Source organism: Larkinella punicea, assembly GCF_003334855.1.
Taxonomy (GTDB): domain Bacteria; phylum Bacteroidota; class Bacteroidia; order Cytophagales; family Spirosomataceae; genus Larkinella; species Larkinella punicea.
In genome coordinates this window covers 1-57,671 of sequence record NZ_QOWE01000033.1, presented here as the reverse complement: position 1 = coordinate 57,671, position 57,671 = coordinate 1, and the positions used below count along the sequence as shown (strand labels likewise).

At 50.9% G+C, this 57,671-nt stretch carries 46 protein-coding genes; 15 read left to right on the top strand and 31 right to left on the bottom strand.

Annotation, left to right across the window (positions count from 1 at the left end; all coding sequences use genetic code 11):
• Positions 1–170 precede the first annotated feature (170 nt).
• The 9 genes from DUE52_RS29410 to DUE52_RS29370 form a co-directional block, all read right to left on the bottom strand.
• Positions 171–1,256, bottom strand: a complete 1,086-nt coding sequence (locus DUE52_RS29410; RefSeq protein WP_114409674.1) for a lipase family protein — start codon at positions 1,254–1,256, stop codon at positions 171–173.
• A gap of 80 nt (positions 1,257–1,336) precedes the next feature.
• Positions 1,337–2,107, bottom strand: coding sequence for an SDR family NAD(P)-dependent oxidoreductase (locus DUE52_RS29405; protein WP_114409673.1), 771 nt, complete (start codon positions 2,105–2,107; stop codon positions 1,337–1,339).
• Between the two features lie 66 nt (positions 2,108–2,173).
• A complete protein-coding gene (locus tag DUE52_RS29400; RefSeq protein ID WP_114409672.1) occupies positions 2,174–3,496 on the bottom strand; it encodes an MFS transporter in 1,323 nt (440 codons plus the stop codon).
• A gap of 118 nt (positions 3,497–3,614) precedes the next feature.
• Positions 3,615–4,400: an SDR family NAD(P)-dependent oxidoreductase gene (locus tag DUE52_RS29395; RefSeq protein WP_114409731.1), complete on the bottom strand. Its 786-nt coding sequence runs from the start codon at positions 4,398–4,400 to the stop codon at positions 3,615–3,617.
• 156 nt (positions 4,401–4,556) lie between these two features.
• Complete coding sequence (locus tag DUE52_RS29390; RefSeq protein WP_114409671.1) at positions 4,557–5,615, bottom strand: sugar phosphate isomerase/epimerase family protein; 1,059 nt, start codon at positions 5,613–5,615, stop codon at positions 4,557–4,559.
• A 51-nt stretch (positions 5,616–5,666) separates the two neighbouring features.
• Entirely contained in the window at positions 5,667–8,204 is a 2,538-nt protein-coding gene (locus DUE52_RS29385) for a DUF7133 domain-containing protein (RefSeq protein WP_114409670.1), read from the bottom strand.
• 691 nt (positions 8,205–8,895) lie between these two features.
• Entirely contained in the window at positions 8,896–10,056 is a 1,161-nt protein-coding gene (locus tag DUE52_RS29380) for a lycopene cyclase family protein (protein WP_114409729.1), read from the bottom strand.
• A 109-nt stretch (positions 10,057–10,165) separates the two neighbouring features.
• Positions 10,166–11,044 carry a lipoyl synthase gene (gene lipA, locus DUE52_RS29375; protein WP_114409669.1) on the bottom strand — a complete coding sequence of 293 codons (879 nt, stop codon included), beginning with the start codon at positions 11,042–11,044 and terminating at the stop codon, positions 10,166–10,168.
• Positions 11,045–11,191: 147 nt separating this feature from the next.
• Complete coding sequence (locus tag DUE52_RS29370) at positions 11,192–11,914, bottom strand: hypothetical protein (RefSeq protein WP_229312354.1); 723 nt, start codon at positions 11,912–11,914, stop codon at positions 11,192–11,194.
• A gap of 222 nt (positions 11,915–12,136) precedes the next feature.
• Between DUE52_RS29370 and DUE52_RS29365 the strand changes: the two genes are divergently transcribed.
• Positions 12,137–12,553 (top strand): OsmC family protein, encoded by a 417-nt coding sequence (locus tag DUE52_RS29365; protein WP_114409667.1) that lies wholly within the window; start codon positions 12,137–12,139, stop codon positions 12,551–12,553.
• 160 nt (positions 12,554–12,713) lie between these two features.
• On the opposite strand, the gene DUE52_RS29360 is transcribed toward DUE52_RS29365, so the two are convergent.
• From DUE52_RS29360 to DUE52_RS29345, 4 genes are all read right to left on the bottom strand, one after another.
• Positions 12,714–13,403, bottom strand: a complete 690-nt coding sequence (locus DUE52_RS29360; protein WP_114409666.1) for a LytR/AlgR family response regulator transcription factor — start codon at positions 13,401–13,403, stop codon at positions 12,714–12,716.
• On the bottom strand, positions 13,404–14,939 hold the full coding sequence (locus DUE52_RS29355; RefSeq protein WP_114409665.1) for a sensor histidine kinase: 1,536 nt from the start codon (positions 14,937–14,939) through the stop codon (positions 13,404–13,406). It lies immediately after the preceding gene.
• Positions 14,940–15,051: 112 nt separating this feature from the next.
• The gene (locus tag DUE52_RS29350; protein ID WP_114409664.1) at positions 15,052–15,429 is read right to left on the bottom strand and encodes a hypothetical protein; all 378 of its coding nucleotides are present in this window, start codon (positions 15,427–15,429) and stop codon (positions 15,052–15,054) included.
• 53 nt (positions 15,430–15,482) lie between these two features.
• The gene (locus DUE52_RS29345; RefSeq protein WP_114409663.1) at positions 15,483–16,796 is read right to left on the bottom strand and encodes an aminotransferase class V-fold PLP-dependent enzyme; all 1,314 of its coding nucleotides are present in this window, start codon (positions 16,794–16,796) and stop codon (positions 15,483–15,485) included.
• 308 nt (positions 16,797–17,104) lie between these two features.
• On the opposite strand from DUE52_RS29345, the gene DUE52_RS29340 reads away from it, so the two are divergent.
• Positions 17,105–17,452 carry a hypothetical protein gene (locus DUE52_RS29340; protein ID WP_114409662.1) on the top strand — a complete coding sequence of 116 codons (348 nt, stop codon included), beginning with the start codon at positions 17,105–17,107 and terminating at the stop codon, positions 17,450–17,452.
• A 148-nt stretch (positions 17,453–17,600) separates the two neighbouring features.
• Here DUE52_RS29340 and DUE52_RS29335 read toward each other — a convergent pair whose 3' ends face one another.
• A complete protein-coding gene (locus DUE52_RS29335) occupies positions 17,601–19,682 on the bottom strand; it encodes a carboxy terminal-processing peptidase (protein ID WP_114409661.1) in 2,082 nt (693 codons plus the stop codon).
• A 180-nt stretch (positions 19,683–19,862) separates the two neighbouring features.
• Positions 19,863–20,612 carry a BamJ family beta-barrel-assembly machinery protein gene (gene bamJ, locus DUE52_RS29330; RefSeq protein WP_114409660.1) on the bottom strand — a complete coding sequence of 250 codons (750 nt, stop codon included), beginning with the start codon at positions 20,610–20,612 and terminating at the stop codon, positions 19,863–19,865.
• A gap of 455 nt (positions 20,613–21,067) precedes the next feature.
• Between bamJ and atpA the strand changes: the two genes are divergently transcribed.
• The 5 genes from atpA (at position 21,068) to DUE52_RS29305 (ending at position 25,681) form a co-directional block, all read left to right on the top strand.
• Positions 21,068–22,645, top strand: a complete 1,578-nt coding sequence (atpA, locus tag DUE52_RS29325) for a F0F1 ATP synthase subunit alpha (protein ID WP_114409659.1) — start codon at positions 21,068–21,070, stop codon at positions 22,643–22,645.
• Positions 22,646–22,756: 111 nt separating this feature from the next.
• Complete coding sequence (atpG, locus tag DUE52_RS29320; RefSeq protein WP_114409658.1) at positions 22,757–23,644, top strand: ATP synthase F1 subunit gamma; 888 nt, start codon at positions 22,757–22,759, stop codon at positions 23,642–23,644.
• Positions 23,645–23,878: 234 nt separating this feature from the next.
• Positions 23,879–24,115 carry a zinc ribbon domain-containing protein gene (locus DUE52_RS29315; protein WP_114409657.1) on the top strand — a complete coding sequence of 79 codons (237 nt, stop codon included), beginning with the start codon at positions 23,879–23,881 and terminating at the stop codon, positions 24,113–24,115.
• Between the two features lie 162 nt (positions 24,116–24,277).
• Entirely contained in the window at positions 24,278–24,823 is a 546-nt protein-coding gene (locus tag DUE52_RS29310) for a YceI family protein (RefSeq protein ID WP_114409656.1), read from the top strand.
• A gap of 282 nt (positions 24,824–25,105) precedes the next feature.
• Positions 25,106–25,681, top strand: coding sequence for a DUF4136 domain-containing protein (locus tag DUE52_RS29305; RefSeq protein WP_114409655.1), 576 nt, complete (start codon positions 25,106–25,108; stop codon positions 25,679–25,681).
• Positions 25,682–25,787: 106 nt separating this feature from the next.
• Here the strand turns inward: DUE52_RS29305 and DUE52_RS29300 are convergent, their stop codons facing one another.
• From DUE52_RS29300 to DUE52_RS29290, 3 genes are all read right to left on the bottom strand, one after another.
• Positions 25,788–27,125 carry a M23 family metallopeptidase gene (locus tag DUE52_RS29300; protein ID WP_114409654.1) on the bottom strand — a complete coding sequence of 446 codons (1,338 nt, stop codon included), beginning with the start codon at positions 27,123–27,125 and terminating at the stop codon, positions 25,788–25,790.
• Between the two features lie 51 nt (positions 27,126–27,176).
• Positions 27,177–27,959 (bottom strand): LytR/AlgR family response regulator transcription factor, encoded by a 783-nt coding sequence (locus DUE52_RS29295; RefSeq protein WP_114409653.1) that lies wholly within the window; start codon positions 27,957–27,959, stop codon positions 27,177–27,179.
• A gap of 610 nt (positions 27,960–28,569) precedes the next feature.
• Entirely contained in the window at positions 28,570–30,033 is a 1,464-nt protein-coding gene (locus DUE52_RS29290) for an APC family permease (protein ID WP_114409652.1), read from the bottom strand.
• Positions 30,034–30,306: 273 nt separating this feature from the next.
• Here DUE52_RS29290 and DUE52_RS29285 point away from each other — a divergent pair, with 273 nt between their 5' ends.
• Positions 30,307–31,281 (top strand): c-type cytochrome, encoded by a 975-nt coding sequence (locus tag DUE52_RS29285; RefSeq protein WP_114409651.1) that lies wholly within the window; start codon positions 30,307–30,309, stop codon positions 31,279–31,281.
• An 8-nt stretch (positions 31,282–31,289) separates the two neighbouring features.
• Here DUE52_RS29285 and DUE52_RS29280 read toward each other — a convergent pair whose 3' ends face one another.
• The gene (locus DUE52_RS29280; protein ID WP_114409650.1) at positions 31,290–33,644 is read right to left on the bottom strand and encodes a beta-N-acetylhexosaminidase; all 2,355 of its coding nucleotides are present in this window, start codon (positions 33,642–33,644) and stop codon (positions 31,290–31,292) included.
• Positions 33,645–33,699: 55 nt separating this feature from the next.
• Between DUE52_RS29280 and DUE52_RS29275 the strand changes: the two genes are divergently transcribed.
• The 6 genes from DUE52_RS29275 (at position 33,700) to DUE52_RS29250 (ending at position 44,050) form a co-directional block, all read left to right on the top strand.
• A complete protein-coding gene (locus tag DUE52_RS29275; protein WP_229312353.1) occupies positions 33,700–34,302 on the top strand; it encodes a DUF6134 family protein in 603 nt (200 codons plus the stop codon).
• 375 nt (positions 34,303–34,677) lie between these two features.
• Positions 34,678–37,710: a SusC/RagA family TonB-linked outer membrane protein gene (locus tag DUE52_RS29270; protein ID WP_114409649.1), complete on the top strand. Its 3,033-nt coding sequence runs from the start codon at positions 34,678–34,680 to the stop codon at positions 37,708–37,710.
• A gap of 95 nt (positions 37,711–37,805) precedes the next feature.
• On the top strand, positions 37,806–39,188 hold the full coding sequence (locus DUE52_RS29265) for a RagB/SusD family nutrient uptake outer membrane protein (protein ID WP_114409648.1): 1,383 nt from the start codon (positions 37,806–37,808) through the stop codon (positions 39,186–39,188).
• 22 nt (positions 39,189–39,210) lie between these two features.
• A complete protein-coding gene (locus DUE52_RS29260) occupies positions 39,211–40,839 on the top strand; it encodes an alpha/beta hydrolase-fold protein (protein WP_165841057.1) in 1,629 nt (542 codons plus the stop codon).
• Between the two features lie 18 nt (positions 40,840–40,857).
• Positions 40,858–42,771 carry a CocE/NonD family hydrolase gene (locus DUE52_RS29255; RefSeq protein WP_114409646.1) on the top strand — a complete coding sequence of 638 codons (1,914 nt, stop codon included), beginning with the start codon at positions 40,858–40,860 and terminating at the stop codon, positions 42,769–42,771.
• A gap of 229 nt (positions 42,772–43,000) precedes the next feature.
• The gene (locus DUE52_RS29250; protein WP_114409645.1) at positions 43,001–44,050 is read left to right on the top strand and encodes a sialidase family protein; all 1,050 of its coding nucleotides are present in this window, start codon (positions 43,001–43,003) and stop codon (positions 44,048–44,050) included.
• 33 nt (positions 44,051–44,083) lie between these two features.
• Here DUE52_RS29250 and DUE52_RS29245 read toward each other — a convergent pair whose 3' ends face one another.
• Positions 44,084–44,569: a hypothetical protein gene (locus tag DUE52_RS29245; protein ID WP_114409644.1), complete on the bottom strand. Its 486-nt coding sequence runs from the start codon at positions 44,567–44,569 to the stop codon at positions 44,084–44,086.
• Between the two features lie 12 nt (positions 44,570–44,581).
• Positions 44,582–45,034 carry a hypothetical protein gene (locus DUE52_RS29240; protein ID WP_133299981.1) on the bottom strand — a complete coding sequence of 151 codons (453 nt, stop codon included), beginning with the start codon at positions 45,032–45,034 and terminating at the stop codon, positions 44,582–44,584.
• 212 nt (positions 45,035–45,246) lie between these two features.
• Here DUE52_RS29240 and ileS point away from each other — a divergent pair, with 212 nt between their 5' ends.
• The gene (gene ileS, locus DUE52_RS29235; protein WP_229312352.1) at positions 45,247–48,729 is read left to right on the top strand and encodes an isoleucine--tRNA ligase; all 3,483 of its coding nucleotides are present in this window, start codon (positions 45,247–45,249) and stop codon (positions 48,727–48,729) included.
• Between the two features lie 126 nt (positions 48,730–48,855).
• Here the strand turns inward: ileS and DUE52_RS29230 are convergent, their stop codons facing one another.
• From DUE52_RS29230 to DUE52_RS32245, 10 genes are all read right to left on the bottom strand, one after another.
• Complete coding sequence (locus DUE52_RS29230) at positions 48,856–49,548, bottom strand: aspartate/glutamate racemase family protein (RefSeq protein ID WP_114409641.1); 693 nt, start codon at positions 49,546–49,548, stop codon at positions 48,856–48,858.
• A 22-nt stretch (positions 49,549–49,570) separates the two neighbouring features.
• A complete protein-coding gene (locus DUE52_RS29225; protein ID WP_114409640.1) occupies positions 49,571–50,464 on the bottom strand; it encodes a 1,4-dihydroxy-2-naphthoate polyprenyltransferase in 894 nt (297 codons plus the stop codon).
• A gap of 123 nt (positions 50,465–50,587) precedes the next feature.
• Positions 50,588–51,205, bottom strand: a complete 618-nt coding sequence (locus DUE52_RS29220) for a glutathione peroxidase (RefSeq protein WP_114409639.1) — start codon at positions 51,203–51,205, stop codon at positions 50,588–50,590.
• Positions 51,206–51,221: 16 nt separating this feature from the next.
• Positions 51,222–53,000: an arginine--tRNA ligase gene (gene argS, locus DUE52_RS29215; protein WP_114409638.1), complete on the bottom strand. Its 1,779-nt coding sequence runs from the start codon at positions 52,998–53,000 to the stop codon at positions 51,222–51,224.
• A 196-nt stretch (positions 53,001–53,196) separates the two neighbouring features.
• A complete protein-coding gene (locus DUE52_RS32255; protein ID WP_133299980.1) occupies positions 53,197–53,727 on the bottom strand; it encodes a hypothetical protein in 531 nt (176 codons plus the stop codon).
• Between the two features lie 538 nt (positions 53,728–54,265).
• Positions 54,266–54,460 (bottom strand): hypothetical protein, encoded by a 195-nt coding sequence (locus tag DUE52_RS29200; RefSeq protein WP_114409635.1) that lies wholly within the window; start codon positions 54,458–54,460, stop codon positions 54,266–54,268.
• Positions 54,461–54,507: 47 nt separating this feature from the next.
• Positions 54,508–55,314 carry a hypothetical protein gene (locus DUE52_RS32250; protein ID WP_133299979.1) on the bottom strand — a complete coding sequence of 269 codons (807 nt, stop codon included), beginning with the start codon at positions 55,312–55,314 and terminating at the stop codon, positions 54,508–54,510.
• A complete protein-coding gene (locus DUE52_RS29190) occupies positions 55,304–55,744 on the bottom strand; it encodes a hypothetical protein (RefSeq protein WP_133299978.1) in 441 nt (146 codons plus the stop codon). Before DUE52_RS29190 ends, DUE52_RS32250 begins: the two co-directional genes overlap by 11 nt.
• A gap of 132 nt (positions 55,745–55,876) precedes the next feature.
• Positions 55,877–56,818: a carboxypeptidase-like regulatory domain-containing protein gene (locus tag DUE52_RS29185; protein WP_133299977.1), complete on the bottom strand. Its 942-nt coding sequence runs from the start codon at positions 56,816–56,818 to the stop codon at positions 55,877–55,879.
• 62 nt (positions 56,819–56,880) lie between these two features.
• The gene (locus tag DUE52_RS32245) at positions 56,881–57,144 is read right to left on the bottom strand and encodes a hypothetical protein (RefSeq protein ID WP_133299976.1); all 264 of its coding nucleotides are present in this window, start codon (positions 57,142–57,144) and stop codon (positions 56,881–56,883) included.
• Positions 57,145–57,671: the final 527 nt, after the last annotated feature.

Sequence of the window (57,671 nt, the reverse complement as noted above, 5' to 3'; positions counted from 1 at the left end):
GGTCGCAAACTGCCCCTAAATCCCCTGAAGGGGACTTCTGGCATCCGGATTGAGCTGCGTCCAAGTCCCCTTCAGGGGATTTAGGGGCAGTTTGCAAGTGCAATAGAATTATCAGACATAAGTCCTAGAATAAAAAAGACAGAGCAGCAATTGTAGGTTAGATTGCTGCTCTATTTCAGTCGATTCCCCAAAAACAAATACGGATTCAGCAGGTGGTTCTGAAAGAGTTTTTTGGGGTCGGCCGGAAACTGCTGGAAATACGCTTCGTCGGCTTCCAGAACGATGGTTTGCCCGGCCCGCATGAAGTGACTGCTCGGGAAATAAGTCGGTTTCTGGTAATCCGGCAAATTCTTCCCGACAGCCTTGCTGATGTAATTCCCCAGAAACCGCTGGTACCGCTTCTGCGCTTTGCGGGACGGTTTATCCATTTTATTGAAAACATAATTGAACATCACCCGGTTGAGAAACTTCTGATTTCGAATGGCTTTGCGAATCGTCGTAACGGGATTGGTCAGGTTGAAATCATCGGTGGTTTGAACCGTCAACGGAAATTCGGGCACCCAGTCGGCAGAGTTGACCACATTAAACGCCCAACCGGCCTGCGTAAGAACCTCATAATCATACGCATAAGAAAGATTTCCCGGCTTGGGCGCGGCAATGCTGTAGGTTTTGAACCGGAGGTCGGCGGGGAGCCGGTTGCCCCGCAAATTGGAGAGATAAGACGTCATTAAAAAGGAGATGGCGCCCCCCTGACTGATGCCGGTGATCATGAATTCTTTGGTTCCTTTCTGAATGCAGGAATCCATTTTGGGCAGAATGTCCTTGGCCAGATACGCCATGCCAATCAACCAGCCCGCGTGTACTGCCGCACGCGGATTTTTAGCCAGTTTGTAGGAAAAAGGCTCGTTGGCGCTCAACTGGATCTGGCCCGTGGCCGGCACCATCGCGGCATAAAAGTTTTCAATCCAGCCCAATGGATCGAGGGTCGTGCCCCGAATGCTGATCACGGTAACGCCGTTGCTCCCCTGCCACAACTCCCAGCGATTGTCGAGGCCCACAACGGGCGAGCGATACACTCTTTTATAGCCTTGCGGAGGGCCAATCGTCACCGAGTCAATGTGTCCGGCACCCACCCGCAGCATTTCCAGGTATTCAGCCTTTTCAAAACCGGGTTTCAGTTGGTTCGATTGTGCCGAAACACGCCCGAAGAGCAAGCCAACCGATACTATCAGAAGCAGAAGAAATCGTGTTTTCATACGGAGATGGATTGGTTACGACGGTAACGGATTGATCAACCCTTTTGATTTACAAACTCCTGCGATTTGTTTCTTCCTGCTCAATACGTTGCCCTGCCGCCCGAAATATCGTAAATAAAACCGGTTGAAAAACTATTTTCGGGAGAAACGATGAAACAGGCCATAGCCGCCACTTCGTCCGTTTCACCCAGGCGACCCATCGGGATTTTGGCGGTCATGTACGCCAGTTGTTCGGGGGCGGTGTCGGCGTTCATGGCGGTTCTGATTACGGCCGGGGCCAGCCCGTTGACGGTGATTCCGGCGGTTGCGTATTCCTTGGCAATGGCTTTCACCAACCCGATCACACCCGCTTTACTGACCGAATAGCCCACCATGCCGGGGTTGCCTTCTTTTCCGGCGATGGACGCAATGAGCAGAATCCGGCCATACTGCCGGCTAGCCATGTGCCCGACGGTATATTTGGTGATCAGAAAACTCCCGAACAGGTTGACGGCGAGCAACTTTTCAAAATCAGCCGTCGCGTAGGAAGTAATGTTGGTGCTGGTAGGCCCGACAATGCCCGCCGAATGCACCACCACATCGAGCTGCCCGAAATCCGCCACGGTTTGCTCTACGGCTTGTTTGACCTGTTCTTCCTGCGAAATATCCACGGTATACGTCCGAACAACAACGCCCAAAGCCGTCATTTCCTGCGCTGTTTGTTCCAGCAAAACCGCGTTCCGGTCGAAGAGCGCCACCGAAGCACCTTCCGCACCCAGCCGCCGGGCAATGGCTTTTCCTAAACCGTCTGCCCCACCGGTAACAATAGTAACCTGCCCTTTGTAGCGGTCGGGGAATACTAAATCACTCATAGTTAATAGATTAAAGAAGTGAGACAAGAGAGTAAAGACAACATACCTTGGTGATAAACCGACTCTTTATCCTTTTGTCTCACCTCTCATGTCTTTTTCCCCCCTCCGCTCAATTTTTCCCACCAGAAAAATATACGAACAGGCACCGATCAGGCCCAGGGCACCAATAAAGACCAGAGCCGGTTTGAAATCGCCGTCTTTGGCCAGATAGCCGATGACGATCGGAACGATGATCGACGCCAGATTGCCCATGAAATTGAAGACGCCACCCGTTAACCCAATCAGGTGTTTCGGTGACAACAAAGAAACGAAAACCCAGGAAATCAAGGCCATACCGGCTCCGAAAAACGAGAAGGCCATGAAGAAAATGATGTAGGCCGTGTCGGTACTATAGTTGGCACCCACAATGCTGGTCGATAAAATGAGTCCAACGATGATCGGGGTTTTGCGGGCCGCGCTCACCGACCAGCCCTTTTTGACCAGATTATCGGACAGGAAGCCGGACAAGAGCACCCCCGCACAGGCGGCCAGAAACGGAATGGAAGCCAGATAACCGGATTTGATAAAATCCAGTCCCCGGTATTTTACCAGATAGGTGGGAAACCAGGTCAGAAAAAACCAGAGCGTCGCGTTCACGGCAAACTGGGCAATGTAGACGCCCCACAAGGTGCGGCCCCGAAACACCAGTTTAATGTTTTCCCAACTCCACACGCTGACGTGCTTCGTTCCCGTTTTTTTTCCCCGGAACAAACCGCCCCCCTCTTCGATATACGTCAGTTCAGCCTCATTGACGCCCTTGTGCTCCAGCGGATCGCGGTAGAAAAGATACCAGACAACACCCCACACCAAACCGACTAAACCGGTGATGACGAACAGCCCTTTCCAGCCCGCGTAATACTGAATCGTTACCAAAACCGGCGTCAGAAACGCCAGCCCGATGAACTGGCCCGAAACGTACATGGCCGTCGCAGCCGCCCGCTCATTGTCGGGAAACCAACTGGTTACAATCCGGTTGTTGATCGGATACGAAGGTGCTTCGAAAGCCCCGGTGGCCAGTCGCAACGCAAACAGGCTGGCAAACCCACGCGCAAATCCCTGAAACACAGTGGAGATCGACCAGGTAATGAGACAGAATGCATACAAGATCCGGGGGCCGAAGCGGTCGGCAACCAGCCCACCTGGAATTTGCAAAACCGCGTAGGTCCAGCCAAAAGCCGAAAAAATGTACCCCATTTCGACCGGAGACAAGGCCAGATCCTTGCTCAAAGCTGACGCAGCCACCGAAAGATTACTGCGGTCTAAGTAGTTGATTACGACGTTGACGAATACGAGTGCCAGCATCCCGTATCGTACCCGGGTTTTGGGGGCCTTGCCAATGACTTGTTCCATTTACGGTTTTTGGTTTAGGGGTTTTCCGTTTACGGTTTTTGGTATGCGGTTTTCGGTGGCTGATGCAAAAAAGAGTAACGTGTCAGCCACCGAAAACCAAAAACCGTAAACCGTTAAACTATTTTGCCGTCCAGCCGCCATCGACGGTGAGCAGGGAGCCGACCATGTAGGTGGCGGCATCACTGGCGAGGAAGATCGCGGCTCCCTGGATTTCGCGCAGGTGGCCCCAGCGACCCAGTGCCGTCGCGCCCACAACGAACTTCTTGCCTTCTTCCGTGTCGGCAATCGGTATATTCATATCCGTCAGAAACGGTCCCGGACAAATGGCATTGACGGTGATGTTATACGACGCCAGTTCCAGGGCGAGCGCGCGGGTCATCTGCACCACGGCCCCTTTGCTCGATGTATACGGCGTCCGGTTGGCCAGGCCGACCACGCCCAGCGTACTGGCCAGGTTGATGATGCTGCCCCGCCCGGCTTTTTTCATGTAGGGCGTCACGGCCCGGCAGCAAAGCCAGGTGCCGGTGACATTGGCCGTCATCACCTTGTTGAAATCCTCCAGTGTCACCTCATCGATGGGTCCGCGGATGTTGATCCCGGCACTGTTGATCAGAATATCGATTCGGCCAAAAGCGTCGATGGCGGCCTGGGCCATCGCTTCGGTCTGTTCCTGACTCGTAATATCGGCGCTGAACGAAAGGGCTTTTATCCCAAAATCCTGGCTCAGTTCCTCAGCGGCTTTGGCCCCTTCCTCCGCGTTCCGGTTCACCAGCATCACATTCGCCCCGGCCGAAGCGAGACCGGCCGCCATCGCGAAACCCAGCCCTTTGGAGCCTCCGGTAATGATGGCGGCTTTCCCGCTCAAATCAAATTGCTTAATTCCAGGCAGTGTTTCTTTACTCATCATTCGTTGATTGGTTTTCAGTTTTCGGTTTACAGTTTTCGGTTTTCGGTGCGGTTCCCCGCCGGGGCTAACGCATGAAACAAAAACGCGCCAGCAAGCATGCGTTAGTCCCGGCGGGGAACCGCACCGAAAACCGTAAACCGAAAACCGTAAACTCTATTTAAGCCCCAGCTTGTTGCTACTGTAGGAAAGGCAGGAAACGATGTTTTTCTCCTCAACCGCCAGTCGTTCTTCGGCAGAAAGTTGGGATACCTTCGGCAGCGCCGGTTTGTAGGTATGCTGTTTGACCATGCGCAGCGTCCGGTCCATATCCGTTCGGGGTATACCGCCAAAGGTTTCCCAATAAGCGTCCTTCCGGCACGGTATTTCCAGCGGATCGCGGGTGATCATTTCCAGGTTGAAGGTGACAGCCGGGTTGTGTTTTTTACAGATAGCCACCATTTTTTGCAGATCCAGGATGCCCCTGCCGAGTGGTACTTCCGACAACAGAAAACCGTCCGGGTATTCGGCCACGCCCATATCCTTAACGTGGGTCGTAAACACATACGGGGCCAGCGTCTGCACCACGGCCATCGGATCTTCCAGCAGGGCGATGCTGTTGCCAAAGTCCAGCGTTACACCAACCCACTCACTATCAATTTGTTTCAGAACCGCTACCAGTTCGTCAGCCCGCCAGTCCTTGTGATTCTCGACCGCCAGTTTGACTTTGTGTTTGCGCAGAATGGGTTCCGACAGTTGGAGCGAAACCAGCGCATTTTTCTTCAACGCCTGCCATTCTTCGTTGGAATGGTAGGTTTCGTACCGCCGACCGCTCGAACAAACCGTCCGCAAAACCGTCGCGCCGGCTTCTTTCGCGTTGACCACCTCCTGCTCAAAAGCCGCTACCTGTTCCGCTTTTTTGGGTAACCCGATGGAGCCTTCCAGATACAGGCCCGTTTTCTCCCGTTCGGTACGCACTTTTTTGGCAAACTCAGCCGACCAGTCCTTAACAACCGTCTGAACCCCGCCCGCGCCGATTTCCTTGCAGTGATCGATCAATTCAATGGCGCTCGTAAAACCGGGGTATTTTTTGCTTTCGACCTTTGAATTCCAGCGACTTCCGTAGGAATGCACCACCACACCCATGGGCATGTCTTTCAGAAAAGCGGGCATTTTAGGCAACGAAAACACCAGTGCACCCAGGGTCGCCTTTTGTATAAAGTCACGTCTGTCCATACGAATTACGGGTTTGGAATAGTCAGTATTCGATCTTGCTTTCAGGCGGATTTACTTCCCGTCGGCGGCTTTGGCTTCCAGCATATAGCTGTTCAATTCTTTGGCAGTCCACGGCATGACGCGTCCCTGCGACGTAATGCGGGTCATTCCGACGGTTCTTCGGCCAATTGGCCCGGCGTTATTCCCCCATTCGTTGCGGATATACATCAAAATGGACGTGATCGAGGCATCATCCATCGTGGAATGAGCGGGCATCACCGGCAGAATCTCCGGCGCATTGTATACCTTTTTGCCCACTTCCACCGGCCCTTCCATGCCGTGCAACAGAATCAATGCCAGCCGTTTTTCATCGCCCAACACCCAATCCGAGCCAACGAGTGGAGGTCCAAATCGGTTCAGGCCAGCCCCGTCCGTGCCGTGACAACCCGAGCAGGTGCTCAGATACAGTTGTCGTCCCGACGCAAACAGCTTTTGTTCGTCGTCGCTCAATGGGTTCTTTTTGACTACGCTGCTTTTGACTGCGGAGTGTCCGGGCCATTCAAAAAGCAGGTTTAACCCTTCCAGACGGAACGGTTCGATTTTCGTGTTGGAATGGGTCAGCAGTGTGGGGGCGGTTTCAAGCTGGATCGGTTTTTTGGTGGTATTTCCCTGAATCGACAGGCTGGTGAGGACGGCTTTTTCCTGCCATCCCAGCGATTCTTTGTCCAGTTGATTTAGCAAGTCGGCGAGTTCAGCCGGATTCCGTTTTCGAACAATCGATGTGGTCAGCATTTCCAGAAAAATCTCCTTCGCGGGTTCGTGTACCTGCCAATGGGGCGATTTCATCAGGCTTTGCAAAAACGCAAACTCCTGATTCTGAAGACTACTGAGAGCCGCATCCCGAATCAGGGCGGTATGGCCATACCGGTTTACAATCCCGGCCAGAAGTGGATGAGACGCGTTCGGTGAAAGAATGCCAGCGGCAAACGTCATTTGAAGTACCTGCTCGATGGGGGCTTTTTCCCACGCTTTCAGCAGTTGCGCTTCCAGTTTGGCCCGAACCGCCGGGTTTGTTTTGGCCATTGGTTCCAGCAACCGCAGCGCGGTGGTTTTCACCAGCGTGTTGGGGTCGGCCAGCAGACTCAAAAGCAGTTCCGGACTGCTCAGTTTCAGGCCATCCAGCGTCCATAACGCGTGAAACCGCCCCAGTTGGCTTTTGCCTTTCAGTACCAGTTCGGTGAGCGGCTGCCGTACGGTTTTGTCATTGCGCTCCACGAGCAGTCGCTGCGCCATATCCCGGTGCCAGCCGTCGGGACTTGACAGTTCCCGAATCAGGTCTTTGGATGCCGTCTTCGACAGTTTAGCGGGTTTGGTCGGTTTCCAGTTTTCCGGCACAATCCGCCAGATCCGCCCCCGGTTGATCGGCATCACCAGCCCCCGCTTGATCGTCTGTTCCCGCAAATAAGGGGTTACATACGCTTTGTGCTGCACCAGCCCCCGATACATATCCGCTACGTAAAGCGCACCGTCGGGACCCGTTGCCTGATGAACCGGCCGAAACCGTTCGTCGGTCGAAGCCAGAAACTCCCGGCCCGGATTGGGGTCCTGCGCCGTTATCAGCAGCCCATTGTCTTCGGCGACGTTGCGTTTGATCAGATTGCCCGCGGGTTCGCAGACGAAAACATTGCCGTAATAAGCGGCTGGCAAGGCCGTTCCCCGGTAGACCAGGGGTGAACAGGCCGCCGTAAATTCCAGCAGCCGACCTTCTTTATTCAAGGTTCCGGGAATGTAGCCCCGGTTCACCGCGGGTGTCGGCCGGATCGGATACACCCGGCGGTCGATGGTCAGGCCGTGGTCGATGCCGGTGGTTGGCGTATGATTTTTGTTGCGCGAGAGGTAATTGGGCGGCACCAGATCGGCGTGGAGTTGCGACCAGTTGTAGTTGTAATAGAGTCGGCCTTCGTCGTCGTGGCTGATGCCCCACTGCCCCCGAAATTCCGTGCTATCCCGCTCCCATTTCCCGTCGTTCAGCCGGTAGCGAAGGCGCGATTTGGCGTTGTAATACCAGTTGTCCATGCTGCGCCAGAGGCCGTTCCCGGCGTGTTCGGGCAAACCGTTGGCGGCATAGGTCGGGTCGATCAGGGTTTTTGTATCGGCTTTCAGATCGCCATTGCGGTCGGTGGTCATCCACAGCGCGCCACTTTCAACCACCAAAGCGCCCCCCGGAACCAGCGCCAGCGCCCGGGGCATCACCAGACTGTCGAGGTAGACTTTACTGACGTCCATCTGCCCGTCGCCGTTCGTATCTTCCAGTACCGAAATACGGCCCACCGGTTTTTCTTCGCCGGTACCGTCCATGTTGGGCATGAATCCCCGCATTTCGACTACCCAGAGCCGCCCGTCTTCATCGAATGTAATCACAACCGGATCCTGAACCATCGGCTCAGCCGCAACCAGTTGAACCTTTAACCCCGGCTCAATCTGAAAGGTCGCCAACTCTTCGGCGGGTGTTCGAACCGGCGACGGAGGGTCTTGCCGGGTCGTTATAAATCCCAACAGGCCCAGCAGCCCGGCACCAATCAGGTAAAGGTAGTTGACGCGCTTAACCATGAGACGCTTTTTGTCATTATTACATAATAAAGAATTTTTAGTAAAATACTACTCATCTGTTCTGGTACAATCAGCGCCTTTTATCCGTTTTTCAGGAAGATAGTTGGCAGGTTTGCCCGTTCAATTGGGATCTAGTGCCGTCAGGCACGGCATTCGTATAGAAAGGGTCGATTTTTGTGAGAAGATTGAGATCCCAAGGAAGGGTGTCTTTATAGCACCGGCGGTAATCTGGATTAATTTTTCATCACCTAACTTCGCCATCTATCCCGTAGGGATCTAACAGCGCAGCGTCGGTAGCTACGTCGGTTTCCCAACGCTCCCGCGTGCCATCAGGTACGCAACGATCCCCATCAAACAGCCGGTTGTGTACCTAACGGCACATAGGAGAGGGCGGGGAACGGACGTAGCTACCGACGCTGCGCTGTGCTGCCCCTTACGGGGCAAAACGGGAGTCAAGACAATTCTCCCTAATCGTGTGCCGTGAGGTACACGACCCTATTTGTTGATGCGAATCGTCGCGTGCCTTACGGCACACGGTTGAGGAAAAGGCATGATTTTTCTACCGACGCTGCGCTGTGTTTCCCCTAACGGGGCAAAACGGCACTTTACGTTTATAACCGATTGGATGTTAGACACCTGACAGGTCTTCAAGACCTGTCAGGTGTCTAACATCCAATCGGTTGCGGCCAGGTTATACCCGGAAAATGCGCTTGCGAATCACGTCAAAAGCCGCAATCGTGAAGGCTCCCAGCGGAACCGTGGTCATGATTTTGAGATCTTCGGCAAATGTCGTGTCTTCGTCCAGAAACCGGAAAATCTGCGCGGGCGGGTTGCGTTGATACAGGCGGGTGAACACATCATCGGCCGGGTGACGGCGGTGTTGCAGCACATTCAGCAGCACACTGTCCAGAAACCGCTTGAAAACACGCCGTAACCACGGTTTATGACGTTTGGGTTTGCCGTTTGCCGCCAGATTCTGAACGATTTCACGCAAATACCGCTGCGTTCGCTGAAAAGTGTAGCCCGTCGATGGTTTTGTGTAGCCACCCGCCGTCCCGATCCGGATGACGTGCTTGCCCGGGCGTTCGTTGGTCGGCTCGTCGGACATTGGGATGATGCCAAATTCCGTTTCCTGAACCGTATAACTTCCCGTATCGATAAACCGGTCGATGTAACCGAGAAGCGCATTTTCGTACTGTTCGTCCGACAACAACCGGTCGTTGAAAATCGTGTATTCGACCAACGCCGTCCGGTCATCGAAGGGGAGCACGTACAAAAACCGGCAATCGCCTTGCTGATCCACCCGAAAATCCATCATGCAGGGCTTGTCGACATCGAAACACGGTTTTTCGGCGGTAATCGTCCAGCCTTTGAAATGTTGCCACAGGTTGTGGTTTTCGGGGCGGTTCAGCTTCAGCAAATGGGTGCTGTCGAACACATAGTCGGCAATGTAGGGTTCGTCGTCGGCGATCACAAAACCGCCCTGGGGTGTGTCCTTAACGCGGTTGACGGTCACCTGTCGAAACTCGATGGACGGAAACTGCGCGAGGTGATTCTTCATAAACGTATAGAAATCAATGCCGCGCAGCATCTTATACTGGTAAGCCCCCATATCGAGCATGCCGTTGAAGGTAGTCCCGAAAAACTCGACGGTGTCCCATTTCCGAAATAAAATCGACTCAAACGGCCCCTCCTGGTCTTCCCAGAAACACCACGTCCGGTCGTTCCGGTGTTTGGTTTCTTTGTCGAGAATCAGGATGGAACGGTCGCGCAGGGACGACAGGCTCAGGTAATACGCCAGGCTTAACCCAGCCATTCCGCCCCCCGCGATGATGAAGTCGTATTTTTTCATTATGAACAAGAAAGCAAAAAAGGAGGTAAGGAAAAAGGGAGGAGTGGAAAAAGGCTTTAAAAACCGCTTTTCCACTCCTCCCTTTTCTTTTTAATCCGATTCTACGGGATCAGACGTTCACATGCCGCTCGGCATGGTAGGACGAACGGACCAAAGGCCCGGATTCGACGTATTTCAAACCACGTTTCAGGCCTTCCTCCCGGTACATCGCAAACGTGTCGGGGTGAATCCATTCGATCACTTCGTGGTGCATTTTAGTCGGTTGCAGATACTGCCCCAGGGTCAAAATATCCAGGCCGTGTTCGACCAGATCGTCCATCGCTTTCAGCACTTCGTCGACGGTTTCGCCCAGCCCCAGCATAATGCCCGATTTGGTTCGCTGACCAAAGTCTTTCGTCCGGCGGATTTGCTCCAGGCTGCGTTCATACCGGGCCTGCGGACGCACGCGACGATACAGGCGCTCGACGGTTTCCATGTTGTGAGAAACCACTTCCTGACCGGCTTCAATCATCCGGATCAGCGCATCCCAGTTGCCTTTGGTATCCGGAATGAGCGTTTCAATGGTGGTGGTGGGCGACACTTCTTTCACGGCCCGCACGGTCTGGTACCAGATTTCGGCACCCCGGTCTTTCAGTTCGTCGCGGTTCACCGACGTCAGAACGGCGTGTTTAACTTTCATCAGCAGAATGGCCTCAGCCACCCGGCGGGGTTCGTCGGTATCGTATTCGTTCGGGCGACCCGTTGCTACGGCGCAGAACGTACAGCTCCGCGTGCAGACGTTGCCCAGGATCATGAAAGTGGCCGTGCCGGCTCCCCAGCACTCTCCCATGTTCGGACAATTGCCACTTTCACAAATGGTATGCAGTTTATACGTATCGACTAATTTGCGGACTTTGGCATATTCCGGGCCAATGGGCAATTTTACCCGCAGCCAGTCGGGGCGTTTCTTTCGTTGTGTTTCGGAGGGAATTACGGGAAGTTCAATCATGGCAAACCTCAATCCTGTTTTTTACACAAGGAATTTTCGGGCAGTAAAGTTCTTAAAAAGAAAGGCTAATTGCCCCCAACCCCCTGAAGGGGGCTTTAACAGGTTGGACACTAGCCCCCTTTAGGGGGTTGGGGGCAGATTTATCGTTTATCGTTTGTTACCAAAAAACAGCGTTACGAAACCGGAAGTATACACGCTGCGGTTATTGGTAGCATTCATAATCACTACTTCTTTGGGGTACGCTTCGGCCAGAAAACCAATTTCCAGCCCCGTCATGTTGTTCCGAAACGCACTCAGTTCAAAAGCTACGGCGGCTTTGAAATTCAGACCCAGGGTTAGTTTTGACTTGTCAAATCCCTGAAAGAAGCTGCCCGCACCGACGATCAGCTCGGGTTGCAAACTGGGGTCGAACGGACGGGTATCGACCTGTCCCGGACTGGTCGTATACTGCACGTAATAGGGCTTGATGATGCCAATGGACGGCCCAACGGCAATAATACCGTTGATCGCAATGCCTTCGTCGGCAGTTCGGGTAAAGAGCGATATTTCGCGGCCATACTGCGGCCGAACGACGAAGAGATAATTCTGCTTGTTGTATACATACCGTGCTCCCGAATACGGCGTCTGCGACTGCACTTCTTTCGGATGCTTCACATTGACAATTTCCAGGGCCATATACCGAAACTGCCGCTTTCCCTGAAACAGGTTCGGCAACGCTTTGGAATGCCGGAAAACAAAACCGCCTAAAATGCCGGAGTTCGTATTGGTCGTTACACCGTAGGTGGTAACAGTCGTATACTTATCCTCGTCGGTATCGGCAGTCTGAGCCTGCGCACGGCAAACGCTTAGCAGCAGGCCTAAGATGGACACTATCGGTAAAACTCGTGACACGGTCGTAATGGAAAACTTTTGTAAGGATAAAAATAACAGTTTACTTTGACACTACGAAATTATCGCCGGCATCAAACTACGCGTCTCTTGTAACTCCCTCGTTCTATTGAGTAACGGTCTGAGTCATTGGATGGTTGCGTGAAGCAATTTATATTTTTCAATTTATAGTTGTACACAAACAGGATTTTAGTTTTTGGTCTTATGCCCACGGTACAAACAACCTATTTAGGAGACTTGCGGACGGAAGCGGTTCACCTCCAGTCTGGCACCCGAATTCTGACCGACGCCCCCACCGACAATACCGGCAAAGGCGAGGCCTTTTCACCAACCGACCTGACAGCGACCTCGCTGGGAAGCTGTATCATCACCACGATGGGGATTGTGGCCCGACGCGACGGCATCGAACTGACCAACGGCGAATTGTCGATTACAAAAGTGATGTCGAAAGACGCCCCCCGGCGGATTGTTCGCATTGAAGTCGACATCATGATGCCGCCGTCGGAAGCGAATACGGAAGCCTTTCGGGCCAAAATGGAGCATACCGCCCACACCTGCCCCGTTGCCCTCAGCCTGCATCCCGATCTGGAGCAGGTGATCCGGTTTGAGTGGAAGGAATGAAAAAGTGCTGAGTTAAATGATAAATGTAAACGGGGCCGCCCGCGCGGTGATGAACGCTAAATGTAAAAGTGTTTGGGCGCGTCAGCCTACTTTTACATTTAGCGTTCATCACCGCGCGGGCGGCCCCGTTTACATTTATCATTCCTTTTCTTTCTAGATTCTATTTCAAAAGCCGGGTTTTAATTTCCGCTAGTTTATCTTCATAGGAAGCACCAACGGGAATTTTAAAACCGGCGATGGTGATTTCGTTCCGGGCAATTTTCTCGATTTTCCGGAGCGAAATACTGTAGGATCGGTGTACGCGGACAAATTGACTTTCCGGCAATATTCGCGGAATATCCGACAGGGTCTGGCGGCTCAGGAGTTTGCGGTTTTTCAGGACGAACGTTACATAGTTTCCGTCGGATTCCAGGTATAAAATATCGTCCAGCCAGACCTTTTCTTCCTCGTAGCCGGTTTTGACAAAAATAAATTCTTCGGCCTCGCTATCCCGCAAATTCTTGTAATCCAGTGCTTTGTTGCAGGCTTTTAGAAAACGAGCCAACGGAAACGGTTTCAGCAGATAGTCGATGGCATCGAGTTCGAAACCCTGAACGGCGTAATCGGAATAAGCTGTTGTAAAAACCACCATCGGCACGGTTTGCAGGCAGCGCACAAACTCGATTCCCGAAATATCCGGCATTTTTATATCCAGAAAGATCAGGTCGATTTTGTTTTTTTGGAGATACGGAATCGCGTCAAAAGCATCCGTAAAACTCGCTTTTAAATCGAGAAACGGCACTTTGGCGGCATGCAGCCGGATGACTTCTAAAGCCTGCGGTTCGTCGTCGATGGCAATGGCGGTTAACATTCAATAGCGAATCGTTAAAGCAACAAAATAATCCTGTTCCGACGCCTGAATGGCCAGCGTATGACGTCCGGGATAAATCAACTCCAGCCGTTTGCTGACGTTTTCCAGGCCAATGCCGGTATGCTCTCTTTCCGGGTCATTGACCAGCCCCGGATGGCGTGAATTATGAACTTTGAAGTAAATCGTTGCGTGATCGAGGGTCAAGGTAACAAAAATCCAGGACGGTTTACGCAGACTAATCCCGTGTTTGAAGGCATTTTCAACGAACGGAATCAGCATCATCGGCGCAATGGACACATCCCGATCCAGTTCCTGAATCGTCACCCGGATTTCGATTCCGTGCGATTCGTCCAGCCGCATCCGCTGGAGTTCGATGTAATTACGCAAATATTCCACTTCTTTTTCCAGCGAAATCCGATCCCGGTTGTTTTCCTGTAACATGAACCGCATCATGTCGCCCAGCTTCTGAATCCCGTCGGCGGTTTTTTCGCTGTTTTCTTTCAAAGCCGTGGCATACAAGCTGTTAAGCGCGTTGAACAGAAAATGCGGATTGATCTGGGATTGCAGGCCCGCCAGTTCGGCGGAGGTGTGGGAAACCTGGGTTTGCAATGCGACCTTCTCTTTGACCGAGGTCCGGCGCAGCAGGGCAATGATGACCGCGCAAAAAAGCGTCAGTATCGATAACGTGTTGTTCAGCCCTGAATTGGGAAACCTGAAATAGGTGCGGGCGCCCCAGAGCATCGCACTGAGCAGAAACCAGATCAGCAAACCGGCCAGGAGACGGCCCAGAAACTCAGTTGTGCGAAAGCTCTTGATATACGGCAGCAGCGACGTATAGATATACGCCTGTAGAATATACACCTGAATGGGAATGGCCAGCGTAAGCAGTATTTCGAAAACCGGACTTTGCCAGAGTTTTTCGGGAAGATTTCCTCCTAGAACAAAAATCGTCAGGAAAGTGTATAAAGGCACCCAGATCAGATAACTGATAAACCGGAAATCCTGGCGGGCTTTTCGATTCAGATAGTAGCCTAATTGGCAGAGCAATTCATACCCAACGATGAAAATTCCCATTCCGATGGCATCGGCCAGCACATTCCGTTTCCGGTATAAGGAATACACTTTCAGGCCGATCGTGGTCCCCACTTCGTTCTGCCGGAAATGCACCTGAAGTTTGGTAAAATAATAAAAGGCCACACTGCTCACAACCAGTAAAACACTCAGGCCGGCGTATAACCGGATTTTCTCATCATCTTCTTTGCTGTTCCAGTTCGGGAGGGTAAGGTAATGAAAAACGTACCAGGCGACCAGAAAAAGGCCAGCACCGATAATCAGCGGAAAATTGTTGTTAAGAGTATGGTTATAACCCGCCAAATCCCGCCAGATGGTAGCCGAAGAAACCTGGTTTTGTTCAACCTCCTCAATCATTCCGTCAATCCGGTTCGCTTCTTCAAGAAGCCTTCGGACGACGTAAATCAAGGTTGCTCCCCCGGCAAACCACCACTCGAAGCGTCGGATACCCGCTAATTCCCGCATAACTGATCTGTTTTTTCAACAAAACTAGGTTGGGAATGGCAATGCGTGGGAGAATTGGGGTGAACTGACACAAAAATGGGCCGAAGCGGGCAAAAGGCAGGAAGATACCTGTTTACGGCCGCTGTTTTTTCCGCATTAAATAAATGAATCGGTTGTATGACCTGCGTGGGGCTTGCATGATCTGGAATGAAACTACTTCCCAACCCGTTTTTTCGACGTAGTTGACAGCCTGCATAACCGTATTGAAACGCTTTGTGTAGTTCCCCAATGAATCGATTCCACGTAATTCCCAGTAGGCAGCCCGCTGGAAATTGGCCTGTCCGTAATCGATATAGACTTTGGCTTTGGTTCCCCAGGTACGGTATTCACCCACCAACTGGCAATATTGAACATCCAGGCTATTGACATCAACCCGGTTAACCATCAGTTGGGCCGTTGCATTCGTCGTGAGTACAAACAAAAAAAACAGTGTGCTTAAAATCTTCATCATGGCGGTTTATTTACTTGTTACACCAAAGCAATACCGCCCGCAAAGATAAAGGATCAACTCTTCTTTTGTTTCGTTGCCAGATTTTGTTTTCCCGCCAGTTCCGTAATGGCCACCACCAGCCGATCGAGGTCTTTGGGCGTCGTGTAGACGTGGGGCGTCACGCGAACTCCGTCGACAGGTCCGAGGATAATGGGTACCGTATGAATTTTGTACGTTTCCAGAAGCTGTTTCTCCAGTTCGGGGCCAGCCATTCCGCTGATGCCGACAACGGCCAGCGCACCGGCAAATTCCGGTTTGAGCGATGTGAAGAGCCGGACGCCCGAAATGTCTTTTACTTTTTCTGCCCAGTAGTTTTTCAGGTAATGCAAGCGCGCAAATTTCCGGGCCGCTCCGATTCCCAGTTGAAAATCGACGGCCGTACCAATGGCCATTTCGGCGGCAAACGAACGCGTTCCGAGCGACTCGAATTTCCGGATATCCGGCCCATCCGGCTCAGGACTGGACAACAACGCCCAGACGTTTTTGATTTTCTCTTTTTGAATATACATCATACCGCTGCCGAAGGGCGCACAGAGCCATTTGTGCAGGCTGGTCGCGTAATAATCGCAGCCCAGTTCCGGGATTTTGTAGTCGAGGTGGGCAAAGCTGTGGGCGCCGTCGCAAATCACTTCAATGCCCTGCTTGTGCGCCAGATCGGCAATTTTCCGAACCGGCATGATCTGCCCGGTCCAGTTGACGACGTGGGTGACATGAACCACTTTGGTTTTGCTGGTAATGGCACCGGCGTATTGCCGTACCAGTTCATCGTCGTTTTCGGAAGGCAGTTTCAGGTCGAGCCAGACGAGTTTGATGCCATCGCGTTTTTCCCGCTGTTTCCAGGCATTCATCATGTTCGGATAATCCTGCTTTGCCAGCACGACCTCATCACCCGGTTTCAGCGTCAGGCCGAAAATGATCGTGTTCAGGCCTTCCGTCGCATTGCGGTTGATGGCCAGTTCGTCCGGTGAGCAACCCGCCAGATCGGCCAGTTTGGCCCGCAGCGACTCCCGGCCCTGATCCAGAATCCGCCACATGTAATAGCTGGGGGCTTCGTTGCAATACTGATAAAACCGGATGTGAGCATCCTGAACGGTTTTCGGCTGCGGACTGACCCCGCCATTGTTCAGGTTCAGAATGTTGGGCGAAACCGTAAACTCGGCTTTGATCCACGACCAGTAGTCTTCGTCCTGCGCAATCTGCTGCGGGCTTCCCGGTTTTTGAAGTCGCTGAAAAGCCGTGCGGGTCGATTCAGTCAGAAAATCAGGCAAAACGAGGGGCGTAGCGGCTGCTGCGCCCAGTTGGCGGAAGAAAGTACGGCGGGTAGACATTGTGGTCAGGAGGGAATATGGCGTTCGTACAACAAGGTATAAATAAAATTGCCATTTCCGTATTTATACCAAAGAATATCAAACTAAATCACCAAAGGATCTACTTTTCTTCCGCATTTATCAATCAAACAGTATACAATGCATGGTGAAAGGGTAACTACGCACTTCCGGCAGAAGGGTATGTGGAAACTACGTGATTTCCAAATTGCGTAGTTGTGCGCTAAAAGAGCTACCCCGGCCGCAATACCTTTGTAAAGTCGAATCTGACATATCCACACCATTGATACAATTCTAGTCACAACAAACTAATGAAAACGGTCTTGATAATCAGTACACTCTGCCTCGCCCTGGCAATCACTTTACGGGCTTCGGGTCAGAAAAAAATTACGCTCAAACAAACGCTGGAACAACAGATTGCCTCCTATGTTCTGTATCCGGAGATCTTACAACAGCTCGATAACGAAGATTTCGTCGTCCTTAAATTCCGGGTCGATGGCGAACAACGGCTGGCTGATTTGCGAATTTCCAGCGGTGACAACAAAAGCCTGAATGCCACGCTGATTAAGCAGTTGATGGGCAAAAAAGTATTTTTGACCGAGCCGAATTCGAACGAAAATCAGGAATACCTGGCCAAGGTTCGCATTCGTCTGATTTAACACGTTACCTGTCCTCCACCAAAAACGCCGACGGCCCCGGAGCAATCTGGGGTCGTCGGCGTTTATAGCAACTGGTCTGCCATCTTTTGGTATAAAAAAACCGTATGGAGTTGATCCATACGGTTTTTACTAGAATCAGAAGATCCTCTTACTGCGGATTCTTCGTGAAGGCAATATAGTCGGCTAGTAGTTTGCCACACTCATCCAGGTACAAATCCTTCTTCGGTGCCTTGGCATCCTTCGGATCTTTGGCCGGTGTGGTCGAATCGTTGGTTGCTACCGGTTCGCCCGCCGAAGCACTGATCGACTTCCGGCGTTTTTCCGCGTCGTCGCGTTCCTTCTTGCGTTTCGACTCCTGGAGAGAGACGACGGTTTTCTCTTTGGCGCGTTTCAGTTCGGCAAAATCAGCCATCAACTGTTTCATGTCCGTATCCGACTTCAAACGCTGTTCGTAGCGTTCACGGATTTTGGTGATGATTTTGTCGTCCAGGCTGCGGGTTACGTCAAAACGGGCCGAAGCAATCTGATCCCAGGGCAACGCGCTGGGTTGCGAGCTTTCGCCGTATTCTTCCGCGCTGAATGCCGATGGCAACTCAATATCCGGAGTCACGCCTTTGTGCTGGGTGCTGCTGCCGTTGATGCGGTAGAACTTGGCAATGGTCATTTTAACCTGTCCCACTTTCTCCGATTCTTTCAACCAGGTGTTCAGATCCACCATCGTCTGAACGGTGCCTTTCCCGTAGGTCTGGCTTCCAACGATCAGCCCGCGTTTGTAATCCTGAATGGCAGCCGCAAAAATTTCCGAAGCCGACGCGCTGAAGCGGTTTACCATCACCGCCAGCGGACCATCGTAGATGATCGACGGATCGGGATCGGTCTGTACTTCAATGTCTCCCTGCGCTTCTTTCACCTGCACCACCGGTCCGCGTGAAATAAACAAACCGGTCAAGGTAATGGCTTCGGTCAGCGATCCTCCGCCGTTGTCGCGCAAATCCACCACAACGCCGTCTACTTTTTCAGCTTTCAGCTCGTTCAAGAACTTCTGCACGTCGCCGGTTGTGCTGGCAAAGCCTTCTTCGCGTTTGCGGGCACCTTCAAAATCGCGGTAGAAAACCGGGATCGTGATAACACCCAGTTTGTATTTCTTCTGGTTCTGCGTGACTTCGATCACTTCTTTCTTGGCCCGTTGCTCTTCCAGTTTGATTTTTTCACGAACCAGCCGAATCTCTTTCGGGGGAGCACCAGCGATGGCGTCATTCGACTGAATCTGGAGACGAACCGTTGTGCCTTTGGGGCCTTTGATCAGTTTAACGGCGTCGTCGACCTGATAGCCAACGATGTTGACAATCTGACCGCCTTCACCCTGCGCCACGCCCACGATCTTGTCGCCTTTCGTCAGCAGCTTGCTTTTGAAAGCCGGGCCACCGGGAACGATGTCCGAAATCTTGATGTAGTCGCCATCCTCCTGCAACAGGGCACCAATGCCTTCCAGCGATGCGCTCATTTCCTGATTGAAACGGTCGGCTGAGCGGGGCGACATGTAGTTGGTGTGCGGATCGAGCGATTCGGCAAACGAGTTCATATAAATCTGAAACACGTCTTCGGCTTTTATCCGGTTCATGTAGCGGTCGAGGTTTTTATACCGCGACTTCATGCTGTTGACCACCGACGTATCGGCTTTTCCGGTCAGCTTCAGTTCCAGCGACTGGTTTTTCAACAGTTTGCGCCACAAATCGTTTTGCTCTTCGATGCTCTTGGGCCAGTTGGCTTTTTCGCGATCGGTATTGAAGGTTTCGTCTACCGTAAAATCGAACGGTTTTACGAAGTTCTCCTGAACAAATTTATTGCGCTCCTGATAGCGTTTCCGGAACACATTGTAGATGTCGTAAGCGGCCGTTAGTTCGCCGTTGATCAACTGATCATCAATGTTGTTGCGGTATTTTTCGAATGAATTGACGTCGGAAGCCAGAAAGTAGGCTTTATTCCCGTCCAGTTCCTTGAGATAATTGTCAAAAACGACCGACGACAGGGAGTCGTTCAGCCGTACCTTACGGTAGTGGTGGGTCGTCAGCAAACGCGCGACCAGTTGTTCAACATGTTCCTGCGATACCGACGGTTTTAAATCATCAGCGCTTGGGGGGGGCAGCGGTACGGCTGACATCCCTGCTTGTGGACCCGGCTGAAGACTCAGCATCAGCACCGGTACTAACGTAATGAGATACTTTCTCATGTTCCCCTTTTATGATTAATGTAGCACCACTCTTAACTTAAAAGCTGAATGGCTGGAAATGGTTTAGATGGTTGATTAAATGGCTAGGCACTTTCATCCATTCACCAGTTGATTAACCATTTTTAGCCATTGAACCATCCACCGCTTCCAACCATTTAACAATTTTTAACCATTCATGTATTACTTCTTCACAATTTCCAGCAGTTCGATATCGAAAACGAGCGTCGAGTTGGGTCCGATTTGGGGGCCGGTTCCCTGCGCGCCATAGGCCAGCGATGACGGAATAAACAATTTCCATTTTGAGCCCACCGGCATCAACTGAAGGGCTTCGCTCCATCCCTGAATGACCTGATTGACCGGTATTTCGAGCGGTTGCCCCCGTTCAACGGAGCTGTCAAAAACCGTTCCGTCGATCAATCGGCCCGTATAATGTGCTTTAACGGTATCGGTGGTCATCGGTTTTGGGCCGGTACCCTCCTTGACGATTTCGTATTGCAACCCGCTGGCGGTGGTCTGCACGCCCGGTTTCTTTTTATTTTCCGTTAAAAACTGTTCTCCGATCTTTTTGTTGGCATCCGCTTTGGCCGACCGTTCCTTCTGGAAAAACGCACCAATGATCTGATTAGCCTGCTCCGGTGCAATCTGCATGTTCTGCGACTGGAGTGCATCCTGCAACGCTTTCGTAATGGCTTTGATGTTGGCATTACCGAGATTCTGCTGTTTCAGCCCTAATCCCACATTAACGCCTATGCTATAACTGACGGAGTCGATGGCATTGTTTAATTTGAGCGGGGCAGAAGCTCCCGCAGCGGCTGTCGCCGGTGCTTTGGGTTTGGGCTTAACCGCCGGTTTTTTCGTTTGAGCCATTACCTGACCCGTTACAAATACAGCCGACAGCAGGCCGGCTAAAGTCCATTGTTTAATCGTCATGTGTAAGATACAAAAGTTGTATTCAAAAAGTGCTTAAGCTGAAAACGTAAAGATGTAGGTCAAAAGTTTGGCAATAGCGGGATTTAATGAAACAAATTATTGATGAATGGTGACAGGCAGGGGTCAGTGGAGACCACCAGGATGGGTAATTTGGTCAACACCGGACAGCGGTTCCTGACGACGAATTACTCACAACTCACTAAAGTAAAAAACAAATGTCAGGATCTCAACAAGCGGTGCTCAAATAGTACACTTTTTTTCGGCAACCCCGGCTTTCCGGTTAAAATGCGATTCATACCGGTTCAGTCCACTTTATTAAATCATGAACGCCGGATTCTTAGAAAAGTATAAACTTTGCCAACGAATTTTCTTGATAACGTCTGTTTTAGTGAAATTTAGTGCGTAACTTTGCACCCGAATTCTTAGAACCATCATAAAACGATTCTTCCACTCATATGGTATCAGTTAGACCCGACGAGGTTTCGGCCATTCTCCGGGAACAGCTATCGAACTCCAGAACCACCGCCGAACTCGAGGAAATTGGGACGGTGTTGCAAATTGGTGACGGAGTAGCCCGCATTTACGGACTGTCAAAAGTCCAGGCCGGTGAATTGCTGGTGTTTGAAAACGGATTGCAGGCATTAGCCCTGAACCTCGAAGAAGACAACGTCGGAACCGTATTGCTGGGTGACTACAGCGAAATTAAAGAAGGTGCCACGGTGAAGCGTACGAATCAGATTGCCTATGTCAACGTTGGCGAAGGGATTCTGGGTCGGGTTGTCAACACGCTTGGTATTCCCATCGACGGTTTAGGTCCCATTGTTGGCGAAACGTTTGCCATGCCGCTGGAGCGCAAAGCCCCGGGGGTTATCTTCCGCCAACCGGTAACCGAACCGCTGCAAACCGGTATTAAATCCATCGACGCCATGATCCCCATCGGTCGGGGACAGCGCGAGTTGATCATTGGTGACCGCCAGACGGGTAAAACCGCCGTGGCCATCGACACCATCATCAACCAGAAAGAATTTTACGACAAAGGTCAACCGGTATTCTGTATCTACGTTGCCTGTGGTCAGAAAGCCTCTACCGTTAAGCAGGTGGAAGCTACGCTGCGCCGGGCCGGAGCCATGGACTATACGGTGATCGTAGCGGCTCCCGCTGCTGATCCGTCGCCGATGCAGTTCTTTGCACCTTTTACCGGTGCCGCCATCGGTGAATACTTCCGGGATACGGGTCGTCCGGCCCTGGTCGTATATGACGATTTGTCGAAACAAGCCGTTGCCTACCGCGAGGTGTCGCTGCTGCTGCGTCGTCCTCCGGGACGGGAAGCCTATCCGGGTGACGTTTTCTACCTGCACAGCCGTCTGCTGGAACGGGCCGCCAAAATTATCAATAACGACGCCATTGCCGCCACCATGAACGACCTCCCGCCGTCTTTGACGGGCAAGGTTAAAGGGGGTGGTTCGCTGACGGCTCTGCCGATCATCGAAACCCAGGCCGGTGACGTTTCTGCCTATATTCCGACGAACGTAATTTCGATTACCGACGGCCAGATCTTCCTGGAAACCAACCTCTTCAACTCCGGTATCCGCCCCGCCATCAACGTCGGTATCTCGGTATCGCGGGTGGGTGGTAATGCCCAGATCAAGTCGATGAAGAAAGTGGCCGGTACGCTGAAACTGGATCAGGCGCAGTTCCGCGAACTGGAAGCCTTTGCCAAGTTCGGTTCTGACCTTGATGCGTCGACGAAACTGACCATCGAACGGGGTCGGCGGAATCAGGAAATCCTGAAACAACCGCAGTATTCGCCGGTTTTGGTGGAACACCAGGTTGCCATCATCCTGGCCTCGACCAACGGTTTCCTCGATAAAGTGCCGGTCAACCGGGTCAAAGAATTTGAATCCGAATTCACTATGCTATTGACAACGCAATACCAGGATACGCTGGATCTGCTCCGCGCCGGGAAACTGGACGACAGCATCATCGGCGTCATCAAGAAAGTTGCCACGGAATTAGCAGTTCGTTACGCATAACGTTTAGATACTCAGGAGTTCAGATCGTTGAGAGTGCGGAACTAATCGTCCCGGAGACCCCGGTTGATTATTTCCCGGCTTTCAACGATCACCTCTCCACAACCAAAGACAATGGCCTCACTAAAAGAAGTACGAAGCCGGATTACCTCTATCATCTCAACGCAGCAGATCACCAAAGCCATGAAAATGGTGGCTGCGGCCAAACTGCGCCGGGCACAGGACAACATCATCCAGATGCGGCCGTATGCCCGAAAACTGAGTGAAATGCTCAGCACCGTCGCGGCTGGTGCCGAACTGGCGGGCGAAAGTCCGTACAACCAGGTTCGTCCGATCGAACGGGTGTTGCTGATTGTGGTAACCTCGGATCGGGGTCTGGCGGGTGCCTTTAACACCAACGTTGTCAAGGAAGCGCTGGTCCTGATCAATGAACGCTACGCCGAGCAAAACCGCCGGGGTAATGTTGAAATTCTGGCCATTGGTAAAAAAGGTGCTGAAGCCTTTCAACGCCGGGGGTATAAAGTCAATACCAATTTTGTCGATACGTTTCTGTCATTGAGCTTTGCCAAAGTCCGGGCGGCAGCCGAAGAGGTCATGGCGGCTTTCACCGCCGGTCAGTACGATCGCGTAGACGTCGTCTTCAACGAGTTCAAAAACGTGGCGACGCAGGTGATCCGCTCCGAGCAGTTTCTGCCCATCGTTTCGGCAGCAACGCATTCCGCTACGAAGGCGAACAACGTCAACTATATTTTTGAGCCTTCGGAAGAAGAAATCATCACGGAACTGATTCCGAAAACGCTGAAAATTCAGCTATACAAAGCCGTTCTGGAATCCAACGCATCGGAACACGGCGCGCGGATGACGGCCATGGACAAAGCCACGGAAAATGCCGGGGAACTGTTGAAAGAGCTCAAACTAGTTTACAACCGGACTCGTCAGGCGGCCATTACGAAGGAAATTCTCGAAATCGTTGGTGGAGCCGAAGCACTGGCCCAGCAATAACGAATAAGATAGTTATATTGAACCCCCGTTGTATGATCCGCAACGGGGGTTTCTTTTTTATAGCTTCGCAACATTCGAACCGTACTCATACGAAAGAACCGGTTTCATTATTGTGGTAACTTTATAAATCCACTCACAGAGACAAATTGCCTTTCTGCCCATAACTCCCTTACGGTTTTCCGTGAAAATTTATCTTTAAGCCCGTTAATTTTCACACCACAAACCGTATTCTCCATGACCATTGAACATGAAATTGCCAACCGGTACTCCTGTGCAAAATGCCAAAACCGTGAAGTGTATATCAAGCGGATTGCTGCTACCGGAACGGGTCTGTCCCGTATTTTCGACATCGAACACAACGTGTTTATAGCGTGTTCGTGTGCAAGATGCAGTTATACCGAGTTCTATAATCCGGAAATTCTGGAGGGAAAAGATAATTTGGGGGCCGTCCTTGACTTACTATTTGGTTGATAACCAGAAATTTGCTCAAAATTCTAAGATCTCTTCATGAATTGATCTTCCAGGAAATCATTCTTTTTCAAAAAAAATCAGAAATCTTGAAACATTTTTTCAACATTAAATGTATTAACATTAAATGTATTAACATTATTAACCAAAAATAAAAAGACAATCATGGCAACTGCTGCTCCCGAAACCATCGTATGGACCATTGATCCATCTCACTCCGTCATCCAGTTTAAAGTACGTCACCTGATGGTCTCGAACGTAACCGGTAAATTCAACTCCTTCGATGGAAAAGTTGAAACGGTTGGAGACGATTTTGAAAACGCATCGGTTTCTTTCTCGGCCGATATCGATAGCATCACCACAGGCAACGACCAACGCGACGGTCACTTGAAATCGGCCGACTTCTTCGATGCCGAAAACCATCCGCAACTGACCTTTGTATCGACTGCCGTCAAAAAAACCGGCGACGATACGTACGACATCACGGGCGACCTGACCATCCGGGGAACCACAAAATCCATTACGCTGAAAGCAGAACATGGCGGACAAATGGGTGATTTCTACGGAAATACCAAAGCCGGTTTCGAAATTACCGGTACCATTAAGCGGAAAGAATACGGTTTATCGTGGGATGCCGTTACCGAAGCCGGTGGCGTGGTCGTTAGCGACGATGTGAAGCTGCTCCTCGACGTTCAGGTGTCGCATCAGTAAGACTTCTTTTAACTATTTTTAACCATCCGCTCCGACAGGGCGGATGGTTTTTTCATGCATCAAACACACGAGATCAATCGGTATTTCATTAATTATCAAGCTATTGAAAAATTAATCATCAAACATATATCCTTAGAAAGCAAGGTCGATTCAGCGAACTAACTTTCGTAAAATTTAGTTATTTAAGGGACTAAATACTAATGAGAAATCAGTAAGCGTTAACAAGTAGTTCACTTAAATTTGAAAGTCGATTACATTAACCCTAATAACGCAAATCAACCGATGAATACCAGGAGCATAATTGCCAGTCTGTTCATGTTGGGTCTGTTGGCAAGTTGTTCGCCATCAGTGAATGTCAAATTTGACTATGACCCTAAAGTCAATGTTCGCCAGTTCAGCACCTTCCGGGTTGAAGCTGACCAACGCCGTAATGCTGACCCGATTGCGGGCAGTAACCTGAACCAACGCCGGATTGCCGACGAGATCGAAAAAACGATGCGGGCCAAAGGCTACAAACCGGTCGTGGGTGGAGAAGCCGACCTCGTGATCCGATTCTTCTCCGATTCGAAAGACCGTCAGCAAGTGCAGTCCAACAACAACTGGTCGCCTTACTGGATGTGGTATAACCCGGGTTTCAACAATGTCTATACCCGCCAATACGAAGAAAACCGGGTCGTTGTCAACGTATATGACACCCGCACGAATGATATCATCTGGCAGGGCTGGGCTTCGGGTCAGTTAAACCAGAGCAAAAAGGAAAGCAATCGTGATGTGGCTTACCGGACAACGGTTCAAAGCATCATGAAACAGCTTCCCGAAAGTGCCGGTTCTGATTATGGTTCTATAAAAGAGAAATAATCAACCCGATACCTGTAAGGCCTTTTACACCTGTAAGGTTTTAAAGACCTTGCAGGTGTAAGTTATCAAAACCGCTTGCTTCCAACGAAGTGAGCGGTTTTTGCTTTTAGGGTGCTTGTGACAGCCAGCCCGTTAGGCCGGTGGTGTGTCGCACCAGTTGAAAGGAACCAAAGACGCCCAAAACATCGACAGCCGATCCGGAGGGCAATGTTTCGATCACGGCGGCTTGCGGACTGGCAGCTTCCAGCAAATCGGTCCCTACCGGCAGAGACGCCCGGCGTAACACCCGGCGGGCCGGTTCAACAACGCTGCTGGCAACATAGCCCGTTACGCCATCCGGCAGATCCACCCGCAACCAGGTTGCCGTTCCACCGACGATGGTAAACGCGGAAGAACGCGGCAAGGTGCGCAGAACGGGCGCGTCGCCGTTGGGCGACTGACGAACCACGGCCCGTGTGGACGAAATGCGAACGGAGTCGCCCAGGGTTTCGGCGGCAAGGAGTGCCTGACGCGCCGGGCCGGTGCCTCGCCGGACGAACGGCAGCGGATTGACGGCACCCGTATTGGAACTGTAAATGCCAAAATGCAGGTGCGGACCAGTCGTTCGGGCATTGCCGGTATTGCCCACAAAGCCCACGGTGTCGCCCACCGAAACCTTCTGCCCCTGCTGAACGGCCTGCGAATCCAGGTGCGCGTAATACAGCGTCTGGTTCCGCCGGGAGTCCGACACGTAGACCACATTGCCCCCCAGATTATTCGTCCCTACGCCCGAAATGTACCCGTCGGATGCGGCAATGGCGGGAGTGCCACGGGGGGCAAAAATGTCAATGCCTTCGTGCCGCCGACGACCGGCGTCGCGCGGAACACCGAAGTAGCTGCTGATCTGGCGACTATCGCGACCGACAACCGGAAAACTCAGAATCGGTTCGCGGGTGATCGACAGCGTATAACGACCACTGCGCAATAATTCGGGTTGAATTCGGACAAGGTGGGTGCGCGTTCGGCGGATTTCGAGTTCCAGCAGATTGGTATCGGCCTTGGCGGAAGATAGCCGGTCGGGGTCCCGGTTGGTTTCGTTCAGTTCAAAAACGTCGATGAAGACTTGCACCGGCTCCTGCCCCTGCACATCGACTTTGATGATGAATTTGTCGCCCCGCTGGCCATTCAGGCGGTAACCAAGCGCAAAAGGACGGGAGGACGAGAAATAACCGCTTTCGCGGTACGGCACCGTGATAAGCACCGAATCTTTCAAAGCCCGGTCGGCCGTCGTCAGCCAGTCGGTGCCTAAAGCCGTGCGTTCCAGCCGGGCATCGCGCAGCGACTGGGCGTATTGATCATGCGGAGAAGCCGACCGAAACAATTTGCCCGGCCCGACACTCGTGCAGGCTCCCAGCAAACTCAGTACGGCAAAAAAGAGAAGTCGGTTGATGAAAGTATCGTTCATTGGTGAGCAGTCGTTTAGCATATAAACGACTACCCCGACTGCAAGGTTTGTTTATTTGCCCATCCAGACCTTAAAATCACTTACCTTCTCGCGGCTGACGATGGCTTCTTTTTCGAATACCGGTTTTAGCGTAAGAGACAGGCGGTTTCCGAAGTACGGCTGAATCTGTTCAACGCTGCTGTGGGTAACGATGACGCCCCGGTTGATGCGGAAAAACATACCCGGATCCAGCGCATCCTCGAGTTCGTCGAGGGTGTAGTCGATCAAGTATTTCTGATTATTCCAGGTTTTGAAAAAGCTGAACCGTTCGTCGGTAAAGAAAAAAGCGATGTCCTGCACCTCAATCGAAAGCAGCCGCTGCCCCAGCCGCACCAGAAACCGTCGACGGTATTCTTTGGGTTGTTGCAACTGTAGTTCGCGCAGAAGTTTATCCAAATTAAAAGCCGGGGCAGATTGGGCATTCGCTTCGGCCCTGCGAACTTTCAAATCCCGAAATTTTTTCAGACTGCGCTGCAAATCATCCTTTTGAATCGGTTTCAGCAGATAGTCGATGCTGTTGACTTTGAAAGCCTGGAGTGCGTATTCGTCGTAGGAAGTCGTAAAAATAACTGTGCTGTTCACCTCCACCTGCTCAAATATCTCGAAACTCTGCCCGTCGGCCAGTTCAATATCCATGAAAATCAGGTCGGGCGCCGGGTTGTTTTTGAGCCAGCCAACGGTATCTTCAATGCTGGCCGTTATACCCGCCACATCGAGCGTCGGATCCACTTCCTGCACCAGTTTTCGCAACTTGCGCACCGCCAGGTCCTCGTCTTCAACAATCAATACCTTCATCAGAATAATTTTTCAGGAAACAACAGCAAGTAATGGCATTTCGGCCAATTTCTAAAAAGAATCCTGACCGAAATGCTTTTTCTGATGGGTGTATTGCGAAAACCAGTGAAGGAATTGTAAAGCATTCTCGCCCCTAAATCCCCTAAAGGGCAGGGCTGTTACGTTCTTTTTTTACACCAAATTAGCTTTGGTTTAGCCATGGAGAACTTCGTCAATGCTTGATCTACCCCACACTCGTTTAAACCACGCTATCAGGTAATAGAAATGTATGCCCCGCGCTTAGGAATTGATTACGTGCCATCGGCACGAGATGTTTGTAGTAGCCCCCCCCCGCGTCCTCCGTCGTGCCGTTAGGTACGAGATCTCCAGTGCCTGTTTCGTACCTAACGGCACGACGGAGGACGCGAGGGCTCGTTCTACTACTACAAACATCAGTCCGCTACGCGGCCAGTATTTCCCAGGTTCGTGTCCATATGGTAAAACGATGAGCCAATAAAATTTGGCATTTTTGCTAAAAAAGTACGGCTCTAATCAGAACGTAACAGCCCTGCCCTAAAGGGGACTTGGACTCAGAAATATCCAGAGTCGAAAGTCTCCTTTAGGGACAGTCTTAATTCTTCCGTCCACGCGATGTCATGAAATAAATCGGGACGCCCAGACCGGCAATCAACAGCCCCATGCCCGTATTGAATGTTTTCTCTTTCAGCAGAATCAGGCAGATGGTCACCCCGGCCACGATGTAGAGCGCCGGAACCAGCGGATAGCCAAAGGCTTTGTAGGGTCGCTCGGCATTGGGTTCTTTGCGACGGAGCAGAAAAAGGCCGCCGATGGTAATGATGTAGAACACCAGCGAGGTGAACGTACAGTAATCCAGCAAATCGCCATATGTCCCTGACAGACAAAGGATTGATGCCCAGCCACACTGTAACCAAAGCGCAATACCGGGGACGGAATTCTTGTTGAGTTGGGAAGCGGTTTTCAGAAAGAGCCCTTCTTTCGCCATGGCGTAATAGAGCCGCGCACCCGACAGAATCAGGCCGTTGTTGCAGCCAAAGGTCGACACCATGATCAAAACCGCCATGATGGCCACGGCCACATCTCCGAAAATGAGCGAAACCGAAGCCGTGGCCACACGGTCGTAGGAAGCAAACTGAATGCCGCGGCCTACCACATCGGCGGCATTGGGCGATCCCTGCAAGGGCAGCAGCGAGAGATAGGCAATATTGGCCAGCACGTAAATGGTGGTTACCATCAGCGTTCCCACGAACAAACTCAGCGGAATGTTTCGGCGCGGATTCCGGATTTCACCGGCAATGAACGTCACGTTATTCCACGAGTCGGCCGAAAAAAGCGAACCAATCATCGACACGCCCAACGCCAGCAGCAACGCCATGCCGCCAAGCGACACCACGGAGCCGTCGGCCGTCGTTTGAGTAGCTGCCCAGGCATTCTGGAAGTTTGCCGAGAGCGTTCCGGTTTTCGAGCCAACGCCGATGCCCACTACAATCAAGCCCAAAAGAGCCAGCAGTTTGGCCGATGTGAAGACGTTCTGAATCAACTTTCCGCTTTGAATGCCCTGGCTGTTGATCCAGGTTAGCAGCACCACGCTGCCAATGGCAAAGAGTGCCGACGCCTTGATGGGAAAGCTCCCGATGCTGAACAGGATATTTTCGGGATTTAAGGCCGGAATAAAAACCGCCGTAAACTTGGTAAAGGCCACCGCAACGGCGGCTATGGTCCCCGTTTGGATTACGGCAAAAACCGTCCAACCATACACAAAACCGAGCAGTGAGCCATACGCCCGCTGAATATACACGAATTGCCCCCCCGCTTTGGGCATCATACCGGCCAGTTCGCCGTAACTCAAAGCCGCCGTCACGGTAATGACACCCGTCAACACCCAGAGTAACAGCAACCACCCCGCCGATCCGACGTTGCGGGACATATCGGCACTGACGATAAAAATACCGGAACCAATCATCGACCCCGATACGAGCAGGGTGGCATCGACGAACCCCAGCGAGCGTTTTAATTCGGTTTTCTCTTCGGTTAACGGGTTTGCGTAATCAGACATACAGGGGCTTTGAGCGTGAAAAGGTTGGAATCGGAAGATAAAGAAAAAAACTGCGATTTGGCAAAACCGGTCTAAAAAACAGGTTTTGAGTCCTCAAAACGACCTGTCAGCGTGCATTATCGCTTTCTAATGCGGTTTTTACCTTTCGAGCCAACGGTCGGTTCCTGTCGGCAAATGTTGCTTTTTTGACGTATTCCGACACGGTCAAACCCACCCGTACATGCTTAATTTGTGTCTGTAAACACGAATACTTCTCTTTAATTTTCCTCTTGTATGAAAAAAGTACTGCGCATCGTATTGATTATAGTCGGCTTTGTCGTCGTTGGCTTGCTGGGCTTCGTCAGTTTCGTTGCCGTCCGTGGCATTCCCACCTACGACCCACCCGTTGTTCAGGAAATGACCATCGAAGCTACCCCAGCCCGGCTGGAACGGGGCGCCAAGATTGCCCAGATGCATTGTATTGCCTGCCATGCCGATGCTGATAACCGACTCACAGGCCGACACATGAACGACCTTCCCAGCCTGTTTGGAACGGTTTACTCCATGAACATTACGCAGGATAAAATCGTCGGAATCGGCAACTGGACCGATGGAGAACTGCTCCATTTTTTGCGAACCGGTGTTCGTAAAAACGGCACCTTCGCCGGGATCATGCCGAAATTTGCGACCATGTCCGACGAAGACCTGCAATCGGTCGTGGTCTGGCTGCGCTCGGATGCCGCTCCGGTACAAGCCTCCGGCAAAGAAGCTCTTCCATCCGAATTTTCGCTATTCACCAAGCTGCTGGCCAATACCGTCATCAAACCGCTCCCCTACCCGGAAAAGCCCATTGTGATTCCGGATAGCACCGACGAAGTGGCATTCGGGCGTTACGTAGCCGACGGTTTGGGAACCTGCTATGCCTGTCATTCGGCCGATTTCACCAAACAAAATCCCCTAAATCCTGAGTTATCAGCGGGGTATTACGGCGGTGGAAACGAGATGAAAACCCCCGATGGCAAACCCATTTTCACGTCCAACCTGACCTTTGATGAAGAAACCGGGATTGGCAAAAAATACACAAAAGCGCAGTTCATCCAGGCCGTCAAAGCCTGTGTGCGGCCGGATGGCAGCCTGATTCGCTCGCCAATGTTTCCGCACCAGATGACCGACTATGAAGTGGGAGCCATTTACGAGTACCTGAAAACGGTCCCTAAAATCAAAAACGACGTTGCCGACAAGGAGAAAGAAGCCCTCGCCAGCAACTAAATTCGGGCTTACTCCACCGTTATTTCATCCACCATGACCCAGGCATCTTTGCCCGCCTGGGTCATGCCGGCTGGTACTTTTCCTACATTCCGGGCGCTGATCCTAACATACCGACAGGTCACCGGTTCAAAAGTGAGGGTTTGGCGGATGATGGCCTTTTTGCCGCGTTCCCTTGGGTCCATCGACACGGTTTTTACGGTGCGGAACGTTCGACCATCGTCCGAAACCGCCACATCAACCTGTTTGGGCAGCAAAATCGCTCCGGCAGTGGCTTTTACCAATCCTATCGTCACCAATTGAATCGACTGCGGTTCGGCCAGATCCAGGGTGGCCGTCAGGTCGGCGGTTTTCACACCGGCCACGTTTTGCATTTCCTCCAGATAGCCAATGGTGGTTCCGTAGCGTCCGTCAATCAATAATGCCGGGTCTATGTTTTTCGGCCTTGTTGGAATCGTGGCGAATTGGATCGATTTACCGGTTGCTTTGGAAACCGCAAAATCCCACACCTGCACGTCGCCAATGACCACACCGCTTTTCACCGTAACGGCTTTTACGGAAGTGGGTTTTGTCAGGTCGAACGGGCGATCATACCGGACGGATTGGGCTGTGGGCGTCGAACCATCGGTCGAATACCGGATCTCGGCAGTTTCTTCCTGGGTAGTCATCGCAATCTGCAACGTTCCATCCGGCTGCGGACGGGTTTCGGCTACTACATCGTAATAGGCGCGGGAATACGAAACCCCCAGCGCATCCAGTCGTTTGAAGAGAGCCGGAAGTCGGCGGGTGAAGTCCGGCCAGTTTTTCTGGTCGAGGGGTGTCCACACCACTTCGGCCACGGCAGCCGCCCGGGGCCAGACCATATATTCGACCTGATTGGCGGTTTTGAGGTACTCCGTCCAGACGTTGGCCTGTGCGCCGATGAGATGTTTTTGAGCCGTGGCCGGTAAATCAGCCGGCGTCGGATCATAGGAATACGTTTTTTCGAGGGGCGTAAACCGACCAAAAGCCAGCGGTTCCTGCGACCGATCGGCCTGGTAATGATCCAGATACAGAAAGTTGCCGGGTGTCATGATCACATCGTGATTCTGCCGGGCGGCTTTCAAACCGCCCTCGATGCCGCGCCAGCTCATCACGGTTGCACCCGGCGACACCCGAATGGCCGGACTGTTGCCTTCCAGAATCTCATCCCAGCCAATGGTTTTCCAGCCTTTTGAACTCACCCATTTATCAATCCTTGAAATAAAATAACTCTGCAACTGGTTCTCATTTTTCAGCTTGAGCTTCTTCATCAGGTTCTGACAAAACGGGCTTTTTTTCCAGGAAATTTTCGGGCATTCGTCACCACCGATGTGGATATAGGGGCCGGGAAACAGCGTCATCACTTCCGTCAGGACGTCTTGCAGAAAAGTAAACGTCCGGTCGTAGGGACACAGCACATCCGTAAAAATGCCCCATTTGGTGGCGGTTTCGTAGGGGCCACCCGAACAACCGAACTCCGGATAAGCCGCTAAAATGGCCAGGGCATGACCCGGCATTTCTATTTCAGGAATAATAGTTACATATTTGGATTTCGCATACCGCACCACTTCACGCACTTCATCCTGCGTATAGAAACCGCCGTACGATTGCCCGTCAAACTGTTGTGGATCCGATTCATAATAGTGGCCAATCAGGGTTTCCTTGCGCCGACTACCAACCTGAGTCAATTTGGGGTATTTTTTTATTTCGATCCGCCAACCCTGATCGTCGGTCAGGTGCCAGTGAAACGTGTTGAATTTATGCAGTGCCAGCAGGTCGATGTATTTTTTGATGAACGAAACCGGGAAGAAATGCCGGGCGACATCCAGGTGCAGCCCCCGGTAACCATAGCGAGGTTTGTCTTCGATGCGGCAGGCCGGAACCGACCAGTTAACCGACAAGTCGGCGGGTGTTGAACGGAAGATTTCGGGCGGCAGAAGTTGATACAGCGATTGGATGGCGTAAAAAAAACCAGCCGGTTTGGTCGCTTCAATCGTTATAGTAGTGGTGGTAACATCAAGCCGGTAGCCTTCGTCGCCCAGGTTCGCGTCAGAAACCGGCACAAAAGCCAGCAAAGTGGCGGTTGGCGTCGCTCCGGGGCGATTTTCTGTTCGCAGCGAAAAACCGGTAGCGGCCTGGAATTGCCGGATAAACGGATCAGCCAGCGTTTTCAGCTCGGCGTTATCCGGGGGAAACCGGACGGTGGTTTCGTTGCTGAACATAAACCGGCCGTCAAGAACTTCCATTTTGGCCGGTTTGGGAATGATCAGGAAGTCTTGATCCGATTGACCAAAGCCGGAAAAAGACAGCAACAAACCCAGCCACAGACACACAATTCGAGGCATACACACAAGCAGTTGAGTTTTTAATCGGTTAAAAGTACATAAAACCAGTTCGAACGTGCTACAGTTTTTTCTCATTACCAGCTTATTGATACTGACCTGCACGCGAAGCTTCTGCCAGACGGTAAATCAAAAATACGAAATCGATATCGCCGGTTTTCGCGTTGGAACAATGACGGTTGCCCAGATTACCAGCCCCGGCTCGGTGGTTTACGACCAGATCAGCGACGTCGAATTCTGGTTTTTCGGAAAAATAAAAGTCTATTATAAAACCGTTTCCCGCCACGATCCGACCTCCCGCCAGCTCCTGCATTCCGACATCGACGCGCTATCCAATCACGGGAATTACCAGTCCGACATTATCTGGAAAAAAGACCATTACGACATCAACGTCAGGCAGTATAAATACGAACGAAAAGCGATTGAACCGAACCCGATCGACTTTACAACCATGCGGCTTTATTTTGAAGAACCGGTGGGTCGCACCCGGGTTTTTGCGGAATACTTCGGCAATTACGCTACCATCGAACCCACGAAAAAAGGAAGTTACCGCATTCGAATCGATGATCGGGAAGACGAGTACTTTTACACAAAAGGAAAGTTAGTGAAGATCATAAAAAAGAACCCGATCAAGAATTTTGTAATACGATCGATCGAATAATTACTAAATGGTAGAATTCTATTGCCCAATATCTGCTTTCTGCAAAACATTATAAAAAAGATAAAAAATATACAATATTTAATTTCATAATTCCATCAATAATCTTTAAAATATTTTGACAATTTCAATATTTTCAAAATTATATTTGCGCTTCAAGAATAAGTACCTATAATTGCATCGTCAGTTTTTCTGACGCCTTACAAAACCAACAGGCCAAAACCATCTCCGGCAAACTTCCCGGTTTGCTGCCCTTTTTCTTCCCATTCTGAACAGTCGTGCGGTCTCCTTGTCGTGAGGAGCGCAGAACTGCTATTGCCTGTACTCAACACACCCATTCTTACTTTCTTCCATTTTTATAACCCAAACTATTCAATAATGAAGCAAATCTACTCTCTGTTACTGGTCTGGATCGTCGTCAGCGGCCTCGGAAAAGCCTGGGCGCAAGACCGAACGCTTTCCGGAAAAATCACCAGTTCATCTGATGGTACTCCCCTGCCCGGCGTCAACGTGGTTGCCAAAGGTTCTTCAAAAGGCAGCGTTTCGGACGTCAACGGAAATTATTCCCTGCTGGCACCGGCCGGCACCAAAACGCTGGTATTCTCCTACATTGGCTTTCTGACCCAGGAAGCACCCGTTTCGGCCTCCTCCAATGCCATCAACGTGACGATGACAGAAGCCAGCCAGAGCCTCGACGAAGTCATTGTTTCGGGTTTGGCAACGAGCGTCAAACGGAGCAATGCCGCCAATGCCGTCACCCGGATTTCGTCGGACGAACTGGTCGGAAAAACCCGCCCGGTGACCCTCGATGCCGCCATGAGCGGTAAAATTGTCGGGGCCAACATCGTGCAGAACAGTGGGGCGCCCGGCGGTGGGATTTCCGTGAAATTGCGCGGGATTTCGTCCATCAACGGAAGTTCGGAGCCGTTGTATGTCATCGATGGCGTTTTCGTCAACAACTCGCAGTTTGCCACCGGGGCCGGTTCCGGCTCGTTCAGCGGGGCGGGAGCCAATCAGGATCAGGCCCCCAACCGGATTTCGGACATCAACCCCGCCGACATCGAGTCGATGGAAATCCTGAAAGGCCCCAGTGCGGCCGCTATCTACGGAACCCGCGCCAATGCCGGGGTGATTATCATTACTACGAAAAAAGGGAAAGCGGGTAAAACCAAAGTGAGCTTCGGTCAGGATGTTGGCTTTTCGTCTGCCACCAAACTGCTGGGTTACGAAGGCTTCAGCCTGGACCCCATCGGCCCGGAAGGACAGACCAAATTCGACTACGTTTTTGGCAATGGAACCGTGGGCAGTGGCAGCAAAACCGAAATCGACCTGTGGCAGAAAGCCACCGCCGAAGGCAAGCTGTATGATTATGAAAAATACATTTACGGCAATACCGGCAAAATTACGAACACCCGGCTGAGCATTTCCGGCGGGAACGACAAGACCAAATTTTACATGGCGGCTGGTTTGAACGACGAAACCGGCATCCAAAAAGGAACCGGTTTTCAACGGAAGTCGATCCGCCTGAACGTGGATCACAAACTGGCGAAATGGGTCGATTTTTCGATTGGTTCCAGCTACATGCAAACGGGCGCCCAGCGGAGTTTCAGCGGGAACGACAACCGGGGCGTTTCGATTGGCTACACCCTGGCCTATACCCCTAATTATGCCCAGTTAATGCCCGTCAACGGCGTTTACCCGCTGTCCCGCTACACCGGCGACAGCCCGGTTGCCATTGCCGAGCGGACGATCAACGACGAGCTCACCAACCGGTTTATTCAGTCGTTTACCAGCAATATTTACTTCCTGCAAAAACCGAACAGCACGCTGAAACTGGCTCTGCAAGGCGGTCTGGATTACGTCAACACGGAAGCGGAAGTGTATTTCCCGGAAGATTTGCAATCGCAGCTCACCCGGGCCACGCCCGGTGCTTCCCGGTATTCGAAAAACCGGAGTTTCAACACCAATTTGCAGGCTTTCCTGATTTACAACTGGCAGTTGCTGGGCGGCAAACTCGACCTGACTTCGCAGGTGGGAACGGTGCGGCTGTCGACCGACAACGATTTTAGCTGGATTCAGGGTGACGGTTTGTTACCCAAACAGAAAAATCCCAACACCGGAAGCGTCCGCACGTTCAGCGAGACCTGGCAAACCTGGCAGGATGTGGGTCTGATTGCCCAGCAGGAAGCCAATTACCAGGATAAAATCATCGGTACGCTGGGAATTCGCTTCGACAAATCGAGCTTGAACGGCGACAATGCGAAGTGGTACGGTTTTCCGCGCGCATCACTGGCCGTTAACCTGACAAAATTTGGTTTCTGGTCCTACGACCCCATCAGCCAGTTCAAACTCCGGGGTGCTTTTGGCCGGACCGGGGGCGTACCGGCATACGGAAACCTCTTCACCTCGCTCGGAACCACCATCATCGACGGCCAACTGGGTTCCGTTACGCCCACGAGCGTTGGAAACCCGACCATCGAGCCCGAAACGGCGCAGGAAGTGGAATGGGGTGTCGATCTGGGCTTGTTCAAAAACCGGGTTAGCCTGGAAGCGACGTATTACGATAAAAAAATCTTCAACCTGCTGAATCCCTACACCTTATCATCCGGAACGGGGGTTACGCAGTTCAACGCCTATCCGGTGGGTGATTTGCAAAACCGGGGCGTCGAGTTGGGGCTGAACGTCACACCGGTCGAGATGTCGAATTTTACCTGGACCTCCTCGGTGCAATACTGGTTCAACCGCAGCAAAATTACGCGACTGGAAATTCCGAACACGACGGTGGGTTCCGGTTTCAGTATCTACGGACGCAACCAGTTGCGGCTGGGCGAATCGCCAACCCGCTGGTATGGCTCCCCGAACGTTCCGGATGCCCAGGGCGTTGCCCAGGCGACCCGCTACGAAGATGCACAGCCGAAATACCAGGTTTCGTTTTCCAACCAGTTCAAGATCTTCCAAAGCTTCGACTTCGGATTTCTGCTGCACACCAGCCAGGGGAATCACAACTCCAACCTGACGACTAAACAGAAAGATACGGGCGGTACGACCAAAGACTGGAGTCAGGTCGACAATTTGTATGGTAACGTGGGCCTGCCCAACGGACGCGCCCGGCTACCGGCCAATCCCAACGTAACGGCCCGCGAATTCATTCAGGATGCAAGTTATGTGCGGTTGCGCGAGGTTTCGCTGTACTACACGGTTCCCAGAACCATTCTGGGCAAAGCGTTCGCCAATGTGGTGTCCAACATCCGGATCGGTACGTCGGCCCAAAACCTGCTGACCTTCACCAAATACGAAGGCTACGATCCCGAAGCGTCGAACTTTGGAAACCAGTCGGTGGGCGCGAGCGTCGACAATGCCGCTTTCCCGAACAGCAAACGGATCTTCTTCCACATTGCGGTTGATTTTTAAGAATTGCCCCCCCACCCCCTGAAGGGGGCTTAAACAAACCGAGTGCAAAAGCCCCCTTCAGGGGGTGGGGGGCCAAACACTCAAATTATTCCTCTATGAAATTTTCTCTAAAACATACCATTCTCCTGGCCGGACTTGCTTTTGCGATGCCGTCCTGTAGCTTTTTCGAGGTCGAAGATACCATCGACCCCAACAACCCCGCCCTGGAGTCCATCCTGACCAACGCGTCGCGGATCCAGATCAACCAGATGGGCATCGGCATTCAGTCGTCTTTCCGCAACGGGCAGTCGAACCTGGTTCGGGTAACCGGTTCCATTGGCCGGGAAATCTACAACCTCGCTTCTACGGAACTGACCTGGACGACCGAATTGCTGGGAACGACCAATGGCGGTTTTAGCGCAACTACCTTATTCAACGGTTATTACAGTGATTTTTCCCAGACCCGTCGCCGGGCCGAGTATTTTAAACTGGCTGCCGAAAATTCCGCCCCCAGTGCGCTGACCGATGCCGAAAAGCAGGGGATTCGCGGGTTTTCCAATACCGTATCGGCCTACACGATGTTGTGTATGCTCAACATGCAGTATAAAAACGGCATCCGGATCAAATACACGGATTTATACAGCCCGGGGGATATGCTGAAACCGGGGCCGTTTGTTTCGTATGAAGACGGTCTGAAAGAAATCCGGCGACTGCTGGACGAAGGAGCGACGCAACTGGCTGCGGGCGGAACGGCTTTCGGATTTACGATGACGAGTGGCTATGCCGGGTTCAATACGCCCGCCAATTTCCGGAAATTCAACCGGGCGCTGGCCGCACGGACAGCCATGTACCAGCAGGACTGGACGGGGTTGTTGTCCACGCTGGGTGAGTCGTTTTTCGACCTGAACGGTGCGCTGACCACCGGCCCCAATTTCACGTATTCAACCACCTCGGGGGATATTACGAATCCGCAATTTCAGCAACTGAACACCACGGCTTCGCCCGTGGTCGCACAGGCGTTGTTTATCTCTCAGGCTGAAGTCGGGGATACGCGGGTGACGAAAAAAGTAACGAAACGCACCTCCGCCCGCGCCCTGAACGGAATTATTGGCGAGTACGACGTGTCGATGTATCCGCTCAGTACCAATCCGATTTCAATCATCCGGAACGAAGAGCTGATTCTGATGTATGCCGAAGCGATGATTCAAACCGGCAAACTGACGGATGCCGTGACGGCCCTGAACAAGGTTCGGACTGGTGCCGGATTAAAGGAACTGGCGACCGCCAAACCGGCGATTCTGAACGACAAAAATGCCCTGATCGACGAGTTGCTGAATCAACGCCGGTATTCGTTGTTTTACGAAGGCCACCGCTGGTTCGACATGCGACGCTACGGCCGTCTGGCCCAGCTTCCGAACGATCAGCCGAATCATAAAGTGTACGATCAACTGATCCGTCCGTTTGCCGAAATTCAGTGGGATGCCAAAAATCCGCAGTAACCTAACCCCTAACCCCCATTTTATGAATCATTTCCACAGTAAGATCGCCCGGCGATTGCTCATCGTTCTGGCTGTTCTGACCTCATTTGCCGGTTTTTCCCAGACGAAGCTCAAGTTTGAACTTTCGTTTCCGGCCGCCATCAGTGCAACGCCCCTGACGGGTCGGATGTTTCTGATCATTACGCGCAAAGACAGCACCGAACCCCGCCAGCAGGTGGGCCGTTATGGCACGCAGTTCTGGGGAGCGGATTTTGAAAAACTGGCCGCGGGCAAAGCCATCACCATCGACGGTTCTACGCTGGGTTATCCCATTAACGCGCTGAAAGATGTTCCGAAAGGCGAGTATTTTGTGCAGGCGGTTTTGAACAAATACACCGAATTCAAGCGGTCGGACGGCCACACGGTGTGGATGCACATGGATCAGTGGGAAGGCCAGCAATGGACCCGATCGCCGGGGAATGTCTACAGTGCCGTTCAGAAAATCACGATCGACCCGGCGAAAAGCGAAACCATCAAGCTGGAAGTGACGAAGGTGATTCCGCCCATTTCGGTACCTGCGGATACCAAATGGGTGAAGCACATCAAAATTCAGAGCGCCAAATTGACGAAATTCTGGGGTCATCCCATTTTCATCGGCGCGACGATTTTATTACCGAAAGGCTACGACGAGGAACCTACCCGGCTCTATCCGACGGTGTATCAGCAAGGCCACTTTTCGACCGCGCCCCCGTTCCGGTTTGCCGAAAACCCAAACAACGAGTTTTACAAAGACTGGACAGCGGATAATGGCCCCCGGTTTATTGCCATCACGCTGCAACATCCGTCGCCGTATTTTGATGATTCGTACGCGGTCAACTCGGCCAACAACGGCCCGTTTGGCGACGCCATTCACGAGGAATTGATCCCGGAAATTGAAACCAAATTCCGTTGCATCCGCGAAGGCTACGCCCGTTTGCTCACCGGCGGTTCGACCGGCGGCTGGGAATCGTTCGCACTTCAGGTCTGGTATCCGGAATTTTACGGCGGAACCTGGTCGTTTGCGCCCGATCCGCTCGACTTCTGGAACGTGGAAGGCATCGATATTTACAAAGACAAAAATGCGTTTTACAAAGAATACGAATGGTATAAAGTGCCCACGACGAACACGCGTATTCCGGCAACCGGCGAACCGCGTCTGACCTCCGAACAGCGCAACATGATGGAACTGGTCAACGGCACGAAAGGGCGGTCGGGCGGTCAGCTCGACGTCTGGAGTTCGGTGTTCGGGCCGGTCGGTGCCGACGGGTATTTCAAACCGCTGTTCGACAAAAAAACCGGGGTGATCGATCCCAGCGTGGCCGCTTACTGGAAGGAACATTACGACCTGCGCCATTATCTGGAGAAAAACTGGGCCACCGTTGGGCCGAAGCTGGTGGGCAAGCTGAACATCATCGTTGGGCGGATGGACGATTTCTTCCTTAACTTTGGGGTGTATAAAGTCGACGAGTTTTTGAGCAAAACCACCAATCCAGCCTATGGCGGTTCGATTACCTACGGCGACCGGGGTGGCCATAGCTGGCGGCCCTATTCCAACGGCGAGTTGCTCAAAATCATGGATGCACACATCAAAAAGATGGCTCCGGCCAAGGGTGCAACGACGAAAGCCAATTAGTCTAACCAACGCAATCGCATGAAAATCAGTCTGAAAATACCGTCGATTTGCCAACTTCTGCTGCTGGTGGTGGTCGTTGCTCTAAGTAATCCACTGCTGGCGCAAGTGCCGGGGGTCAACAAGGCGGATTCGTTATACATCCGGGAAAATTACGTCAAGACGGAAGTGATGGTGCCGATGCGCGACGGGGTGAAATTGTTCACATCGATTTATACGCCGAAAAACACCTCGCAGAAGTACCCGATCATGTTCGACCGGACGCCCTACAGCGTGGCACCCTACGGAGCAGACGCGTATAAAACATCGCTGGGACCATCAATGGCATTTGCCAAAGATGGTTACATCTTTGTGTATCAGGATGTTCGGGGTCGTTGGATGTCGGAAGGTAACTTTGTAGCAGTTCGGCCGCACATTCCCGACAAAAAGAAGAAAACCGATGTGGATGAGAGTTCGGACACTTACGACGCCATCGACTGGCTGATCAAAAACATTCCGAACAACAACGGAAAGGTGGGCACCTGGGGCATTTCGGCACCCGGTTTTTACACCACCATGACCGCCATCGACGCCCACCCGGCCCTCAAGGCGGTTTCGCCCCAGGCCCCGGTGACGGACTGGTATATGGGCGACGACCGGCACCACAACGGCGCGTTTTTCCTGATGGGCACCTTCGCCTTTCTGTCGTCCTATGGCCAGCCCCGCCCGGCTCCGACCACGAAAGGAGGCCCCCGTTTCAGTGGTTATTACACCCCGGATTCGTATAAATTTTACATGAATGTCGGGCCGCTGTCGAAGGTCAACGAGAAGTATTTCAAAGGCGAAAATGCGCTCTGGCAGGAGATGATGGTACACGATGCCTACGACGAATACTGGCAAAGCCGGGCGGTTGTTCCGCACCTGAAAAACATCAAACCGGCCATTATGACCGTGGGCGGCTGGTTCGATCAGGAAGATTTGTACGGCCCGCTGAAGGTGTATGCCGGTATTGAAAGCAAAAATCCGAAGACGACTAACAAGTTGGTGATGGGGCCGTGGATTCACGGTGGCTGGGCGCGCAGCACCGGCGAATCGCTGGGAAATATTCGTTTTGGCGCCAAAACGTCGCTGTACTACCGGGAAAAAATCGAGCTGCCGTTTTTCAATCACTACCTGAAAGACGGCCCTGACCCGCAACTGCCGGATGCGTCGATCTTCCTGACGGGTTCCAACGAGTGGAAGCAATACAGCCAGTGGCCACCCAAAGAGTCGGAAGAACGCAGCATCTATTTACACGCCAACGGCAAGCTGTCGTTCGAACCACCGAAGGAAACCGAAGCGGTTTTTGATGAATACGTGAATGATCCGAAAAAACCGGTTCCGTATACCAACAACGTCCAGATTATCCGGGGTGCCGATTTCATGTACGAAGACCAGCGGTTTGCGGCTGCCCGCCCCGACGTGATGGTGTATGAGTCGGAAGCGTTGACGGAAGACCTGACGATTACCGGGAATGTGATGGCGAATCTGTTTGTGACTTCAACGGGAACGGATGCCGATTTTGTGGTGAAACTAATCGACGTCTATCCCGACACGACGACGGCCACCAGCCCGATTCCGACGACCAAAATGGCCGGTTTTCAGTTGATGGTTCGGGGCGAAGTGATGCGGGCGAAATTCCGCAACAGCTTCTCCAAACCGGAACCGCTGAAACCGGGTGAGGTGACCGAAGTGAAATTCGACATGCAGGACGCGGCTCACACGTTCAAGAAAGGCCACAAAATGATGGTACAGGTACAGAGTTCGTGGTTTCCATTGGTCGACCGCAATCCGGGCAAATTCATGAACATCTACGACGCCACAGAGGCTGATTTCCAGAAAACCACCCAACGGGTTTACTTCTCGAACAAAAATCCGTCGCACGTCAAAGTGCGGGTGCTGAACAAGAGTATTTAAGAATTTTAGACTATAAAACCGCCGGGCTGTAAGGGAGAAGTTCCTTTATGGCCCGGCGGTTTGGCTATGGTATAATGAATCGTAAAATAGGCTGTCTGCGGCAAAAATACCAGCCCACGGTTGAAACCGTGGACTGGTCCAAATCCTGCTAAAATTTGCGATTAATTTCCAATTGAAACCAATACCTTTGGATGAAATTCCTATCCTTAAAATTTAGTTGTATTCTTTCATGAAAGCCCGATTTACCCTTTTCCTTCTCAGTCTTCTCCCCGGTTTTTTAGCGGCCCAAACCACCGGCATTGTCCAATCCGGGTTTATTTACGAAACCGCCCCGTTTCCTTCCTGCCACGCGTCCACGCTGGCCGAAACCCCGGATGGCGTGGTGGCGGCCTGGTTCGGCGGAACCGATGAGCGGGACCCTGATGTGGGTATCTGGTTTAGCCGAAAAACCGGTGCGGGCTGGACGCCCCCCGTCGAACTGGCGAATGGCGTTCAGGCCGTCGGAAAGCGGCAGCCCACCTGGAATCCGGTTTTGTTTCAAATGCCGAATGGACCGTTGTTGTTGTTTTATAAAGTAGGCCCCAGTCCGTCGACCTGGTGGGGCATGCAGATGAGTTCGGGCGACGGTGGCAAAACCTGGTCGAAACCCACGCGACTGCCCGATGGCATTGTCGGACCGATCAAGAACAAACCGGTTTTGCTGGCTTCCGGCAAATTGCTGAGCCCGTCGAGCAGCGAAGACAACGGCTGGCGGTTGCACATGGAAAGCAGCCTGGACGGCGGAAAAACCTGGCAGAAAACCCCGGCGCTCAACGATGGCAAGGCGTTCAGTGCCATTCAGCCCAGCGTGCTGTTTCACCCGAACGGGCGTTTGCAGTTGCTATGTCGCAGTAAAAACGGCCGGGTTCTGGAAGCCTGGTCGGAGGATGGCGGGACGAAATGGACGGATTTGAAGGCTACTGAATTGCCCAACCCGAATTCCGGGACGGATGCCGTAACGCTCCAGGATGGCCGGCAACTGCTGGTGTATAACCACACGCCCAAAGGCCGCTCACCGCTCAATGTGGCCTTGTCGCCCGATGGCAAACGCTGGCAGGCTGCGGTGGTGCTCGAAAACGAGCCCGGTGGTGAGTTCTCATACCCAGCCGTGATTCAGTCCCGCGACGGACTGGTTCACATCACCTACACGCACCATCGCAAGAAAATACGCTATGTAGTGCTGGACCCGGCCAAACTGGTGTTGGCCAATATCAAGGAAGGGCAGTGGCCAAAACCGTAGTCATTGGCTCCGAAAGGTTGTTGAAAGACAGAATCAGCGTGTAACCTGCTGTTGCTGAATGGTGCTTTTGAGTCGCTCGATTTCCTGCTGCTGGCTATCGGCTTTGAAGTAATAATACAACCCGGCAATCAGAAAGATCTTGGATAAGATAAACACAACCATGAAAGCGACTCGCCAGTATTTATGGACGCGGATGAACGAATCGCTCACCTCCACTTCCACGTAATCGGATTTAGCGGTTTTGGGTTCCGCGTCTTTTTTGTCGTTCGTTTCGGGCTCCCGTTTCCTGACTTCCTGACCGGGAATGCGCGCCTGAATGAGTTCCCAGGTGCCGGGTGGCGGGGGAACCGAATTTTCGACACAATACGCTTCAATCACCACCTCAAGCTCGTTTAAAGCCGAAGACACTTCCGGATAAAGAACCTTCATCTGCTGGACTTCGTGTTGCTCCTCTTCGGACGCTAATCCCAACAGATAGGCCTCTAAAACCCCACTATCTATGTATTGACGAATTTCCAATTTCCTGCGTAATTACGATCGACGAAACACGTGAATAAAATCCCGAATGGCTTTTACTAATTCCGGTCTGGAAAGACCAGACTGCTCGGAAATTGTTTCAAAGGAGTAGCCCTGACGAAAAGATAAGTCAAAAATATACTCCGGTGAATAACTGTTGTTTACCGAAAATGGTTCCGGGCGGGCATCCTCCCGTTCCTTCGCTTTGTCTTTCAACTCAAGCGCTTTGGCGCGTGCAATTCGGATGACCGCTATTGCCGGATTAACCGGCGAATTGGCGAAAGCAGGTAAGTTGTCGGCAGAAAAAACTTCCATCAGAGCCTTCTGCGCTAAGATCGATTGCGGAAGAATCTGCAAAATGATCCCGTAGGCCAGTGCGCCAAATCGATCGTAGAGTGCTCGTTGATCAATCGGATTGCGATGCTGTCGAAAGGCACCATTTCCTGCTGATCGTTCCAGTTCATTCATGCCATACCCCATTAGTGAAACAAATTCGAAGGTTCTCCAGATCGGGTTAGACACGTTTGCCGTTAACCTACTTCGGATGCAATGTAGTATTTGTGTCTCGTTTCCAGCCCAATTCGCACAAAGTTAATGCCAAATTTAGGGATTCCCTACGCGCCATGCGTTCCGCCCAATTTTCCGTATCTTTGCGGTCAATTCCAAATCCCAGTACGATCGTGAGTTACAAAGAATATAAGAACCTGAATTACGCGCAGGTTGGCGATGACATATTAGCATTCTGGAAAGCCAATCGCGTCTTTGAACAATCCGTCGACACGCGCGAAGGCCAGCCTACGTTCACGTTTTACGAAGGGCCGCCGTCGGCAAACGGAAAACCGGGCATTCACCACGTCATGGCCCGGGCGATTAAAGATATTTTTTGCCGGTATAAAACCTTGCAGGGCTTTCAGGTCAAACGCAAAGGGGGTTGGGATACCCACGGTTTGCCCATCGAGTTGCAGGTCGAAAAAGAACTGGGCATTACGAAAGACCACATCGGCAAGCCCGAATCGGAAGGGGGTATCAGCATTGAGGACTACAACCAGAAATGCCGGGAAGCTGTGATGAAATTCACGGACTTGTGGAACGACCTGACCGAAAAAATGGGCTACTGGGTCGATCTTGACAATCCGTATGTCACCTACCAGAGTGAGTATATCGAATCCGTCTGGCAGTTGCTGAAGCGGCTGTATGACAAGGGATTACTGTATAAAGGCTATACGATTCAGCCGTATTCGCCGAAGGCCGGAACCGGTCTATCGTCGCACGAACTGAACATGCCGGGTACGTATAAAGACCTGAAAGACACGACGATTGTAGCGATGTTTAAGGTAAAGGATAGTGCGAAAACCTTACAGGTCTTTGGAGACCTGCAAGGTTTAAACGCCTACATCCTCGCCTGGACGACCACGCCCTGGACCCTGCCGGGCAACTCCGCGCTGACCGTCGGGAAAGACATCGATTATGTGCTGGTCAAAACGTTCAACCCATACACCTACGAACCAGTGAATGTGGTGCTGGCCAAAGCACTGGTCGGCCGCTGGTTTAACGAAAAAGGCAAGGACGGCGATTTTGACGGCTTTGCGGCTTCGGACAAAAAGCTGGTTCCCTGGACGATTCTGAATGAATTCAAAGGCGCGGAACTGGCCGGGATCGAATACGAACAACTCATGCCGTATGTGCAGCCCGAAAAGCCCGCTTTCCGCGTCATTCTGGGCGATTTCGTGACGACTGAAGACGGTACGGGGGTGGTTCATACCTCGCCGACGTTCGGTGCCGATGACTTCCGGGTTGCCCAGCAAAACGGCATTCCGTCCATCATGGTGAAGGATGAAAACGGCAAAGAGGTGCCGATTGTTGATAAGCACGGGCAGTTTGTAAAGGAAATCGGGGAGTTTGCCGGGCGGTATGTGAAGGAGCAATATTATTCCGACGAAGAGCAGGAAGCCCCGGAATTCAAACCGACGGACGTGCTGATTGCCATCAAGTTAAAGACCGAAGGGAAGGCATTTCACGTCGAAAAATACGAACACCCGTACCCGCACTGCTGGCGGACCGACAAACCCATTCTGTATTACCCGCTCGATAGCTGGTTTATTAAAACGACGGCGGTAAAAGACAAGCTGGTCGCGCTGAACAAAACCATCAACTGGAACCCCGAAAGCACCGGAACCGGGCGGTTTGGCAACTGGCTCGAAAATCTGGTGGACTGGAACCTCAGCCGCAGCCGGTTTTGGGGGACGCCGTTGCCGATCTGGCGCAATGAAACTGGCGACGAAATCTGCATCGGTTCGGTCGCCGAACTGAAAGCGGGTGTTGAAAAAGCCGTTGCGTCGGGCTTATTGTCGGACGAACAAAAGAGCAAAAACGAAGCCTATTTGCAAAAAATAGAGTCCGGTGATTACGACCTTCACCGGCCTTTTGTCGATGAATTGTATCTGGTTACCGAATCTGGCAAAGTGCTGCAACGCGAGTCGGATCTGATCGACGTCTGGTTCGATTCGGGCGCAATGCCCTACGCCCAGTGGCATTATCCGTTCGAGAACAAGGACGTTTTCGAAAAGGCGTATCCCGCCGACTTCATCTCCGAGGGCGTCGATCAGACACGCGGCTGGTTCTTCACGCTCCACGCCATTTCCGGGATGCTCGGCACGCTGGATGAGAAAGTCGATTCGTCGGTAGCGTTTAAAAACGTGGTGTCGACCGGTTTGGTGCTGGACAAAAACGGCAACAAAATGTCGAAGCGGCTGGGCAACGCCGTCGATCCATTCACGACGCTGGCGACCTACGGGGCCGATGCCACCCGCTGGTACATGATCACCAACGCCGAGCCCTGGGATAACCTGAAATTCAACATTGACGGCATTGCCGAAGTACAGCGCCGGTTTTTCGGGACACTTTATAATACGTATTCGTTCTTCGCGCTGTATGCCAACCTGGATCAGTTCGATTTCGATGGCGTTCGGACCATTCCCGTTGATCAACGTCCGGAACTGGACCGCTGGATCTTGTCGAAACTGCAATCGCTGGTGTTGGAAGTAGAGCAGCAATTCGAGAATTATAACCCAACCAAAGCGGGCCGGGCGGTGCAGGATTTTGTGAACGACCAGCTTTCAAACTGGTACGTGCGGCTTTCGCGTCGGCGCTTCTGGAATGCGCCTAAAGTCGCCCGCGACCCCGGCCCTAAAGGGGACTTTGAAAATCCGGCTGATTCCGCGTCCAAGTCCCCTTTAGGGGATTTAGGGGCAGACACCCGCGCGGCTTATGAAACCCTGCACGAATGTCTGACAACGGTTTCCAAACTGATGTCGCCGATCGCGCCGTTCTTCGCCGACTGGCTCTACCGCAACCTGACCAAAGAAACGGACTTGTCGGTTCACCTGACCAATTTCCCGAAAGCGGAGCAGGCGTTGATCGACAGCGATCTCGAAACCTCCATGCAACTGGGGCAGGACATCTGTTCGCTGGTTCACTCGCTGCGGAAAGGGCATAAAATTAAGGTGCGCCAGCCGCTGACGAAGGTGCTGATCCCGGTTTTGAACGAAACGACCCGGCGGCAGATCGAGCACGTTTCGCCAATCATTCAGTCGGAAGTGAACGTGAAAGCCGTCGAGTTTATCGACGATGCGTCCGGTATTCTGAAGAAGAAAATCAAGCCCAACTTCAAAACGCTGGGGCCGAAATTCGGTCCGATGATGAAGGACGTGGCGACGACCATCAACACCATGACCGAAGACGACATCCGTAAACTGGAAGCCGCCGGCAGCATGCAACTGGCGATTGGTGAGATTACGATGGCGGATGTTGAAATCCGGACGGAGGACGTTCCGGGCTGGATTGTGGCGACACAAAGCGGCTTGACGGTTGCGCTGGACGTTACGGTTACGCCCGAATTGCGTCAGGAAGGCATCGCCCGCGACTTTATCAACCGCATCCAGAACCTGCGGAAAGACCAGAATTTTGAGGTTACGGATAAGATTCGGATCGAGTTGGAGAACAGCACGACCGAGGTGCTGACCAGTGCCATCGAAACCCACAAAGAGTATATCTGTCAGGAAGTACAGGCGCTGTCGCTGGAGTTAGTCAACGACCTGAACGGAAATGCAACGGAAATTGAAATGGATGAGTTTCTGCTGCGCGTGAAAGTGGCAGTCGCGTAACAATGGGTACCCACGGATTAAGGTTCGTGGGTATTTCTTTTAAAAAGATGGTGAATCCTCCGGCACATTCCTTTCTACACATGATCCACCATCTATGTGTAGAAACACAAGGGCCTGAGTATTGTTTTAAATAAGACTAAATTCGACCGCTGCCAGGGCGTGAAGCGTCGTGGTATCGAACAGCGGCACGTTTGTATGTTCCGCCTGAACCAGAATGGGGATTTCAGTACAACCTAAAATAACCCCTTCCGCACCCTGCCCGGCGAGTTTTTCGATGATCTCCACAAAGCGGATGCGGGTGCTTTCGCTGAAGATGCCTTTGCTGAATTCGTGGTAAATTTTGTCGTGAACGTATTTTTGGTCCTCATCATCGGGCAAAATGACGTCGATGCCGAAACACTCTTTCAATCGCCCGCGAAAAAATTGGCGTTCCATCGTGAAGCGGGTTCCTAATAAACCGACTTTCCGAAAACCGGCTTTCTGAATGGCTTTGGCAGTTACATCGGTAATGTGCAACAGCGGAACCGGCAAGCGCTCGGTCACGCCTTCAGCGACTTCGTGCTGGGTGTTGCAGGCAATGACCACAAAATCGGCTCCGGCGCGAACCAGGCCCTGCGCCATGTCGTCGACGGCGGTTTCAATGGCCTTCCAGTCGTCGGCTTTTTGCCACTGGCTGAATTCTTCAAAATTGGCACTCGACAGCACGAGTTTCGCCGAATAATGACCGCCCAACCGTTTACCAATCTCCTGATTGATCAGGCGATAGTAAACCGCCGAGCTTTCCCACGACATGCCGCCGATGATTCCGATGGTTTTCATTTTTCAAGATCGGTTACGGTGATTATCCTACCAACGCTACGCCCCACAATACGACAAATAGCAAGGTCGATAAGGCGAGTTGTCCTAGCCGCGGGTTCAACTCCCCCGGTTTTTGGTGATTCGCAACCGCCCGGCCATTCAGCACAAACAGCGGAAAGGCCAGCAAATACAGCCAGCTAAATACGTTGTGCCCGATGAGCAGCGTGTAGATTACGGCACAAAGCATACCGCCCAAGAGCAGCAGCCAGTGGTAGCGAACGGCCCGCTCCCGCCCCAGCCGCACCGGAATAGAGTATTTGCCGGTTTTGGCATCGGTTTCAATATCCCGGATGTTGTTGATATTCAGAACGCCGGTGGCCAGTAAACCAACACTGGTGGCGGGTAACAGCAGAATGGGTTCGAAGGACAGGGTATGCAGAAAGTAGGTTCCCAGAACGCCTACCCAGCCGAAGAAAAGCAAAACGGCAATGTCGCCAAAACCGCTGTAGCCGTAGGGTCGTTTGCCGTTGGTGTACGCAATAGCGGCCCCGATGCAGAGTAAACCCAGGCCCACGAAAATCCAGAAAACTTCCGTCGGCGCATTTTTTAGCGACTCGACCAGCAGCCAGATGCCTGAAATCAACGCCAGCAAAGAAGTAGTGATAATCCCGCGCAACATGGATTCTTTGGTAATCAGGCCGGTTGCCACCGCCCGGCGAGGGCCGACACGTTCGGCGGTATCCTTGCCCGAAACCGCATCGCCGTAGTCGTTGGCGAAGTTGGAGAGTATTTGCAGAAAAATGGTGGTGAGTGACGCCAGAACGCAGATGGTCCAGCTAAACCGGCCGGCTGATGCCGCCAGAAAACTTCCCAGAATAATGCTGGCCAGCGCCAGCGGTAAAGTACGCGGCCGGGCAGCCGCAAGCCAGGATTTCATAGTTTTAGCAATAAATGATAAATGTAAAATGTAGAATGATGAATGTAAAAGTGACGGAGTTTATACCAGCCATCACTTTTACATTCATCATTCTACATTTTACATTTATCATTAAATTTTAACTCAAATACCAACAGCCGACTTGAATTCCGGATCGGTTGGTAACACTTTGGATGCGAAGAAGTGCGTCAGTTCGCCTTTTTCGTTGATGACGTATTTACAGAAGTTCCAGGTTGGCACCTTGTCATTCCAGCCGTTCATCGACTTATCAGACAGCCACTTGTAGAGCGGAGCCTGGTTTTCGCCCAGCACTTCGGTTTTCTCGAACATCGGGAACGATACACCGTAATTCTTTTTGCAGAACTCAGCGATTTCGGAGTTGCTGCCGGGATCCTGGCTCTTAAAGTTGTTGGACGGGAATCCTAAAACGACCACTTTGTCGCCGTGTTCTTTGTAGAACGCTTCCCATTTTTCAAACTGTGGCGTAAAACCGCACTTGGAGGCCGTGTTCAGGATCACCACCTTTTTACCCCGGTATTGTTTCAGGGGGACGGTTTTACCTTCAATGGAGTTGACGGTAAAATCGTACAATGATTTGGTTGGAGCAACCGCGTTCGCCGGACGTACAGCGACTTCACTCTTGTCGCTCAGCAGGAAATTTAAAACAGTTTTTACAGACATAAAGCTGGATAAGGTTACAGCCAGGACACCAACAGATACTAGAAGAAGCAGCTTTTTCATTTGAGTTGGGAGAGGTTTACATTTTAGTAGGCACTTCAATTCCTAATAACTCCATTGTTTTACAGATAGTTTCGACAACGGCTTTCGATAATGCCACTCGAAATTTGAGTTTGTCGGCATCCGGTTCCGACAGGATCGACAACTCCCCGTAAAACTGGTTGTAGGCCTTGGCCAGTTCGAAGGCATACTGCCCCAGATACGAGGGGGCGTAATCGGTTCCGGCTTCGGTAATACGCTGGTAAAACTGCGTCAATAAATAGACGAGTTGTTGCTCACTATCAGCCAGTTCGACCAAGTTTAATGAACCCGCAGGATCAATTCCCAACTGGGCCGCTTTGCGCAAAACCGAGCAAATCCGGGCGTGGGTATATTGAATAAAGGGTCCGGTATGTCCCTGGAAATCAATCGACTCCTCCGGGTTAAACGTCATCCTTTTTTTCGGATCCACCTTCAATAAATAATATTTCAAAGCCCCCATCGCCAGCATGTGATACAGCCGGGTGGCTTCTTCGCTTTCAAAGTCGTCAATTTTACCCAATTCCCGGGTGCGGTTCCGGGCGGTTTCAACCATCTCTTCGATCAGGTCATCGGCATCGACCACCGTGCCTTCGCGCGACTTCATTTTGCCACTAGGCAAGTCGACCATGCCGTAGGAAAGGTGGAACAGGCCGTCGGCATAAGGGCGACCCAACCGGCGCAGAATCGCAAATAATACCGCAAAATGGTAGTCCTGCTCGTTGCCCACTACCCAGATACCGCGCTGAACCGGATAATCCTGAAATTTCAGGTCGGTGGTGCCCAAATCCTGCGTGATGTACACCGAGGTGCCATCCGACCGCAGCACCAGCTTCTGATCGAGCCCTTCGTCGGCGAGGTCGATCCAGACCGAGCCATCCGGTTTACGGTAGAAAACGTTCTTCTGCAAACCGTCTTCGATGACATCTTTGCCCAGCAGATAGGTCTCCGATTCGTAGTAGGTTTTATCGAAACTCACGCCAATTTCGTGGTAGGTTTCGGCAAAACCGGCATATACCCACTCGTTCATCTGCTTCCAGAGCGCGACGGTTTCGGGGTCGCCCTGCTCCCACTTCCGCAGCATTTCCTGCACTTTCAGCAGCAGGGGCGTTTTTTTCTCGGCTTCTTCCCGCGGCATTCCCTCCTCGATCAGCTCCTCGATTTGCTGCTTGTGGGCTTTGTCGAACCAGACGTAGTATTTCCCGATCAGGTGATCACCTTTCATGCCCGTCGATTCGGGTGTCTCGCCATTGCCAAACTCCTGATAGGCCAGCATCGACTTGCAGATGTGAATGCCCCGGTCGTTGACCAGACAGGCTTTCACGACGTCGTAGCCGTTGGCTTTCAGAATCCGGCTGACCGAATCGCCCAGAAAGTTGTTGCGCAGGTGGCCCAGGTGCAGCGGTTTGTTGGTGTTGGGCGACGAAAACTCCACCATCACCGACTCGTTTCGCGACGGCAACTGCCCCCAGTCCGGATTCGCCAGAATCGCGCTCAACTCCTCGACCCAGACCGAATCGGCGATGGTGAGGTTCAGAAAGCCCTGAACAACATTGAATTGGCTGATAATCGTCGTGTTTTCTTTCAGATACGTTCCGATGGCCTGACCGATCTCCACCGGCGGTTTTCGGGTCGTTTTGGTCAACGGGAAGGTCACGAAAGTATAGAGCCCTTCAAATTCTTTTTTGGTAGGTTGCAGAATAACGGTTTCAACGGGCACATTGAACAGCGAATTGATCGCTTCGGCAATGGCTAGTTTGAGTTGTGCTTGAATGTCCATTCGACCAGGTAAGATTCAAAGCACAAAACTACGCCAAAAATTAGTTTCCATCCGTGTTGAAGGGAAGGAACTGCATTAAAAACCGCTCATTCGTCCCGGTTCCTCCGTTTGCTGAGCCGGATGAGATAGGATGGGGTATTTGGAAAGGGGAGCCACGAGCCGCCATTTGCAGGATAATTTTAACATTTGTGTAAAATTAGCGTCCTGCTGTATACAACACGGAGACAGTATAAAATACATACCGCCGATTTCCGGAAACGGGATCATTTGGAAAATCCTTATAAATGATATTGGCGGTTGGAAAAAGCAAAAGCTTCTTACCAAGGGGTATATCATATCGCAGGGTGATCGCTGGAAATCGCAATGGAATAGAAAAATGAATTTGATAAACAGGATCGTAAAATTTTATCGCTTTGTTAAAAGAATTAAATAGAGAATACCCTATACCGACCTTATGGTTTCGATTGAATTTGTTTTTTATGCCTAAACTTCTCAGTATGGAAAATTGGTGATTGACAATCAACCCCCGTCTGTAGTTTCCGGGAATGGTATCGGGATTAATTTCTAGATCGTCATAGCGTAGCGTTGGAACATACGAAAACGCCCATTGATTAGAAATATTATACGTAACGAATGATTGCAGACCTAATCCCTGTATATTCCGCTCATAATTATATGGCATATAATAGGAGAAGGTAGGAATGGGTTTGAAATTAAAAAAGTTCATAACGGTACTTTGCCAGGCAATACCAACACCATGCGTAAACTTATTCTGTGAAAAGCAGGTAGTTGATACAACTAATAATAAGCAAATAACTAAACATTTCCCCATTTTTATGGCGACAAAAAACCGTGCCTGAATAGCCCCTATTCACTTTGACGTGATGAATCAGGTTAGTTTATTTTTGCCTACTCAGGCATTCATTTCAAGCAAACTTTTCACCAAATGAATTAGTATGAAAACTGCAACAATATGGAGCCTCCGCAAGGAAACAGCCGGAAACAATAAGCAAACGGCTGCCATTACCAGTGCAAGACTTCTGGAATCTTTTATATTAAAAAAATATTTGAATTTGAACGTGTAGAAGTAATAAATTAGACAACCTGCAACGGCACTGGTAATATACACAATCCAAAACCGATAGTCATTTTCGGTCAATGAACCTTCTACATAATTATCATATTTAATTCTTAGCTTCTCTGCAATTATGTTTACGTTCATTATGCAAATTTTATAAAATAGGCACAATTTTCTTAAAGCAAAATTAATCTTTTTCATTCTGAAATTCACTAACAAGATAACCTGTCATTATCATCCATAATAACCCGGCCAAAAGCGACAAGTAAAAACCTGCCTTGGTTGCATCAAAGGAGCCATAGGAACTGAAAGCCATCATGCAGATTGCAAAAAACAGCCCGGCGAATGGAAGTTCTTTTTTTTGTTTTCTATTCAGTGGCATATCGTGATGCTAAAAACAAGAAACCGCTACGGACAAACGTTACCGAATTACTCTTCAGACTTTCTGCGCTTGCTGAGCCGAATGGGATAGGATGCCGTGATCCGAAACGCGGTGCCTCTAGCCGCCATTTGCAGGAAATACGCGGTTTGGTTGATGGTATAATCCACGTCGGCGGTTACCAATTTTCTCAAGCCCTGCGAATAAACCAACTGAATATCGAGCCGGTCTTTGTCGTGGCTTTTGAACTGAAAACCAATCCCGGCCTGAATCGAGGCCCCGCGCCGGTGGAGGACATTGGGGAGTTTTTCTTCGATTTCGATTTTATCCAGTTTTGGGTCTGTAACACTTAGCCCAAGAATTGCCCCTTCATAATTATCAAATCTAAACCAGTCATAGCTGATTCCAGCCGTTGTATACAAATCGAAAATCATGGCGTAGCGATAACCAATTTTATCAAGTTTACCAATCCGGATATTTTCTTTCAGCAAAATATCCGCTTTTAATGGAAATTGAATGATTGGAGCTGCTGTTCTCTGTGCTGCTCGTGTTGTGGGCGCTTTAATTTTATACCCCCAACCAATATCACTTTCACTAACTCCGGTTGAAATTCTCAATTTAGAGTTAATATCATATTGGACTAACAAACTCCAAAAATCGTAATTCCCAAAAGATTTCCGAAGATGTCCATAACTTGGAGGTTGAGTGAAATCTGAAAATAGCGTTTGCAAACCAACGGTTGGCTTCAGATATAAGGTGGTTTGAGCTGTAGCCTCAGCTACAATAAAAAGGCTGAAAATCAAGAAAATCAACGCCTTCAGGTAACTGAAGGCGTTGAAAATAATATTAGTAACCATGACTAATTTCTAATTCACCGTAACTAAAATTCCAAGAGTAATTATAGAATGTTGTCTTAAACTTATATCGATGTAAGGCTGTGGTTGACTCATAGGGCCGACAAACCCAATCATTGTGGCTAACATAATTACTACTGGGTGTTTCCTGCTTGATAGTCTCTCCTTTGCATTTCGGTTCGTAAGCAGCATACCAATTCCCACCCATTGTCGTTGACGTTGCCCACCAAATACCTGCCGAACGATGTTGTGATTGTGATTTTGCCACCAAAGCAAAATAGATTCCCGCCTTTTGATAACGAAGTTTGCAATCCATCCGAGTGTCATCAGTGTAATAACCTGTTCCATCGGCTCCTTTCTCAGGAGCGCCACTTTCACTGAAACATAACCGAGCGGAGCGGTTGCCAGGCTCACCTGCTTCTAAAAGTTCCAACACTTCCTATTTTTGTCAGCAAACCCATCTGTTTCATTTCGTTTTAGAATTTAAGCTGTACTATCAACTACTATCTCAACAGATACCACAAAGACCCCAGAAGCTGCTGCACTTCCATATTCAACATGCTTCTTATTGAAAAGAACTAATTACTGCACCGAATTTAAATACTCTTCCGTGCCAACTTTGTCCCGGAAAAATAGAACCATCTGAAATGCAGGCCCATATCCATCTATTAGCATGATAAGTCCAATAATAACTTTTCCCTTCTTCTCTGTAATTTTCTGCTTTCGTTGTAGTAATTCTTGGACAATCTGTTTTCTGGCGAGATAATGATTTCTTTTTATAAATAAATTCATTATGGCAGATAAACTCTAATCCAATAAATACACCATCTGTCGGAAAAACAATCTTATATTTTTCTATATTCAATAAAATATTTGGCGAGAATTTTGTTATTTTAACAACAATACTTTCCCTTAATAAATCACGATCAGGTAAACCACTCGATTTATTATAGCTGAGTATTCTTATCCTAGCTCTAGAACTTTTTTGGGACAAATCAAATCCCTTTATATCAAACATTAGTTTTTTTATATAACCTTCCATTTGTTCAGTATTAGGGTAATAATTGACAAAAATCTGATTTTCTGAGATTCCCCCTGGCCCCATTCCACGATTTTTATCAGGTTCATTGTAAAAAAAACCAACTATTCTCTCTAAACTTTTACTACCCGGCCTTACTATTACCTCGCTCAATTCTACCAAATCCTGATTAATCTCTATAGAATTTACTATATCTTCTTTTAATGATTTTATCATAATTTTCTGGTGTTTATAACCTACGCTTGACACTACAATTGAATCAGATGAAATACCTGTATGCCATTCAAAATACCCCTCTTCATCTGCGTGTATCCCCATTCCTGATTTACTAGAATAAACCGTTGCATATGGCACCGGTTTATGATTTAATGCATCTATTACTATACACTTAGCAACTTGTCCAAAAACAGGAAAAGCAACTGTTACAAAAAACAATATGATAGTAATCAACAATTTAATTATCTTCATCTGCAATAAAGCCTACCACAAAAACGATGTGGTAGGCACGTAATGTTGAAATTGACAAACTTTTACTGGCATGGGTTACCACTCAATACACTGTTATTTCCATCTCGCCATACTTCTCTATGATCAACAGCAACACCGCAGAAATAGTATGTCTCAAAATTTACCGTATAAGCACCTCCACCACAACTGACAGCATACCCGCCCCCATTGTCATTTTCCCAGCCTATAAATTTAGCATATGTTGCTTGAGCAGTACTAAAGACAAGGATGGTAGCCAACAAGCCTACTTGTAGTCGTTTCGAAGAAACTAGTTTTAGCTTTTTCATAAAACTTTCTGTTAATGTAAAAACAATTCCAATTAAATTGCTTGCACAAACTAATAAAAAACAGTTTTTCTTAAATATTACATTGATAATGATACCAGAATCAGCTTTTGAGGTCTCAGATGACTAAAAACTAATCTAACTTTCTTCTTTAGGTGGTTGATAACTCTAAAGAAGGTATGGCGCACCTTACTTTGGAAGAAAAAGTCTCTCCTATCGTCAGACTTTTTGAAAGCGTGTCTGTAACCAGAATCGCGACACTGAAGCGTAATACATTTTTCATACCTTTACACAGGTTTTATGGTAAAACATCGAACGACACAAAACCGTACAGGAATGGAATCGCAGCCCCGGACCTGTGCGATTTTTGCATGTGCAAATCTGACAATTACGCCCCGAAAACGGATCAAGAGCAAAAGTTGTGGAGGGCGTAGGATTTTTTTAGGTTTGTGTTTTTGATCAAACCTGTATTGTTTTGGAGAGTTTCTTGCCCCTGATTCAGTTCCTGTTACCCGAGTTCATCCTGGAAA

Coding starts and splice junctions, on each gene's coding strand:
- DUE52_RS29315 (WP_114409657.1), top strand. CDS start 23,879: ATGACCATTGAACATGAAATTGCCAACCGGTACTCCTGTGCAAAATGC.
- lipA (WP_114409669.1), bottom strand. CDS start 11,044: ATGATTGAACTTCCCGTAATTCCCTCCGAAACACAACGAAAGAAACGC.
- DUE52_RS29290 (WP_114409652.1), bottom strand. CDS start 30,033: ATGTCTGATTACGCAAACCCGTTAACCGAAGAGAAAACCGAATTAAAA.
- DUE52_RS29350 (WP_114409664.1), bottom strand. CDS start 15,429: ATGATGAAGATTTTAAGCACACTGTTTTTTTTGTTTGTACTCACGACG.
- DUE52_RS29285 (WP_114409651.1), top strand. CDS start 30,307: ATGAAAAAAGTACTGCGCATCGTATTGATTATAGTCGGCTTTGTCGTC.
- DUE52_RS29305 (WP_114409655.1), top strand. CDS start 25,106: ATGAATACCAGGAGCATAATTGCCAGTCTGTTCATGTTGGGTCTGTTG.
- DUE52_RS29340 (WP_114409662.1), top strand. CDS start 17,105: ATGAAAACGGTCTTGATAATCAGTACACTCTGCCTCGCCCTGGCAATC.
- DUE52_RS29310 (WP_114409656.1), top strand. CDS start 24,278: ATGGCAACTGCTGCTCCCGAAACCATCGTATGGACCATTGATCCATCT.
- DUE52_RS29185 (WP_133299977.1), bottom strand. CDS start 56,818: ATGAAGATAATTAAATTGTTGATTACTATCATATTGTTTTTTGTAACA.
- bamJ (WP_114409660.1), bottom strand. CDS start 20,612: ATGACGATTAAACAATGGACTTTAGCCGGCCTGCTGTCGGCTGTATTT.
- DUE52_RS29225 (WP_114409640.1), bottom strand. CDS start 50,464: ATGAAATCCTGGCTTGCGGCTGCCCGGCCGCGTACTTTACCGCTGGCG.
- DUE52_RS29390 (WP_114409671.1), bottom strand. CDS start 5,615: ATGGACAGACGTGACTTTATACAAAAGGCGACCCTGGGTGCACTGGTG.
- DUE52_RS29400 (WP_114409672.1), bottom strand. CDS start 3,496: ATGGAACAAGTCATTGGCAAGGCCCCCAAAACCCGGGTACGATACGGG.
- DUE52_RS29200 (WP_114409635.1), bottom strand. CDS start 54,460: ATGCCACTGAATAGAAAACAAAAAAAAGAACTTCCATTCGCCGGGCTG.
- DUE52_RS29265 (WP_114409648.1), top strand. CDS start 37,806: ATGAAATTTTCTCTAAAACATACCATTCTCCTGGCCGGACTTGCTTTT.
- DUE52_RS29405 (WP_114409673.1), bottom strand. CDS start 2,107: ATGAGTGATTTAGTATTCCCCGACCGCTACAAAGGGCAGGTTACTATT.
- DUE52_RS29280 (WP_114409650.1), bottom strand. CDS start 33,644: ATGCCTCGAATTGTGTGTCTGTGGCTGGGTTTGTTGCTGTCTTTTTCC.
- DUE52_RS29385 (WP_114409670.1), bottom strand. CDS start 8,204: ATGGTTAAGCGCGTCAACTACCTTTACCTGATTGGTGCCGGGCTGCTG.
- DUE52_RS29260 (WP_165841057.1), top strand. CDS start 39,211: ATGAATCATTTCCACAGTAAGATCGCCCGGCGATTGCTCATCGTTCTG.
- atpG (WP_114409658.1), top strand. CDS start 22,757: ATGGCCTCACTAAAAGAAGTACGAAGCCGGATTACCTCTATCATCTCA.
- DUE52_RS29250 (WP_114409645.1), top strand. CDS start 43,001: ATGAAAGCCCGATTTACCCTTTTCCTTCTCAGTCTTCTCCCCGGTTTT.
- DUE52_RS29240 (WP_133299981.1), bottom strand. CDS start 45,034: ATGAATGAACTGGAACGATCAGCAGGAAATGGTGCCTTTCGACAGCAT.
- DUE52_RS29360 (WP_114409666.1), bottom strand. CDS start 13,403: ATGTTAACCGCCATTGCCATCGACGACGAACCGCAGGCTTTAGAAGTC.
- DUE52_RS29255 (WP_114409646.1), top strand. CDS start 40,858: ATGAAAATCAGTCTGAAAATACCGTCGATTTGCCAACTTCTGCTGCTG.
- argS (WP_114409638.1), bottom strand. CDS start 53,000: ATGGACATTCAAGCACAACTCAAACTAGCCATTGCCGAAGCGATCAAT.
- DUE52_RS32250 (WP_133299979.1), bottom strand. CDS start 55,314: ATGGTTACTAATATTATTTTCAACGCCTTCAGTTACCTGAAGGCGTTG.
- DUE52_RS29270 (WP_114409649.1), top strand. CDS start 34,678: ATGAAGCAAATCTACTCTCTGTTACTGGTCTGGATCGTCGTCAGCGGC.
- DUE52_RS29365 (WP_114409667.1), top strand. CDS start 12,137: ATGCCCACGGTACAAACAACCTATTTAGGAGACTTGCGGACGGAAGCG.
- DUE52_RS29335 (WP_114409661.1), bottom strand. CDS start 19,682: ATGAGAAAGTATCTCATTACGTTAGTACCGGTGCTGATGCTGAGTCTT.
- DUE52_RS29345 (WP_114409663.1), bottom strand. CDS start 16,796: ATGTCTACCCGCCGTACTTTCTTCCGCCAACTGGGCGCAGCAGCCGCT.
- DUE52_RS29300 (WP_114409654.1), bottom strand. CDS start 27,125: ATGAACGATACTTTCATCAACCGACTTCTCTTTTTTGCCGTACTGAGT.
- DUE52_RS32255 (WP_133299980.1), bottom strand. CDS start 53,727: ATGAACTTTTTTAATTTCAAACCCATTCCTACCTTCTCCTATTATATG.
- DUE52_RS29355 (WP_114409665.1), bottom strand. CDS start 14,939: ATGCGGGAATTAGCGGGTATCCGACGCTTCGAGTGGTGGTTTGCCGGG.
- DUE52_RS29410 (WP_114409674.1), bottom strand. CDS start 1,256: ATGAAAACACGATTTCTTCTGCTTCTGATAGTATCGGTTGGCTTGCTC.
- DUE52_RS29295 (WP_114409653.1), bottom strand. CDS start 27,959: ATGAAGGTATTGATTGTTGAAGACGAGGACCTGGCGGTGCGCAAGTTG.
- DUE52_RS29395 (WP_114409731.1), bottom strand. CDS start 4,400: ATGAGTAAAGAAACACTGCCTGGAATTAAGCAATTTGATTTGAGCGGG.
- DUE52_RS32245 (WP_133299976.1), bottom strand. CDS start 57,144: ATGAAAAAGCTAAAACTAGTTTCTTCGAAACGACTACAAGTAGGCTTG.
- DUE52_RS29220 (WP_114409639.1), bottom strand. CDS start 51,205: ATGAAAAAGCTGCTTCTTCTAGTATCTGTTGGTGTCCTGGCTGTAACC.
- DUE52_RS29380 (WP_114409729.1), bottom strand. CDS start 10,056: ATGAAAAAATACGACTTCATCATCGCGGGGGGCGGAATGGCTGGGTTA.
- atpA (WP_114409659.1), top strand. CDS start 21,068: ATGGTATCAGTTAGACCCGACGAGGTTTCGGCCATTCTCCGGGAACAG.
- DUE52_RS29230 (WP_114409641.1), bottom strand. CDS start 49,548: ATGAAAACCATCGGAATCATCGGCGGCATGTCGTGGGAAAGCTCGGCG.